The 57671-nt window shown below is 56.6% G+C and carries 47 protein-coding genes (2 of these 47 cut by a window edge); 14 read left to right on the forward strand and 33 right to left on the reverse strand.

Translation table 11 applies throughout. The features are described 5' to 3' along the window. Nucleotides 1–528 carry the 5' portion of a citryl-CoA lyase gene (locus AC2T28_RS12290; protein WP_486749285.1) on the reverse strand. 309 nt of this gene lie to the left of the window's left edge, so 528 of the gene's 837 nt are visible here — the first part of the coding sequence; the start codon lies at nt 526–528; its stop codon lies beyond the left edge, outside the window. Beyond that, nucleotides 525–1715 (reverse strand): CaiB/BaiF CoA transferase family protein, encoded by a 1191-nt coding sequence (locus tag AC2T28_RS12295; RefSeq protein WP_486749286.1) that lies wholly within the window; start codon nt 1713–1715, stop codon nt 525–527. The genes AC2T28_RS12290 and AC2T28_RS12295 overlap by 4 nt, the downstream gene beginning before the upstream one ends. A gap of 83 nt (nt 1716–1798) precedes the next feature. Between AC2T28_RS12295 and AC2T28_RS12300 the strand changes: the two genes are divergently transcribed. After that, nucleotides 1799–2476, forward strand: coding sequence for an IclR family transcriptional regulator (locus tag AC2T28_RS12300; RefSeq protein WP_486749287.1), 678 nt, complete (start codon nt 1799–1801; stop codon nt 2474–2476). 58 nt (nt 2477–2534) lie between these two features. On the opposite strand, the gene AC2T28_RS12305 is transcribed toward AC2T28_RS12300, so the two are convergent. From AC2T28_RS12305 to AC2T28_RS12325, 5 genes are all read right to left on the reverse strand, one after another. After that, nucleotides 2535–3305, reverse strand: a complete 771-nt coding sequence (locus AC2T28_RS12305; protein ID WP_486749288.1) for a DUF1963 domain-containing protein — start codon at nt 3303–3305, stop codon at nt 2535–2537. Nucleotides 3306–3575: 270 nt separating this feature from the next. Then, a complete protein-coding gene (locus AC2T28_RS12310) occupies nt 3576–5714 on the reverse strand; it encodes a DEAD/DEAH box helicase (protein WP_486749289.1) in 2139 nt (712 codons plus the stop codon). 210 nt (nt 5715–5924) lie between these two features. Beyond that, a complete protein-coding gene (locus tag AC2T28_RS12315; RefSeq protein ID WP_486749290.1) occupies nt 5925–6257 on the reverse strand; it encodes a GYD domain-containing protein in 333 nt (110 codons plus the stop codon). 79 nt (nt 6258–6336) lie between these two features. After that, nucleotides 6337–7116, reverse strand: a complete 780-nt coding sequence (locus AC2T28_RS12320; RefSeq protein WP_486749291.1) for a DUF2182 domain-containing protein — start codon at nt 7114–7116, stop codon at nt 6337–6339. A 10-nt stretch (nt 7117–7126) separates the two neighbouring features. Further along, nucleotides 7127–7765, reverse strand: a complete 639-nt coding sequence (locus AC2T28_RS12325; RefSeq protein ID WP_486749292.1) for a DUF1326 domain-containing protein — start codon at nt 7763–7765, stop codon at nt 7127–7129. A 280-nt stretch (nt 7766–8045) separates the two neighbouring features. Here AC2T28_RS12325 and cobS point away from each other — a divergent pair, with 280 nt between their 5' ends. From cobS to AC2T28_RS12355, 6 genes are all read left to right on the forward strand, one after another. After that, nucleotides 8046–9032, forward strand: a complete 987-nt coding sequence (gene cobS, locus AC2T28_RS12330) for a cobaltochelatase subunit CobS (protein WP_486749293.1) — start codon at nt 8046–8048, stop codon at nt 9030–9032. A gap of 26 nt (nt 9033–9058) precedes the next feature. Beyond that, on the forward strand, nt 9059–9406 hold the full coding sequence (locus tag AC2T28_RS12335) for a hypothetical protein (protein ID WP_486749294.1): 348 nt from the start codon (nt 9059–9061) through the stop codon (nt 9404–9406). Between the two features lie 11 nt (nt 9407–9417). After that, nucleotides 9418–11292: a cobaltochelatase subunit CobT gene (gene cobT, locus AC2T28_RS12340; RefSeq protein WP_486749295.1), complete on the forward strand. Its 1875-nt coding sequence runs from the start codon at nt 9418–9420 to the stop codon at nt 11290–11292. 96 nt (nt 11293–11388) lie between these two features. Continuing rightward, nucleotides 11389–13179, forward strand: a complete 1791-nt coding sequence (locus tag AC2T28_RS12345) for an aminopeptidase P family protein (protein WP_486749296.1) — start codon at nt 11389–11391, stop codon at nt 13177–13179. A gap of 57 nt (nt 13180–13236) precedes the next feature. Beyond that, the gene (locus AC2T28_RS12350; RefSeq protein ID WP_486749297.1) at nt 13237–13578 is read left to right on the forward strand and encodes a DUF427 domain-containing protein; all 342 of its coding nucleotides are present in this window, start codon (nt 13237–13239) and stop codon (nt 13576–13578) included. Nucleotides 13579–14038: 460 nt separating this feature from the next. After that, entirely contained in the window at nt 14039–14968 is a 930-nt protein-coding gene (locus AC2T28_RS12355) for a LysR family transcriptional regulator (protein WP_486749298.1), read from the forward strand. A gap of 8 nt (nt 14969–14976) precedes the next feature. Here the strand turns inward: AC2T28_RS12355 and AC2T28_RS12360 are convergent, their stop codons facing one another. The 15 genes from AC2T28_RS12360 to ftsW form a co-directional block, all read right to left on the reverse strand. Beyond that, nucleotides 14977–16659 (reverse strand): chloride channel protein, encoded by a 1683-nt coding sequence (locus AC2T28_RS12360; RefSeq protein ID WP_486749299.1) that lies wholly within the window; start codon nt 16657–16659, stop codon nt 14977–14979. A gap of 149 nt (nt 16660–16808) precedes the next feature. Beyond that, nucleotides 16809–18461 carry a DNA repair protein RecN gene (recN, locus tag AC2T28_RS12365; RefSeq protein ID WP_486749300.1) on the reverse strand — a complete coding sequence of 551 codons (1653 nt, stop codon included), beginning with the start codon at nt 18459–18461 and terminating at the stop codon, nt 16809–16811. Between the two features lie 21 nt (nt 18462–18482). Further along, nucleotides 18483–19331 carry an outer membrane protein assembly factor BamD gene (locus AC2T28_RS12370; protein ID WP_486749301.1) on the reverse strand — a complete coding sequence of 283 codons (849 nt, stop codon included), beginning with the start codon at nt 19329–19331 and terminating at the stop codon, nt 18483–18485. Nucleotides 19332–19570: 239 nt separating this feature from the next. After that, nucleotides 19571–20506 carry a UDP-3-O-acyl-N-acetylglucosamine deacetylase gene (lpxC, locus tag AC2T28_RS12375; RefSeq protein WP_486749302.1) on the reverse strand — a complete coding sequence of 312 codons (936 nt, stop codon included), beginning with the start codon at nt 20504–20506 and terminating at the stop codon, nt 19571–19573. Nucleotides 20507–20716: 210 nt separating this feature from the next. Then, nucleotides 20717–22318 carry a cell division protein FtsZ gene (gene ftsZ / locus AC2T28_RS12380; protein ID WP_486749303.1) on the reverse strand — a complete coding sequence of 534 codons (1602 nt, stop codon included), beginning with the start codon at nt 22316–22318 and terminating at the stop codon, nt 20717–20719. A gap of 379 nt (nt 22319–22697) precedes the next feature. Continuing rightward, complete coding sequence (ftsA, locus tag AC2T28_RS12385) at nt 22698–24032, reverse strand: cell division protein FtsA (protein ID WP_486749304.1); 1335 nt, start codon at nt 24030–24032, stop codon at nt 22698–22700. Between the two features lie 5 nt (nt 24033–24037). Then, nucleotides 24038–24928, reverse strand: coding sequence for a cell division protein FtsQ/DivIB (locus AC2T28_RS12390; RefSeq protein WP_486749305.1), 891 nt, complete (start codon nt 24926–24928; stop codon nt 24038–24040). Further along, nucleotides 24916–25851 carry a D-alanine--D-alanine ligase gene (locus AC2T28_RS12395; protein ID WP_486749521.1) on the reverse strand — a complete coding sequence of 312 codons (936 nt, stop codon included), beginning with the start codon at nt 25849–25851 and terminating at the stop codon, nt 24916–24918. Before AC2T28_RS12395 ends, AC2T28_RS12390 begins: the two co-directional genes overlap by 13 nt. Nucleotides 25852–26138: 287 nt before the next feature. Continuing rightward, a complete protein-coding gene (gene murB / locus AC2T28_RS12400) occupies nt 26139–27062 on the reverse strand; it encodes a UDP-N-acetylmuramate dehydrogenase (protein WP_486749306.1) in 924 nt (307 codons plus the stop codon). A 92-nt stretch (nt 27063–27154) separates the two neighbouring features. Beyond that, nucleotides 27155–27436 (reverse strand): hypothetical protein, encoded by a 282-nt coding sequence (locus AC2T28_RS12405; protein WP_486749307.1) that lies wholly within the window; start codon nt 27434–27436, stop codon nt 27155–27157. Nucleotides 27437–27443: 7 nt separating this feature from the next. Then, nucleotides 27444–27695, reverse strand: a complete 252-nt coding sequence (locus AC2T28_RS12410) for a DUF2484 family protein (protein WP_486749308.1) — start codon at nt 27693–27695, stop codon at nt 27444–27446. Further along, nucleotides 27692–27949 (reverse strand): DUF2484 family protein, encoded by a 258-nt coding sequence (locus tag AC2T28_RS12415; protein ID WP_486749309.1) that lies wholly within the window; start codon nt 27947–27949, stop codon nt 27692–27694. The genes AC2T28_RS12410 and AC2T28_RS12415 overlap by 4 nt, the downstream gene beginning before the upstream one ends. A gap of 3 nt (nt 27950–27952) precedes the next feature. Continuing rightward, nucleotides 27953–29350 (reverse strand): UDP-N-acetylmuramate--L-alanine ligase, encoded by a 1398-nt coding sequence (gene murC, locus AC2T28_RS12420; RefSeq protein ID WP_486749310.1) that lies wholly within the window; start codon nt 29348–29350, stop codon nt 27953–27955. Continuing rightward, nucleotides 29347–30444 (reverse strand): UDP-N-acetylglucosamine--N-acetylmuramyl-(pentapeptide) pyrophosphoryl-undecaprenol N-acetylglucosamine transferase, encoded by a 1098-nt coding sequence (locus tag AC2T28_RS12425; RefSeq protein WP_486749311.1) that lies wholly within the window; start codon nt 30442–30444, stop codon nt 29347–29349. The genes murC and AC2T28_RS12425 overlap by 4 nt, the downstream gene beginning before the upstream one ends. Nucleotides 30445–30465: 21 nt before the next feature. Further along, a complete protein-coding gene (gene ftsW / locus AC2T28_RS12430; RefSeq protein WP_486749522.1) occupies nt 30466–31635 on the reverse strand; it encodes a putative lipid II flippase FtsW in 1170 nt (389 codons plus the stop codon). 131 nt (nt 31636–31766) lie between these two features. On the opposite strand from ftsW, the gene AC2T28_RS12435 reads away from it, so the two are divergent. Continuing rightward, nucleotides 31767–32945 (forward strand): BaiN/RdsA family NAD(P)/FAD-dependent oxidoreductase, encoded by a 1179-nt coding sequence (locus tag AC2T28_RS12435; RefSeq protein WP_486749312.1) that lies wholly within the window; start codon nt 31767–31769, stop codon nt 32943–32945. A gap of 23 nt (nt 32946–32968) precedes the next feature. On the opposite strand, the gene murD is transcribed toward AC2T28_RS12435, so the two are convergent. Beyond that, nucleotides 32969–34366, reverse strand: a complete 1398-nt coding sequence (murD, locus tag AC2T28_RS12440) for a UDP-N-acetylmuramoyl-L-alanine--D-glutamate ligase (protein ID WP_486749313.1) — start codon at nt 34364–34366, stop codon at nt 32969–32971. Between the two features lie 223 nt (nt 34367–34589). On the opposite strand from murD, the gene AC2T28_RS12445 reads away from it, so the two are divergent. Beyond that, entirely contained in the window at nt 34590–35504 is a 915-nt protein-coding gene (locus tag AC2T28_RS12445) for a glutaminase (protein ID WP_486749314.1), read from the forward strand. A 402-nt stretch (nt 35505–35906) separates the two neighbouring features. Here AC2T28_RS12445 and mraY read toward each other — a convergent pair whose 3' ends face one another. From mraY to AC2T28_RS12485, 8 genes are all read right to left on the reverse strand, one after another. Further along, nucleotides 35907–36989, reverse strand: a complete 1083-nt coding sequence (mraY, locus tag AC2T28_RS12450; RefSeq protein WP_486749315.1) for a phospho-N-acetylmuramoyl-pentapeptide-transferase — start codon at nt 36987–36989, stop codon at nt 35907–35909. Nucleotides 36990–37012: 23 nt separating this feature from the next. Continuing rightward, on the reverse strand, nt 37013–38425 hold the full coding sequence (locus AC2T28_RS12455; RefSeq protein ID WP_486749316.1) for a UDP-N-acetylmuramoyl-tripeptide--D-alanyl-D-alanine ligase: 1413 nt from the start codon (nt 38423–38425) through the stop codon (nt 37013–37015). After that, nucleotides 38422–39903 (reverse strand): UDP-N-acetylmuramoyl-L-alanyl-D-glutamate--2,6-diaminopimelate ligase, encoded by a 1482-nt coding sequence (locus AC2T28_RS12460; RefSeq protein ID WP_486749317.1) that lies wholly within the window; start codon nt 39901–39903, stop codon nt 38422–38424. Before AC2T28_RS12460 ends, AC2T28_RS12455 begins: the two co-directional genes overlap by 4 nt. Nucleotides 39904–39917: 14 nt before the next feature. Further along, entirely contained in the window at nt 39918–41699 is a 1782-nt protein-coding gene (locus AC2T28_RS12465) for a peptidoglycan D,D-transpeptidase FtsI family protein (protein ID WP_486749318.1), read from the reverse strand. Then, the gene (gene ftsL / locus AC2T28_RS12470) at nt 41696–42052 is read right to left on the reverse strand and encodes a cell division protein FtsL (protein ID WP_486749319.1); all 357 of its coding nucleotides are present in this window, start codon (nt 42050–42052) and stop codon (nt 41696–41698) included. The genes AC2T28_RS12465 and ftsL overlap by 4 nt, the downstream gene beginning before the upstream one ends. Further along, nucleotides 42049–43041, reverse strand: coding sequence for a 16S rRNA (cytosine(1402)-N(4))-methyltransferase RsmH (gene rsmH / locus AC2T28_RS12475; protein WP_486749320.1), 993 nt, complete (start codon nt 43039–43041; stop codon nt 42049–42051). Before rsmH ends, ftsL begins: the two co-directional genes overlap by 4 nt. Then, a complete protein-coding gene (gene mraZ / locus AC2T28_RS12480) occupies nt 43041–43511 on the reverse strand; it encodes a division/cell wall cluster transcriptional repressor MraZ (RefSeq protein WP_486749321.1) in 471 nt (156 codons plus the stop codon). Before mraZ ends, rsmH begins: the two co-directional genes overlap by 1 nt. A gap of 835 nt (nt 43512–44346) precedes the next feature. Continuing rightward, on the reverse strand, nt 44347–45411 hold the full coding sequence (locus tag AC2T28_RS12485) for an Mrp/NBP35 family ATP-binding protein (RefSeq protein WP_486749322.1): 1065 nt from the start codon (nt 45409–45411) through the stop codon (nt 44347–44349). A 294-nt stretch (nt 45412–45705) separates the two neighbouring features. Here AC2T28_RS12485 and AC2T28_RS12490 point away from each other — a divergent pair, with 294 nt between their 5' ends. Both AC2T28_RS12490 and AC2T28_RS12495 read left to right on the forward strand, forming a co-directional pair. Beyond that, a complete protein-coding gene (locus AC2T28_RS12490; RefSeq protein ID WP_486749323.1) occupies nt 45706–45924 on the forward strand; it encodes a DUF1127 domain-containing protein in 219 nt (72 codons plus the stop codon). Between the two features lie 855 nt (nt 45925–46779). After that, nucleotides 46780–47925, forward strand: coding sequence for a hypothetical protein (locus tag AC2T28_RS12495; RefSeq protein ID WP_486749324.1), 1146 nt, complete (start codon nt 46780–46782; stop codon nt 47923–47925). Nucleotides 47926–47986: 61 nt separating this feature from the next. On the opposite strand, the gene AC2T28_RS12500 is transcribed toward AC2T28_RS12495, so the two are convergent. After that, nucleotides 47987–50413, reverse strand: a complete 2427-nt coding sequence (locus AC2T28_RS12500) for an ATP-dependent helicase (RefSeq protein ID WP_486749325.1) — start codon at nt 50411–50413, stop codon at nt 47987–47989. A gap of 209 nt (nt 50414–50622) precedes the next feature. On the opposite strand from AC2T28_RS12500, the gene AC2T28_RS12505 reads away from it, so the two are divergent. From AC2T28_RS12505 to AC2T28_RS12515, 3 genes are all read left to right on the forward strand, one after another. Continuing rightward, nucleotides 50623–52410: a sensor domain-containing diguanylate cyclase gene (locus AC2T28_RS12505; RefSeq protein ID WP_486749326.1), complete on the forward strand. Its 1788-nt coding sequence runs from the start codon at nt 50623–50625 to the stop codon at nt 52408–52410. Nucleotides 52411–52586: 176 nt separating this feature from the next. Further along, nucleotides 52587–53747, forward strand: a complete 1161-nt coding sequence (locus AC2T28_RS12510) for an alpha-hydroxy acid oxidase (RefSeq protein ID WP_486749327.1) — start codon at nt 52587–52589, stop codon at nt 53745–53747. A gap of 124 nt (nt 53748–53871) precedes the next feature. After that, nucleotides 53872–57312, forward strand: coding sequence for a pyruvate carboxylase (locus AC2T28_RS12515; protein WP_486749328.1), 3441 nt, complete (start codon nt 53872–53874; stop codon nt 57310–57312). Between the two features lie 77 nt (nt 57313–57389). Here the strand turns inward: AC2T28_RS12515 and AC2T28_RS12520 are convergent, their stop codons facing one another. After that, nucleotides 57390–57671, reverse strand: partial view of a YHYH protein gene (locus AC2T28_RS12520; protein WP_486749329.1) — the end only. 618 nt of this gene lie beyond the right edge of the window; only the last 282 of its 900 coding nucleotides appear in the window; its start codon lies beyond the right edge, outside the window; the stop codon is at nt 57390–57392.

Genomic DNA, 57671 nt, shown 5'->3' on the forward strand with positions numbered 1-57671 from the left:
TGTTGCTGAGGCATCGACAAGGGCAAGCAACCGAGGCGCGCGCGGATCTGTGGGCTTGTGAAAGCGGTGGCCAAAGCCCGGAATGAACTTGGAGCGTTGGGCCTGCCACTTGTCGATCATTGCGCCGGTTGCGGTGTCCAGCTCTGCGCCGCCCTCAACAGCATCGTCAATCCAGGTATATAGCTCAACCGCTTGCTCACCGGCCCCACCGTGGACATCATCCAGAAAATTGACCGCCGAGGCCATGGCGCCGTTTAGTCCTAGCCCGCAGGTGACAGCCATGCGCGCTGCCGCAATTGAGGGGGCCTGGGGGCCGTGATCCACCGCAGCCACCAAGGCACATTCCAGCAGTTTGGCCTGTTCCGGTGATGGCAGATCTCCACGGGTCATCATCCAGATCATCTGGGCATAACTCACGTTGCCGATCAGCTCTTCAATCGGGTACCCTCGCAACCGGATCTGACCCGGCGCCATATCGATGATGTCGGTAGACCACCAGTCAGAGACGTCATTGCGCATATCCGTCATATCGCCCCTCCTTCTTTGAGTGTTGCAATATCGCTGTTTGACAGCCCCAATTCTGAAAACACGTCGTGATTGCTTTGGCCAAGCTGCGGCGGCGGGGTTGCAACGGTGAGCGGCGCTCCATCTAATTTGATCCCAGTGGTCACCACTTCGATGTCGCGGCCCACGCCGGGAACATTTTCAAAGGTTGATAAAAACCCACGCTCCGCCACTTGGGGCATTTTTAGCACTTCAGGTACGCTCAACACCGCACCGGCCGGCACGCCAATGATGTTCAGCTCTTTTGCCCAATCCCGCGCGGGACGGGTTCTTAGCACCTCTTCCAGTTCACCCTTCAGCGCCATGCGGTGCAGCTTGCGGCTCTCGCGGGTGGCGTATTCCGGGCGTTCTCGCAGGGCGGCCAGACCAAGGTGATCGGTCAACAGTACCCATTGTTCATCCTTGTTGGCGGCGATGTTGATCAGCCCGCCGCCAGCCGCAAATGCGCCCGACGGGGCCGAGGTTGGGTTTTCATTGCCATTTGACTGTGGGTCAACGCCCGCAATCAGATGGTTCGACACCGCCCAGCCCATTGTGGCCAACACAGATTCCAGCATCGAGACATCAAGAAATGCCCCGCGTGGTCGTGCATTCAGCGCCGCGCAGATCGCAAAGGCCGCCGTGATGCCGCCAACTGTGTCGCCAATAGGGTAGCCCACGCGCAGTGGTGCGGTCTCGGTGTCGCCCGTGACCGACATTACCCCCGAAGTGCCCTGAATAATCTGGTCATAGGCTGGGCGGTGCTTCCATGGGCCATCTTGCCCAAAGCCGGAAATGGCGCAGTAGATCAAATCGGGTTTGACGGCTTTCAGGGTCTCATAGCCAAGGCCCAGACGATCCATCACGCCCGGTCGGAAATTTTCAACCACGACATCGGCGGTTTCGACCAAGCGCAGAAACAGCGCTTTGCCGTCCGGGTGTTTCAAGTTTACCGTCACCGACTGCTTTCCTGCATTCTGGGCCAGAAAAGACACCCCCATGTTCTGTGCGCTCAGGTCCGGATCAGCACCAAGCTGCCGCGCCAGATCCCCGCGCCCCACCGCCTCGACCTTGATGACCTCGGCCCCCATATGCGCTAGTTGATGACAGGCAAAGGGGCCGGCCAGAACATTGGTCAGATCAAGTACGCGGATATCGGCAAGTGGTTGCATGAGGCTCTCCTTTGCCCCTTGCGCTAGACAGAACGGCCAATTGGTGCAATCCGTAGGCAGATCCGTTGCGCAGAGTGGAACACATGACCCAAAATCGCGTTGAATCCGTTGAAAAGGCGCTGTCCATTCTTGAGGCCTTCTCCAATGAGCAGCAGGTGTTGACGCTGACAGAGATTGCTGCCGAAACCGGGCTCTACAAAAGCAATGTCAGCCGACTTGCCGCATCACTCGAGCGTTACGGCTACCTGAAACGAGACGCCAACCGTCGGTTTCGACTGGGGCCTGCCTTGTGGCGGTTGGGTGCGCTGTATCGCCGGAGTTTTGATCTGGGAGAGTTTATCCGCCCCATTTTGCGCCAGCTGGTCACCGACACTGGCGAGACCGCATCGTTTTACGTGTTGGATCAGGACGAGCGCCTGTGCCTGTACCGCGAGAACTCCCCAAACCCCATGCGCCATCATCTAGAAGAAGGCGCGCGCCTGACACTGCGGTCTGGGGCCGCTGGCCATATTCTGGCGGCCTTTAGCCTGGAGGATCAGGCGGCCAAAGCCCGTCTTGAGCCGGATGGCAGCTGCATATCCAAAGGCGAACGTAATCCGCACATCACTTCGGTTGCGGCTGCAGTGATAGATGCTACGGGCCAGTTCCACGGCGCATTGGCCGTTTCAGGCCCGCAACAAAGGCTCTACGGCGAGGCCCTGGTGCAAGCACGCGCGCGTATTGTCATTTCAGCCAAGGCTTTGGGGCGATCCCTGTCCTAAGCGCTTGGCTTTCCTCTGATTGCCGACAGTCCGCACAGTGGACATGCCCTCACTTTACTTAGTCAGTGTCAGCAATAAGCACGGTGTTTTCAAACCGCCCCTGCCGCAAATCGGACTCAGCTATCAGGATTGCAAAATTCATGTCAGGCATATTGAATCCCGGTAGTTCACCGAAATTCATCACACACCTGTCATATCCTTGGTACTCTTCAAAAAACCGCCTATGATCAAGCTGAAGTGGGCAGGCATATCCGCCAAGGTAAAAAGCGGTATACAACTGCTTATCCCAAACTTCTGAGCTAAGCAGTTCGTAGAGATCAACTAGCGAGATTTCTGATTCACGGTTTTCTAACTGCTCATAAATTTCAGAGCCCTTCCAATGCGAAATAGGCGGGTATTGTTCGGCCAGATTACCTGCTGACATCGCATACGCCTGACTGACAATATCTGATGTATGAATTGGATACTCGGCATCGGGGAGCTGATAGGATGTTTCAACCAGCTCATTGGTCTCGGCATGAAAGACCAATCGGAACCCTTCACCGTTTCGTACTGGAAAATCACCGTCTCGACGGTGCTCGCGTGAGAAGGTTATACCGCGTTGATTGATGTCATTTGACAGGAACAGTTGCAAAAGCCCCGACGTCGGGAAACCCGGCAAGTGTTCCAACTCTCCAAAATTCACCTGAGCGACAAACACCATTGGCTGCCCCGATGCGTCATGCGGGATTGGCTCGCCCGCAGGCCACGCAATTGCTCCACCAAATCGCCCAGAGGTCAGGCCGACGGACTGCTCGATCGGATCTAACATAAGCAACGTCCGGCTCATCGCGCTCAGTTGTTTTTTTACGTCCCTAAGTTCTGACGCTTATTTTGCTTTAAAGGCCTCTATTTCCATAAGTAAGTCCACCAGAATACAGTAAATCTATGACATCCAATCTTCGACAAAAGCTCCAAAGGTGACTTGCGGTAACAAATATTACGCCAACTAGTCTCCCCCCGATGGCACTTACCCTCAGTTAGAACTGCTTGTCGCATCTCAACAGAGTACGAGTTGAACAATACAAAAAGGGCGGCCCATTGGACCGCCCTTCTTTAATCAGTTGCCTTTGCGAGGCTTGGATTTGGCATAGCCTCCGCCACCTTTGGCGGCGCCAGCTTTGGCCGCAGCGGCGCGGGCGCGGTTCTTTTTGCTGTCAGGCCGACCCTTTGGCGGTGGTGGACCTTTTTTGCGTTCACCGTCGCTGCGAGTTTTACCGGCATAGGGTTTGCTATCGCCGGACTTGCGCCGCTTTAGGGGCGTGACGTGTTCTTCACCTGGGCGCGCCATGCGCTCAGACGGGTTCCTTGCCGCCTTGCTGGCCGATGGCTTGGGCTTTTTGGCACGTGGTGCAGGCGCATCATTCCAGTCTGTCGGTGGGGTCGAAGGTTTGCCACTATACTTGGCGCCGCCGCCTTTCTTGCCGGTATCCTCGCGGGGTTTGTAGTCTTCGCGCGGTTTACGGTCTTCGCGAGGCTTGCGATCTTCACGCGGGCCACGGGCCTTGTAGTCATCACGTGGACCACGGTCCTGACGTGGGCCGCGTGGTTTGCGGTCTCCACGGTCATCGCGACGCGGGCCTTTGCCGTCAAACTTGGGACGTGGCGAATTGGCAATGTCTGGAGCCTTGTCCAGCTGCGTGACCTTGGAGCCTTCGACTTCGCCGCCACCCAGGGCTTTCAGGAAGCCATCAACACTGCTTTGACGCAGTTCAACAAAGCTTTCTTTGCCTTGAACCCGGATCGCACCGATATCGTCTTTGGACAGGTTACCCGCCTTGCACAGCATCGGCAGCAACCGACGTGGTTCAGCACCGGCATCGCGGCCACCGGCGACGGTGAACCAGACCGACGGGCCAAACGGCTCGCGCTCTCTGCGGTTGCCCTTGTCCTGACCCGGATCACCCAGTTCTTCGGGCGCGGTGTGGCGCGAGTGGAACAGGCGCAGATAGGCTGCGGCCAGTTGCTCCGGCTCGAACTTCTCTAGTAGATTTGCCACTGGTGTGGCCTCTGCCTCGGTCACGGCTTCGTTCCAAGACGCATCACCCAGCATGCGGGCCTCGTCCTGTTCACGAACAGCCTCGGCGCTTGGTGCATTCAGCTCGTCGGCTGTGAGTTTAGCCGAGCGCAGCAGGCGCATCGCTTTGCCGCGCGCCTTGGGTGGCACGATCAGCGCAGACACACCGTGACGCCCTGCCCGGCCAGTCCGGCCCGAGCGGTGCAGCAATGTTTCGTGGCTGTTTGGCAGTTCAGCGTGGATCACCAAATCCAGCTTGGGCAGGTCAATACCACGTGCCGCCACATCGGTGGCTACACAGACGCTGGCACGGCCATCGCGCAAGCTCTGCAAAGCGTTGGAACGCTCGGCCTGTGACAGCTCACCCGACAGCGCCACAACCGAGAACCCCCGGTTCGACAGGCGGGTGGTCAGGCGGTTGACCATGGCACGGGTGTTACAGAACACCAGTGCGTTGGGTGCCTCGTGGAAACGCAAAACGTTGATGATGGCGTTTTCACTATCACGCTGAGAAACGGCCAACAGTTGATAATCAATATCCGCGTGCTGCGATTTCTCGGCAACGGTTGTGATCCGCTGGTGATCTTTCAGATAGGTTTCTGCCAGACGTGCGATACCTTTTGGCACTGTGGCTGAGAACATCAGGGTGCGGCGGGTTTCTGGTGTTTCGCCCAGAATGAATTCCAGATCTTCGCGGAAACCCAGATCAAGCATCTCATCTGCTTCGTCCAGCACCACGGCGCGCACTTCGGACAGGTTAATCGAGCCGCGCATGATGTGGTCGCGCAGACGGCCTGGTGTGGCCACAACGATGTGAGTACCGCGATCCAGCGCCCGACGCTCGTCGCGCATGTCCATGCCACCAACGGTTGACGCCAGATGGGCGCCAGCACCTTGGTACAACCAGCTCAGCTCGCGCTTGACCTGCAGGGCCAATTCACGGGTTGGCGCAATGACCAGCGCCAACGGCGCGGCTGCCTGACCAAAACCTTCGTCGTCGCCCAACAGGGTTGGCGCCATAGCCAGACCAAAGCCAACTGTTTTGCCCGAACCAGTCTGGGCCGAGACCAGCAGGTCGGACTGCTCGAGATCAGGATTGCTGACCTCTTGCTGGACCTGGGTCAATGATTCATAACCGCGCGCCTGAAGCGCCTCTGCGAGTGCTGTTTTCACGATATTCATTTTCGCTTGCTGCGGGGCACGGCAATTGGGACAGCCAGCCCGGAATTTTGACGGCACCACCATCACGGTGGGCGGGGCCCACGTGACCCGATTGGGCGCATGTAATAGGTTTCGGAGCAAAAGTATAGATGTTCTGTCGAGAAGGCAGCTATGCGCTCAGCGATACGCAAAAGGCCGCGCCAATCCAGGCGGCCTTTTGGAAATTGCTAATCAGGATCCCGGTGGCGCATAAGCCCCGGTCAGACCTGCGGCTTTTTTGATAACGGCCTCAAAGTCGTTGCTGGTCCAAGCCCGCACTGTTTCAGCCTTGGAAATCGCACCTGAGGCAGAAACCGCCATCGCCAATGCAACGGCATCCGAACCATCCGGCGCTTCGGACACCAAAACGATATCATTTGCCCCCGTGGTATTATAGATCGCCACCACTTTGCCGCCGACACTGTCGAGAAGTGTCTGAATTGCGCCGGTTCTATCTTCCGGCTTGGCCAGCAATCCCTTGATACCGTTCTGCGAATAGCTCGCGTAGGTGATAAATAGTGCCATTATTTCCTCCTGTAACAGGTTTGAATCGTCAACAAACACCCCTGACAAGGAGTCAGGGCCCAAACTCGGCGATGGAAATTCAGATCACCGCCGAGATCAGCAGATAGGCGCCAAACAACATCAAGGCACCGCCCGTCAAATAGGTCATCCAACGGGCATGAGGCAGGGTTTTCTCGGCCAGCACATAGAGCGCAAGCCCGGCAACCCAATAGAGGTTCATAACGCCGCCCACAAACAGCAGCGCCATCAGGGCCCAACAGCACCCGAGACAATAGCCACCATGCAGAGCGCCAAGGCGCAGCGCGCCGTAAGCTCCGGGCTTGTTGTGGTCAGCCAAAAACTGCCCTGGTGATCGGCAATGTGTCAGGCAGGTCTCTTTGAGGGATGAGAACTGGTAGGCCCCTGCCCCCAACAAAACAGCCCCCGCGATCACATCGGATTTTACCGGCATCATCGCACCCATCGACAGGCCCAGAGATTCGATCTGCCATTGTGCGCCGGTGGCAAGCACACTGAACCCACCCCAAGCCAACAGATAGCCGGTCAGAAAAATCAGGCTCAGGCTGACAACCCGCGCCTTGTCGGGCCCCATCCGTTTGACCGCCGAGTACAGCAGTAGCATCGGCGCGGCGCTGGGGGTCATCATGGCAATCATCATGACCCACCACATCAGAAAATTGAGCACCGCGTATCCGGCTGTCCAAACCGGGTTCATGGTCATCTCGAGCCCAGCCCCGGCAAGGGTATACCAAGCTGCCAAGGCGGTGATCAGCAGCGCAGAGCACAAAACCACCATGCCATCGCGACGCGCCAATGCCTCTGCCAGTCCCGGCGCTGGGGGCTGATTTACTGTTGCCATAGCAAAAGACTCAGCCTTCGATCCGGCCTTCGCCGGTCAGGTGCAGGCTGGCGAAATGGGCATGGGTTCCGTTGTTCTTGAGCAGTTCAATCGCCCCACCCGAGGTCTTGGTTTTACCCTTGGCCATTTCGGCAAAGCCAAATTCGAACCCGTTGGGCAGGCGAATTCCCACCCGATGCGGATCACCTGAAACAATATTGGGGATCGGCTCGGCGTCGATCTCAACCACGCCTTTGGCTTCACCACGGCCGATGCGCTCTCCGGGATTCATCTTAACCGAGATTGGCGCAACGATGGTGTCGTGTTTGGTTGGTGCCATGGCGCTGAAGATGAACCACATGGTTGCCATTTCGTTGGTGTCTTTGCCGGTCATGATTGCCTCAAGCGCGGCGCGCTGTTCCTCCGAGGCTCCCTCGTCGATGATCAGCTGCATCTCGCCGTTGCCTTCGTGAATGGGGCCAGGCCATTTGTAGACACCTGCCGCCTTTAGCCCATCCAGCGAAACATCGCCGTAGTGGCCTTTGTCAAAACGAAAGAATACAGCGGCCTCGCAGGTTCCATCAGTTGGCAGCACCCCAAACTGACAAGGACAACCAAAATTGCAGTTGCAATTGGCCATTTCCTCGCCCTGAACACTCCACTGTTTCATACTAAAACCCTCCAAAAACACGGCACTGATTAAACGAAACGGCCAACAGATGGGCAGTGGCCAAACGCAGTAATACCTATAGGTAGGGCGGCTGCTGAAATTGCGACAATCAATTCCCCAAAGTGGTATCTGCGCAGGTCGCAGTAGGACCAGTTTGTAAGTAAACACACAGCCAAGTCGTGAACCTGTGCAGTTCCCCTTGCCCTTGCCCCAAAGATGTTGCACCAATCCGGCAAACGGGGCCCCTCCGATGGGGGTATGAGAACAAGGATCGCGCGTCATGAGCAACGGCTTGCTGGATATCACTGCTAAACCCACCGAGAGCATCTCGGTCCGCGATGTGTTTGGCATCGACACCGACATGACCATCAAAGGCTTTGCCGAAGGGTCAAACCGGGTGCCGGACATCGACAGCACCTATAAATTCGACCCGGACACCACCATGGCCATTCTGGCGGGCTTTTCGCACAACCGTCGGGTCATGGTGCAGGGCTACCACGGCACAGGTAAATCCACCCACATCGAACAGGTTGCCGCCCGTCTGAACTGGCCTGCGGTGCGTGTAAACCTGGACAGCCACATCAGCCGGATCGACCTAATTGGTAAGGACGCGATCAAGCTGAAAGACGGCATGCAGGTCACCGAATTCCACGAAGGCATCCTGCCGTGGGCGCTGCGCAACCCGGTTGCGATTGTGTTTGATGAATATGACGCCGGCCGCGCCGACGTGATGTTTGTGATCCAGCGTGTTCTCGAACACGACGGAAAGCTGACCCTGATGGATCAGAACGAGATCATCACTCCGAACCCACATTTCCGTCTGTTCGCCACCGCCAACACTGTGGGTCTGGGTGACACCACTGGCTTGTACCACGGTACCCAGCAGATCAACCAAGCCCAGATGGACCGCTGGTCGCTGGTTGCCACATTGAACTATCTGAGCCACGACGCCGAAACCATGATCGTGCTGTCCAAGGCGCCCCATTACAACACCGAGGCCGGTCGCAAGACTGTCAGCCAGATGGTGACCGTGGCCGACCTAACCCGGACTGCATTCATGAACGGCGATCTGTCGACCGTGATGTCGCCACGTACCGTGATCAACTGGGCGCAAAACGCCGAGATTTTCCGTGATGTGGGCTATGCCTTCCGCCTGTCGTTCCTGAACAAATGTGACGAGCTGGAGCGCCAGACTGTGGCTGAATTCTATCAGCGTTGTTTTGACGAGGAACTGCCCGAGAGCGCTGCGAATGTGAGCTTGGGATGAGATCCTTTGCCATTTTGTGCGGAGCGATGACTGTTGCCTCATTCCTGAGCAACGGCAAAGCGGCAGCACAAAATGGCAATCTGACATATGAAGAGCAGATCATTCTGTGCTCTGCTTTTCATATCGTTGATCAATACGCAGACTACCCGGTAACATTATCCAACATTCACGCTCTGGATTTTGCCCAGGAATTTGATCGCCTCCTTCCTAGTGACCAAAAGGGGGAAAACATGATGCGTCAGGAACAAGAACAAGTTGTTCGGAGCCTTATGCGCATATTCCTGCATAGCAACGCGTCGGAAGGCCGAAAACGAGAGGTTGCCGTGAATGTATATACAGAGTGCCAGTCTGCTCATTTGGCGTTATCGTCATAACGGGGCCTAACATGAAAAAACCAATCGACAACCCAGCTGACCCGTTCAAAAAGGCCCTCGCCGAGGCCACCAAAGTCATGGCCAATGACTCGGATCTGAGTGTCAACTACACGGTTGATCCCTCGGGCCTGTCTGGCGATGCCATGCGCCTGCCGCAGGTATCGCGCCGGATGACTCGCCAAGAGGTGCTGCTGGCCCGTGGCACCGCCGATGCGCTGGCGCTGCGGCACCGGTTCCACGATGATGGCGTGCATGCCAAATACGTCCCGCCCGGTGACATGGCCCGCGATCTTTATGAGGCGATGGAAACCGCCCGTTGCGAGGCCATGGGTGCGCGGCATATGCCAGGCACCGCGTCTAACATCGATGTCAAAATCCAGAACGAGGCCCTGCGCAAGGGCTATGACCAGTGCAAAACCGCATCTGAGGCACCGCTTGCGGCCTCGGCTGGCTATCTGATCCGCCATCTGGCTACAGGTCGTCCCCTACCCGAGGGTGCTGCCAACGTAATGGAGCTGTGGCGCGGGTTTATTGAAAGCCAGGCCGGTGAGACGCTGGAGAACCTGGACGAGACCATCTCGGATCAGGCTGAATTTGCCAAGTTTGCGCGCAAGGTCATCAACGATCTGGGCTATGGCGATCAGCTGGGCGATGACCCGGATGATCTTGATGATCAGGACGATCGGGCCGAGGACGACGCAGAGGAACAGCAGGATCCCGATAGCACCGGTCAGGACGACTCTGAAGACGAAGACGCCGACGCCGATGCTGAACAGAGCCAGGAACAGCAGCAGGACGAGCAGCAGGCTCAGGTTTCTGCCGATGATATGGCGGACGAGGAAACCGGCGAAGAGACCGAGATGCCCGATGGTGAGGCACCGCTGGAACCACCTTCGCCGCCACCAGCGTCGGATGCTGACCCGGACTACAAGGTATTTCTGGGTGATCACGACGAGGAAATCCGCGCCGAGGATTTGGCTGAACCGGCCGAGCTGGAACGGCTGCGCGCCTATTTGGATCAACAGCTGGAGCCATTGAAGGGTGCCGTAAACCGTCTGGCCAACAAGCTGCAGCGCCGCCTGCAGGCGCAGCAGAACCGGTCGTGGGAGTTTGATCTGGAAGAAGGCATTCTGGATGCCGGTCGTCTGGCCCGTGTGGTGGTTAGCCCCACCACGCCCCTGTCGTTCAAGATGGAGAAAGATACCGAATTTCAGGACACTGTGGTGACGCTGCTGATCGACAACTCGGGATCCATGCGCGGTCGTCCGATTTCCATCGCCGCCATCTGTGCCGATGTTCTGGCCCGGACGCTAGAGCGTTGCGGTGTTAAGGTCGAAATTCTTGGCTTTACCACCCGTGCCTGGAAAGGCGGACAGGCACGTGAGGTTTGGCTAAACGATGGCCGCCCGCAAATGCCAGGCCGTCTGAACGACTTGCGTCACATCATCTACAAAAGTGCCGATGCACCCATGCGCCGCACCCGGCCCAATCTAGGTCTTATGATGAAGGAAGGCCTGCTGAAGGAAAACATCGACGGCGAGGCGCTGGAATGGGCGCACCGTCGGATGGCTGCGCGGCAAGAAGCGCGTAAGATCCTGATGGTGATTTCCGATGGCGCACCAGTGGATGACAGCACCCTGTCGGTGAACCCGGCCAACTATCTTGAAAAACACCTGCGCGATGTGATTGCCATGGTCGAGAAAAAGAAGATTGTTGAGCTGCTGGCGATTGGCATCGGCCACGATGTGACCCGCTATTATAATCGCGCGGTCACCATCACTGATGTGGAACAGCTGGCTGGTGCGATGACCGAACAGCTGGCGGCACTATTTGATCAGGACCCACGTGCACGTGCGCGGTTTATGGGGATTAAACGAGCCAGCTAACGCTGCCTCTTGCCTCTGACAGAGGTATTTGGAACAAGATAGATAACAGGCGCGTCACAACGATGACGCGCCTTTGGCACTTTTGGAGGACCCTACATGTACCAGACATTTGATGTGACCGCGCGCCCGGATCAGGGTCCTCCTCGGCTTGCAGCTTTGCGTTCGGAAATCGCCGGTGAAGGGCTGGATGGCTTTCTGGTGCCGCGCGCCGATGCGCATCAGGGCGAATATGTCGCCCCCAGTGATGAACGTTTGAGCTGGTTGACCGGGTTCACAGGATCCGCCGGGTTCTGTGCCGTGCTGACTGACATTGCCGGAGTTTTTATCGACGGGCGCTATCGCACCCAGGTCAAGCGGCAGGTGGCGGCAGAGTTTACGCCGGTGCCCTGGCCCGAGGTCAAACTGGCGGGCTGGTTGAAAGAGAAATTGCCCAATGGCGGCAAGGTGGGGTTTGACCCTTGGCTGCATGCAGCGGGCGAGATCAAAAGCCTGATCAAAGGCTTGCAGGGCAGCGGCATTGAAATGGTGCAGGTAAGCAACCTGGTAGATCGGGTCTGGGACAACCGCCCTGCCGCGCCGATGGAGCCAGTCAGCGCCCACCCGATGCAATATGCCGGTGAAAGCGCCGCAGACAAATGTGCACAGCTGGCGAAGAATCTGAAAGAGGCCGGGCAATCGGCAGCGCTGATCACTCTGCCGGATTCGATCATGTGGCTGTTGAACATTCGTGGTGCTGATATTGCCCGCAATCCGGTTGCACATAGCTTTGCCATCTTGCATGACGACGCACGGGTTGATCTGTTTATGGCTGCCGAAAAACTGGCGGATCTTGGCGATCATTTTGGAGCGAGCGTCACAGTAATGGCCCCAACCGAGCTGGAACCTGCCGTGGCCGCGTTGAATGGATCGGTGGCAGTGGACGGTTCAACCGTTCCACAAGCGCTGGCAGATCTGCTGGGTGACCGCCTGGTCAACACAATCGATCCCTGTACCCTGCCCAAGGCACGCAAGAACGCGGCCGAGATTGAAGGCAGTGCGGCCGCCCACCTGCGCGATGGTGCCGCCATTGTCGAGATTTTGGCATGGCTCGATGATCAGGCCCCCGGCAGTGTGAGTGAAATTCAGGTTGTGACCAAACTGGAAGAGCTGCGCCGCCGCGATCCGGCCCTGCGTGACATCAGCTTTGAAACCATCGCTGGCACTGGCGAAAATGGCGCTGTGATGCATTATCGCGTGACCGAGGAAACCGATACCGTGCTGAAAGACGGCGACCTGCTGGTACTGGACAGTGGCGGTCAGTATCTGGACGGCACCACCGACATCACCCGCACTATTCCTATTGGTTCCGTTGGAGATGAAGAGAAAGCCGCCTTTACTCGTGTATTGCAGGGGATGATCGCCATGTCGCGCCTGCGCTGGCCCAAAGGACTGGCCGGGCGCGATATCGAGGCTGTAGGGCGCATGCCACTGTGGTTGGCCGGACAGGACTTTAACCACGGGTTGGGCCACGGCGTTGGGGCCTATCTGAGCGTTCACGAGGGCCCACAACGGCTGAGCCGCGTCAGCCACGTGCCGTTTGAAAGTGGTATGATCCTGTCGAATGAGCCGGGATATTACCGCGAGGGGGCCTTTGGCATTCGTATTGAAAACCTGTTGGTAGTAGAGCCCGCGGCTGAACTGACCAGTGCTGACGCTGAACGCGAGATGCTGGCCTGGCGCAACCTGACCTTTGCGCCGATTGATAGCCGACTGATTGTCAAAGAGATGATGAGCCAAGATGAGATCAATTGGCTAAATGACTATCATGCCGAGGTCGCCGCGAAAGTCGGACCCAACGTCAGTGCGTCTGCACAGGCCTGGTTGGAAAAAGCAACAGCGACAATCTGAGATCCAGCTGATACAAAGGCGAACACAAAAAAGAACGACAACAACAGGGAAGTAATAATGACGGACATTCGTATTCGCAAAACTGGTGGGACTTGGGTTGTACGCTCGGGCGGCGCGGTGCTTGGTGAGAGCAATAGCGCGTTGGAACTGAGCGAGGGGGATCTGGACCCAGTGATCTATTTTCCGCGAAACGATATCGCCATGGCCATGCTTGAACCAAGCGACAAAACCACGCATTGCCCGCACAAGGGTGATGCCAACTATTTTTCGATCGTCAACAAATCCACGACAACCAAAGATGCTGTCTGGAGCTATGAAAACCCGATCGACGCCGTTGCAGAGATCAAAGACCACCTGGCGTTCGTTCTCAGTGACTCGGTCAAAATTGAGCATTTCTAAAATACTGCTCTGATGCATCAGCAAGGTAAGGCTTTTGTTGGCATGTCCAACAGGGCCTACCCTATGACTGATGTCATAATCGTACCGTTGTCTGACACGCGACCAAGGCCGCATGGGACGATCATCTAGCTACATCTTCAGAACGACGACCTGTCGCACCGGGAAAACGCGCTAATGGAGCAGGGAATTACTTAACTGGCGTCTTGCAGCTTCCATCGCATCACCCGATCCGACAAAGTGCGTTTCGTTCGCACATCGTATCGCGTAATCGATTAGGGCCTCCAATGACACTCGTTCTTTTTCTTGCTCGCTCATTTTCTTTTTCGCTTCAGCCTCTTGTGGGCCGAATTTCGAGAAGAACATAGCATTCCTTCCGTCTGCCTGTGAGTAAGTACTTCTGTACCTATACTATCTTGTGCCAAAACTGTGGATAAGAGCAATCGAAAGAAAAAATTAACCTATGTTAAAAATCGATACTTCCCAGATCAATGGTCGATTGTTGCGCATGTTTCTGACTGTGTATGATCAGAAGTCTGTCAGCAAGGCGGCGCATCAGCTAGACATCAGCCAGTCAACTGTGAGCCACAATATCGAAAAACTGCGGAGTATTTTGGGCGACAGCCTATTCATTCAGGCCGGCCGTGGCATCATTCCTAGCGCACATGCTGAGCTTATGGCCCCCAAGGTTCGACGCTTGCTGGCCGAAATGGAAGCGCTTGTTGACGCAAGTCACTATGACCCCGAAACGGACGATGAGCCTTTTGTTATTGCAGCAAACGGCAGCACCCTCGCCCACGAGGTTAGCCAGATTCGCGACGAAATATGGTCACAACATGCTGATAAAAAAGTAATTTTTCGAGAACTCGGGCCGCGCGGAAATATGGAACACATGCTGGACAGCGCCAGAGCGAATATTGCTGTTGTGGTACGTCCGCCCAACTATCCGCAAACTTTGCAGTACCAGAATCTGTCGTCAGATCAGATGGTCGTGTTTCATGACGCCACTTCGACGAAGCCGATTGAGACGGTCGAGGAGTATTGCCAAGCGCGTCATGCCGCACTGGACTTCGGAGGGGGTGCCAAAAGTGAGCTGGCTTTGGCACTGGAGGAAAAAGGCCTGACGCGCGAGATTTCTTGCTTGGTTCCCAATATTTGGTTGCTGGCAGAAATGGTCCGCGGTTCAGATTTGATTGCGACATTTCCGTCACAACTGGGTAAATCTGCATTTGCAGGCTTACAAAGCTGTCCCGTTCCCCTGCCCCAGCCTGAAATTCACTTTGATCTAGTTTGGCATCGTCGCAATGACAATTCAGCCCGATTAAAATGGTTGAAGGAAACCATTTTCAACGCCCTATCCCGCCAGATCAGCACCGAGGCCACAGCGCCTTAGATCAGGCCTTAGCTGTGTTCTTCGGCGGCTGCAGCCGCCAGGGCACGGTTATAGGCCTTGAGCACATCAATATGGTACAGAGCGCCCAAGATCTCAGTCTCGTCGTCGTTTTGCGTAACCACCGGAACGTAGTCGATATCAGCATGATCAAAGATCGGCATCGCTGCCTCGAGACTGGCCGAGGCAGCGATGCTTAGCCCCTGAGCGATCAGTGCTTCGCAGTCATGCGTATTTGCACAGCGAGGGCCCCCAATCGGGCGCATCACTGCTCCGGCCTGAATGAGCGTCAACAGGTAGGCCTGAGGCCCCGCCGCACAGTGAATATTACGTTTTTTGAGCTGCGTCAGAAAGAAGCTCCGATCAACCAGGCGCGACGCGAGCGCCGTGGACATGGAAACAGCAACCATCACCGCCAGACCAATTTGCCAGTCGCCTGTCAGCTCGAACACAATCAGCGTTGTCGAAATTGGCGCCCCTAGGACCGCGGCAGCAACTGCACCCATTCCGGCAAAGGCATAAAGTGTGTGGGTTCCGGAAACGTCAGGCAGAATCGCGGTTGCAACCAGCCCAAAGGCCAATCCTGTCAAGGCTCCGACCATCAGAGACGGAGAAAACACGCCTCCGCCCATGCGCCCACCCATGGTGATGGCGACCGCAGCGGTTTTTACGATGGCAAACAAGATCACCTGACTTAGAACCAGCCCCCCCGTCAATGCGAGCACTGTTGTTTCGTAACCAACGCCAATGATGTGGGGGAACCAGATGGCAATAACGCCAAGCAGTGTACCAGCCACAGCCGGACGTAGCCAACGTGGCAACTTCAGAAAGTCCTGCACGTAGGTGCCAATTGTATCGGCCCAGAATATCGAGCGCATCAGAATCACCGCAACCAGACCGCAGACAATCCCAAGCATCAGAAATGCGGGCAGCTCGACGTAGAATTGAAGCGCGCCAGGCGTGGCAAGGTTAAACTCGGTCACGTCGCCATAGGCCAACCGGTTGATGACTGTTCCAGCGACGGATGCAATTACGATCGGTGCGAAGGCGTGCACGGCAAAGTGCCGTAAGACAACTTCGAGTGCGAACAAAGCCCCCGCTATCGGCGCATTAAAACTGGCGGAAACAGCCGCTGCAACAGCGCAGCCCAACAGATCCCGCCCGGTCAAGCCATCGGCCTGGATGCGGTTACTGACCCATGTTGAAATCACCGCCGCCAAATGCACAACCGGCCCTTCACGCCCCGAGGAACCGCCTGTGCTAAGCGTCAGGAACGAGGCAAGCGCCGAGGCAAGCCCTTCGCGGGTTTCAACCCGGCCTTCGCCCATGGCAGATCCTTCGATCACGTCCGCAACCGAGCGCACGCGCCCATCCGAGGTGAAATTGTGCAGGATCAAGCCCACAATAAGACCACCAGCTGAGGGAATGATCAGCAACCAGTACCAGGGCAAAGACAGGGCAAAGGTATGCAGGAAATGGATATCATCTGCGCCATAGACCCAGGCCTGTAGTGCAGCAATCCCCATCCGAAAGAACAGCGCGGCAAAGCCTGCCGCGATACCAATTGCCAGGGCAATGAACCAGAACTGTATCTGACTTGGTCCCCGGTGGCGCAACACACGCCAAACGTCGCGCAACGCAGCTATCGCCTGCGCGCGCTGCGCCGAGAAAGTCTGGGCGATAGTTTTGGTCATGCTGTGCCTCTTGTCTGCTCTTATCCTATATGCAGCGCCGCCAACTTACGAGAAAGACAGTTAATTTTGTCCGGCAGTGGCACCAATATCCAGTTTCTTCAAAGAAACTGCCCCGGAAAATTCGAATTTTCCGGCCAGTACAGCCAATGTCAGCCCGCCAGAAGCGACCGCGCGGCGGCTCGGGCTTCCTGGGTGATGGTGTCGCCGGACACCATGCGGGCCAACTCATCAATCCGGGCGTCACTATCCAAGGGCACCACTGTCGACAGAGTGGTGTTATCCACCACCTGTTTTTGCACGCGCCAATGATACGCCCCTTGGGCCGCAACCTGAGGCGAATGGGTGACCACGAGAACCTGCCCACCATCAGCCAGTGCAGATAGGCGACGGCCAACAGCATCGGCGGTAGCCCCACCCACACCACGATCGATCTCATCAAAAATCAGGGTCTGGCCGCTGTCATCACCATGCAAACAAACCTTGAGCGCCAACAAGAAGCGGCTCAACTCGCCCCCCGAGGCAATTTTGTTCAGCGGGCCAGCGGGGGCGCCTGGATTGGTGGCAACGGCAAAGGCCACCGCGTCCTGCCCCTCGGGACCCGCTTCGGCCACAGCAAAGGTTGTCTGGAACACCGCGCGTTCCATTTTCAGCGGCGCCAATTCGGCCATGACGGCTGCATCCAGCGCGGAAGCGTTATTCTTGCGCGCTGCACTCAGGGTCTCTGCTGCCACTGTATATGCGGCCTGTGCTGTAGCCAAAACTGCCTCTTGATCAGCCAGATCCTGATCACCAGCTTCTAGGGCCGACAGCTTGCTACGAAGCGTTTCCGCATAGGTGCCAAGCTCATCGGCCAGCACATCGTGTTTGCGCGCCAAGGCACGAATTGCAAACAAGCGCTCTTCGCACTGTTCTAGCTCTGACGGATTGAACTCTAGCCCATTCAGCACCCGCCCTACGCCATCCTGGGCTTCACCCAATTCGACCATGGCACGGCTAAGCGCCGCAAGCGGGGCGTCCAGATCTGCCGCGTCACTGCTGCTGACGGATTCGAGCCATCGCTGGGCTTCGCTCATTGCGCCTTCGGCACCTTGGGACAACATCTCATGGGCGCGGGCGACATCGCCGCGAATTCGTTCGGCGCCCTGCATCTGGCGACGGCGTGCATCCAGTTCGGCATCTTCGCCGGGCTGTGGATCAAGCTGATCAAGCTCAGCGACTGCATGGCGCAAAAACTCTTCTTCTGCGCGCACCGCGTCCAAGGCAGACCGGGTTGCCTCTACCGTTTTTTGCGCCCGCGCCTTCTCAGTCCAGGCGGAACGCACCGACGACAACAAATCCTCTAGCTGCGCGTATTCATCCAGCATGGCCCGGTGACCACGGGGGTTAAGCAAGCCTCGATCGTCGTGTTGACCGTGCAGTTCTACCAAAGTTTCCGACAGGGCCCGCAGCACTTCACCAGAGCAACGCCGATCATTGACCCAAGCCGTCTTGCGCCCTTCGGCGGTATTGACCCGGCGAAAAATCAATGCGCCATCTTCACAAGGCGGCAAGCCTGCTTCGTCCAGAACCAAATGGGCAGGATGACTTTTGTGCAGATCAAATTCGGCGATAACTTCGCCTTGTTTGGCTCCCTGACGAACCAATTCTGCGCGGCCTCGCCACCCGAGAACAAATCCCAGCGAATCCAGAAGGATCGATTTGCCCGCACCAGTTTCACCGGTCAGCACATTCAGCCCGGCCTGAAAGTTCAATTCCAGGTGGTCAATGATCAAGAGATCGCGGATTTCAAGCGTGCGCAGCATCGCCCAGCCCCATATCAGGCCTTACAGCCATTGCCCTCGAACCGACTGACGATAGATCTGGCTCAACCAGTTGTTGCCCCGGTCTTTCATCTTCAATCCGTTTGCAGTCAGCAGCTTATAGCTATCCTCGTACCATTCAGACGACCGATAGTTATGGCCCAAGATTGCTCCAGCGGTTTGCGCTTCGTTGGTCAGACCCAGTGAAAGATAGGCCTCGACCAAACGATGTAGGGCTTCGGGTGAATGGCTGGTGGTCTGGAAATCCTCGACAACGACGCGGAAACGGTTGATCGCAGAGGAAAAATGCCCTTTTCGCAGATAATAGCGGCCGATTTCCATCTCTTTGCCGGCCAAGTGATCAAACGCCAGATCAAACTTCAGAATGGCCGAATTGGCGTACTCACTGTCCGGGTACACCTCGATCACAGTTCGCAAGGCCTGCAGAGCCTGAAAGGTCAGCCCCTGATCGCGGCCAACTTCGTCAATTTGGTCGTAATAGCTCAGCGCCAGCAAGTACTGCGCATAAGCTGCGTCTTCTTCTGTTGGATAGAAATCGATAAAGCGTTGAGCAGCAGCGCGACTATTCTCATAGTCTTTGTCCTGATGATGAGCAAAGGCCTGCATGATCAATGCACGTTGCGCCCAAGACGAGTACGGATAGAGGCGTTCGATTTCAGAGAAATAGTAGGCAGAATCTACGTTGCGATTACGTGCCAGCTCAAACTCACCGCGTTCAAAAATCTGTTCCGGCGTGAAAGCTTCGAGATTTATTGAACGGTTGCCTTCACGGCCACCGCCGCTGCAACCAACAACTGCAGCGAGCAGAAGAACTGCGCCAATGCTTCTGGCCCCTGCCCTAATGCCGATCATAATAGCCTAACCTCACCGTCTTATCTTGCGGGTGTTCACCCCGGTTCCGTTTGGTCTAGCACATTCATTTGATGTGCAAAACGTCTTTAAACCAATTTCGTGTTCACTTGGCAGAGAAAGCCGGGCGCGGTCAAGGGCAGCGAGCCAACAAGACGGAAACAACCACAGTTACCATGGAAAAACAGCCCCAACCAGGAGCGTTGGGAAACCACGTCTTGGTGAAGACCCAAAGGGATCGATTAGGCGACTCGGGCTACTTCTGTTGGGATCTCAGACCAAACCAGGCCTTGACCCGGCAAACGAGACGCCATCACAGCATCACAGGTAACGGTCCGAACCGCATCAGGTGTGGAGAAAAGTTCACGCAGCAAGGTATTGGTCAATGAGTGCCCTGCCCGTTGGCCAACATACAGCCCAATCAACGGCCCACCAATCAGTGCAAGGTCTCCCAGCGCATCCAGCATCTTATGGCGCACAGGTTCATCATCATGACGCAGCCCTGCACCGCTCTCGACTGAATTGCCATCAAAAACCACGGCATTTTCGCCCGGGACACCACCAAGAGCCAAGCCATTGGCCTGCATGGTTTCAACATCCGAACGGCTACAGAATGTGCGGCTGTCACAAAGCTCACGTGCAAAGGTACCATTGCGCATGTCCAACGACTTGCTTTGCTGGCCAATCGCCTCGTCGTTAAAGTCGATATGAAACTCGATCCGAGTACGATCAGAGGGCATCAATGTTGCCTTGGCACCATTTTGCTCGACAGTGACTGGCTTGAGAATTTCGTAAGCAACAACCGGCGCAGACAACCGGCGCAGGCCTTGCTTCATGATACCGCGCACAAACGGAGCAGACGAGCCATCAACGATTGGAACTTCAGGGCTATCGATCTCGACCAGTGTATTGTGCACACCGCACCCAGCCAGGGCTGCCATAATGTGCTCGACGGTGGAGACAGAAACGCCAGCTTCGTTGACCAGCCGGGTACACAGAGCGGTGCGCTCAACCATATCCCAGCGAGCGGGAATGGTAGCATTGCCCAAGGCGATATCTGTGCGTTTGAATATGATACCGTGGCCCGCAGGTGCCGGACGCAGACTCATTTTAACAGCATGCCCTGAATGCAGGCCTACTCCTTCAAATGTCACCGATGTCTTGAGCGTATTTTGCACTCTGTGCCTCGTCGCGTCGTGTCCAGCTTCATGAGCTGTGTTGCGGTAGAACTAAGATGTTACGAAAAATGTAACAACTCAATCTTTGTAACGGTTTGAAACATGGCTGTAACAAATCGGCAAAACACCGCTTAACTGCAACCAACCTCCTGAAATCAAACAAAAAGGGGCCATCCGCAGATGACCCCCTTTTCGAGATATGTGACTGTCTTAGTTCGCCTGACGACGCAAGAAGGCAGGAATTTCGATCCGCTCTTGCTCAGGATTGATCTCTTGAACCGGAGCTGGAGCCTGCTGATGCAGAGTCGGTTGCTGGCGCTGAGGCTGCTGAGGAGCGGCAGGTGTATCACCGGCCTGACCCGTCATACGGTGGATCAGAGAGTTCAGGCCAAACCCGCCACGCTGCCGGGTTTCATCCTGTGAAGTGTTATTTGCAGCAGCTGGCTGCGCTTGCTGAGCTGCGGCTTGTAAACGCACAATCGCCTCGGGCGAAGGTGTGCCAGGCGCTGGAGCCTTGGGCGCAACAAATGTCTCAGCTGGAGCCTCGGCAACATCGGCCTGTGGCTGGAACGCTGCGACCTGAGGCTGATAAGCTGGCGCCGGAAGGCCATCTTCAGCAATCTGCTCTGGCTCTTCGAAAATGTCTTCGGCTTGCTCTTGCGCTGCGGCTTGCTCGACATCCATTCCCTCAAACAGCGAAGGCTCTTGTGCAGCCACTTCCGCTGCAACAGGAACTTCAACAGGGGCTTCCAGTTCAAGCGGCGCAGGGCGCTGCTCGGCTGTGACTGTTTTTGTCAAAGGAGCCGACATCGGGCGACGTGGTACCGGAAGATCGGTCTGAACGTCGACAGCATCGATGCCAGTTGCAACAACCGAAACGCGCATCTTGCCTTCCATGGCGGTATCCAATGTGGAACCAACGATGATATTGGCCTCTGGGTCCACCTCTTCGCGAATGCGGTTGGCGGCTTCGTCCAGCTCAAACAGTGTCAGGTCATGCGCACCGGTGATGTTGATCAGAACGCCTTTGGCACCGCGCAGGCTAATTTCGTCCAGCAGCGGGTTGGCGATGGCTTTCTCAGCGGCCTCAACAGCACGGGTTTCACCGTCTGCCTCGCCTGTGCCCATCATCGCTTTGCCCATTTCGTCCATTACGGCGCGAACATCAGCAAAGTCCAGGTTAATAAGACCAGGGCGAACCATCAGGTCAGTCACACCCTTAACACCTTGATACAGAACATCATCTGCCATCGAGAAGGCTTCGGTGAATGTGGTCTTTTCATTAGCCAGCCGGAACAGGTTCTGGTTGGGAATGATGATCAGAGTATCGACCACCTTTTGCAGGGCTTCGACGCCGTCTTCTGCCTGGCGCATCCGCTTGGCACCTTCGAATTGGAACGGCTTGGTGACAACACCAACGGTCAGAACACCCAGTTCACGGGCGGCCTGTGCGATGATCGGGGCTGCACCTGTACCGGTACCGCCACCCATACCTGCGGTGATAAAGCACATGTGTGCGCCCGCCAGGTGATCAACGATTTGTTCGATGCTTTCTTCAGCAGCGGCGGAACCAACCGAGGGGCGCGCACCAGCACCCAGACCTTCGGTTACCTTAACGCCCAGCTGCACACGGCTTTTGGAGGCACTTTGCTGCAACGCCTGTGCGTCTGTATTGGCAACGACGAAATCAACGCCATCCAGCTCTTTCTCGATCATATTGTTGACAGCGTTACCACCTGCACCACCAACACCAAACACGGTGATACGTGGTTTCAACTCTTCTTGCCCGGGCATCGAAAGGTTCAATGTCATCTCATTCCGCCTTTTATTATGCGCCCCTGTCCGAGGCATTTTTATTTCCTGTCAACCTTGACACTACCTCGTGAGGGCGAATTCGTCATCAAAAAAAGCGCGTTTCCCCACAAAATATGGCAAAAATGCGTCAACTGTCCGCGACATTTCGCCTACGAGTCTATATCAAGGGTATTTCAGTCAGAAACACACAAACACGCCAAACAACTCTGCAAAACAGAAGCAATCGCACGTTTCGTCCATTTCGGTGCAAACCACTGCTCGGCCTGCGTGTTCCGCCACTTAAATGGCTGGTTGACGACACTTTAACGCGTCTTCAGATCCCTGTCATCAGGCATTCAGTTGCAGGACGCATTTTTCAGTCGCCCTCCAACAATTCTTACCAATTATCCCTGAACCAGCGGACAGCGCGGCGCAGCGACCCGCCGGACTGTCGGTCAGTTGGAACTTCAAAGTCCCACCACTCATCCTGCGGGTTCGCTGCAAACAAACTTAACCCTACGGCACTGGCAAAACTGGATCCTGTGGCGGATTGTGGCAGTCCATGCACCCGCAAAGGTCGCCCAAGACGAACCTGATGCCCCAAGATACGACTAGCCAGGCCGTCCAGACCCATAATTTGGCTCGAGCCGCCAGTGAGAACGATCTGCTGGCTTGGAAGTTGGTCGAATCCGGCGGCATCCAACCGAGCGCGCACCTCTTCAAAGATTTCCTCAACACGGGGACGCATAATGCCAATGAGCTCGGCCCGCGACACCGTGCGCCGGTCATGTTCCCAATCGCCAGTGTCACCACCAATATCAATCATATCACGATCATCGGCACCGGTGGCATGTACGCCACCGCAAAAGGTCTTGATCCGTTCAGCCGCCGCAGTTGGAACACCCAACCCCATCGAAATATCGCTGGTCACGTGATCTCCGCCCATACGAACCGCATCGGTATAGATCATGTGCTTTTTCATAAAGATCGACACCGAGGTCGATCCGCCGCCCATATCGATGCAGGCCGCGCCAAGTTCCTGCTCGTCCTCGACCAAGGCAGATATCCCAGCGGCATAGGCTGAGCTGGCAATACCGGCAAGTTCAAGATCACAGCGTTTGATGCAGCGCACCAGGTTCTGAACCGCTGCGGCATCAACAGTGACCATATGCATGTCTACGGCCAGAGACTGCCCCAACTGCCCACGCGGATCATTTAGACCCGACCGGTTGTCGAGCGCAAAATTGACAGGCTGGGCATGCAAAACTTCGCGACCCACGCCGTATTCAGGCACTTCGCAGGCACCCAGCACACAGGCCACTTCATGCTCGGTAACCACCTGCCCCTGCAGGTCAACTTGAGCATCCAGCCCGTAAGAGCGCGGGTTGGCCCCTGAAAAACATGCGATCACATGATCGACCCGAACTTCGGCCATTTTCTGCGCCGCCTGAACCGCCGTGCGTATCGCGCGCTCGGTTTCCTGCATCGCAGTAATTTCGCCAAATTGCACACCGCGTGACCGCGTCGTCGCGGCGCCAATGACCCGAAAACCGGACTGACCAGCCAGCGACCCGATAGAGCTGTCTTCGCTCAGTCGGCTGCTGCCGTCAAATCGCAGCACCAGGCAAGCTATTTTGGAACTGCCGACATCCAGTACGGCAATCACGCCGCGTTGCATGGACTGACGGCGCATTTGCCGCATGGCTCGCTGGGATTGATAGAGATCTGTCATGCCTTCTATCCGCCTCCGTTAATCTGTCTAATCCGCCACCACTCCTGGACGGCGGTTTCGCTCATCCGTACCGTGGCACGGGCTGACAATCTCATATCCACCACAGCGACATCACGCTCCAGCAGGTCTCGCACCTCGCTCACCGCGATCACCCGCTCCAGAGCCGAAACCGCGTCCTCGGCAGGCAACATAACGCTTTGCCCGCGATCCAGAATCACATCCCAACGACGCTCGCCCACACGGACCAAGCCGCGCAGTCTTTGCCCCAATGGACTGGCGACCGCGTACAGTCTCATGGCCTCGTCGACATGTGCGTCCGCGCCCTTACCTGCGATCAGAGGCAAGTCAGCATGCATCGAACGGTGCCCCAGTTCAGCGACATGCGCACCAGTTTCGTCCAACAAAGCCAGCCCCTGACGACTGCGCCATACCAACACCGGCTGTCGCTCGACCACGTCAACCTGCAGCACACCGCCCGAACGGACCCGCACCGCGGCGGTTTTCACGGAGTCCAGCGAAACAATCACTTTACGGATTTGATCGACATCAAGATCGAAAGAGCTCATCGGAAAGTTCAGCGAGACAACTTCGCGGATATCATCCGAGACATCGCCGCTGGCCCCATCAATAGCCAGCATCTTGACCTGGAACTCAGGGCGATCGTGGATCGCCTGGCGAATGTCAGAAATGAAAATGTTGAGCGCATCGCGGCGCTCTTCGCTGGCCATATAGGCAGAACCCAAAACAAAAACCAGGCAGAACGGAACGCCAATGCGCAAGCCGAGGCGAATGCCGGGCGTCAGCATCCATCGCTGCATGCGGTATTTCAGCCGCGACGGCGCAGGGTCTTGCTTTTGCGAAGCCTTGTTACGACGCCATGGGATCAACGATTGCATGATGCGTCCTCTACCAACCAGGCGCAGAGTTGACCAAAGGTCATACCCATATGTGCGGCTTGTTCAGGGGTGAGTGATGTTGGTGTCATACCCGGCTGCGTATTGGTTTCCAGCAAGATCAATCCATCAACACCGCGGCTTTCGTCCCAGCGAAAATCGGTGCGGCTAACACCACGACATCCCAGCGCACGATGCGCCCGCAGGGCATACTCCATGCACAGATCAAAGATCTCGGCTGGCAGGTCCGCCGGAACCACATGGCGCGAGCCACCGGGCTGATACTTGGCATCGTAGTCATACCAACCATCTGTCAAAATATCAGTGACGGTCAGAGCCCCTGGATCGTTTTCTCTATCGCCAACAACTGTGGTCGTCAGCTCACGACCTGGCGCATAGGTTTCGACCATGACCTGATTTGGCATATCGTCGGAAAGCTGCGGCGGTGTGTTTGCATCTTCGTGCACCAGATAAATGCCAACGCTGGAGCCTTCGTTGTTGGGCTTAACCACATAGGGCGGTGCCATCACATGTGATGCCATCACAACATCTTTATCAAACAGACCACTTTCAACAACCGGCAATCCGGCGCTACGGTAGACGTCTTTGCTGCGTTGTTTATCCAAGGCCAAAGCCGAGGCAAATACGCCTGAATGTGTATAGGGAACACCCATCCACTCTAGCAATCCCTGAACACAGCCATCTTCACCCCAGCGTCCATGCAAAGCATTAAAGGCCACATCCGGTTTAATTTCTTGCAACCGCGCGCAGAGGTCTGGACTGGCGTCCACCTCTACCACTTCAAACCCTTCACCCCGCAATGCGGCGGCGCATTCGCGCCCGCTGGACAAGGAAACCTCGCGTTCAGCCGAGGGCCCACCCATCAATACCGCTACTTTCGGGGGAGTCCCGCTCGACTTACCCACTTCAGATGCCTCAATATACACAGGGCTTTGCGCCCCTTTGGTTATTAGAGCCGTTGTCGGCCCGTTTTTATGTTCGGACGATTTTCGCCCTTTTATTTGTTTGGCGTCACCGCCGCCGGATCAAAGGGAACACCCAGTCCCTGCGCCATCCTACCAACCCAAGTCTTACCGACTTATTAACAGCTGGTTTACCAAGTTTACCTTTTCCCTAATAATTCTGCTCAATCCAGAAAAGCACTCGCACGTTCTATTGCTAGGAAGTGTTTGGGCGCATTAGGAATTTCAGGTTAGTCTGACAGCGGTTCACCGATCCGCATAATTTCCCACTCTAGCGTTATCCCGCTTGAGGCGTAAACCTTTTTTCGGACCTCTTCGCCCAAACCCTCAAGATCTGCGGCAGTTGCGCCACCCCTGTTGATCAGAAAGTTGGAATGTTTCTCACTCATTTGCGCACCGCCAACCATCGCACCACGCATTCCAGCGTCGTCAATCACTTTCCAAGCTTTCAAGTCATGAACATCATCCGCTTTGCCTGTGGATGAAAATCCGGCTGGATTACGAAAAGTCGACCCTGCGCTGCGATCCTTGGTTGGTTGCGTTTTATCACGGGTTTCCAGCTGTGCTTGCATACGGGCGTGGAGCTCGTCTGGCTCCCCTGCCCCGGCTCGCAACTTGGCAGAGACCAGAACCGCGCCTTTGGGCAGGTTCGTCTGGCGGTACTGGAAGGCCAGATCTTCACCCGTGATCTCACGAATTTCACCTTGGCGCGTGACGATGGTGGCCGAGACAAAAACATCCGCGACATAGCTACCGTAGCAACCGGCGTTCATACGGACAGCCCCGCCAATGGAGCCCGGAATCGTGCGCAGGAATGTCAGGTCCAGTCCGGCGTCAGCCGCCTTGCGCGCCACATGCGCATCCAGCGCAGCCGCGCCTGCAATGACAATATCGCCTTTGGTCTCAATAGAATTGAAGCCACGGCCAAGGCGGATCACCACAGCCCGCATGCCGCCATCGCGCACGATTAGGTTCGAGCCAACGCCCATCGGGAAAACCGCAACATCCGCATCAAGTAGAGACAGAAAGAGTGCCAGATCTTCAACGTCAGCAGGCTGAAACAGATAATCGGCGGCACCGCCGACACGCAGCCAGGTCAGATCCGCCAGAACACGATTTGAGGTCAGTCGCCCCCGGATATTGTCCATGTTCATGTTGCAGGTCCCTTGCTACGCCGTTTTGCGCATCTAGCCCAAGTCGCAGTGGCAAAACAACGCCCAGATTTCCATACTAGGGGGAATTTAGCCTAGCCTGCGGCGCGCGACCTTCTCAGGAGGGAATAAACCCAACCAGTTATGGTGCCGAGCACCAACCCGATCCCAAAAGGCATCACTGCAATCAGCGCGTATATGGCCAGAGCCACCTCCTCCCAACCTTCAAGCGTGCCGACATACCAATGAATCGCCGCGTATAGCACTCCCGTCAAAGCCAACAACACCAGGATCAACATATAGCGACCGCGCAGTGCCATCAGATGCGCAAATACAATTGCGCTAATGCCAACCGCAAAAAGAATAAGAGATTCCAATGTCCCACTAACCCCTGTTCAACTGCCGCCGCACCCAACGGCTTAGGTAGATTACAGGCCAGCGCAGCACTGACATACCCGCCAGAAGCACCGCCAAGCCCCACCAGGGGCCATTTTCATAAGTCACGTAGCCCAACAGTGGAATGCCCAATGCAATCAACACATAGGCCCGACGCCAGTGGTTGTCGTGACTGGGTATCATCGCCAGTACATTGGCGGCCAAGGCCCAGATCGCGGCCAGGATTAGGGATGTCGTCATTGCGGCGTTCCTCTCAACTTGCGCCAATAGTAGCGCAAAGGTTTGCGAAACATCGAGAAAAAAGCAGCCAAGCCGCCCAAGGCAGGCAACCAACCGTGCTGGACGCCCAAGAAAGCGATGATAACAGGAGCCGCAAGCAGGAGGACGATACCCGGCGGGAACTGCCATCGCATTGGAAGAAATGCCACAGAAGTGGCCATCAACGCCCAGATCACCGCATAGGTGACAGAGGTGCTGAGCCCCGCCAGCGCCATGTTTTAGCCTTGCAACCGAGTTGGCAGCCCGTTCGCCCAGGCACTAATGGTACCGGCCCCCAGGCAGACAACCATGTCACCGGGCTGCGCCTGTTCACGTACCAAGCGTTCCAGATCATCCTCGTCGATCAAAACCCGCGCGTGGCGGTGGCCGTGACGGATCAGGCCCGCAACCAGATCTTCGTGAGAGGCGCCTTCGATTGGATCTTCGCCAGCCGCAAAAACTTCGGAGATCGCCACCACGTCTGCCTCGTTAAAGCAGCCGCAGAAATCATCAAACAGGCTGGACAGGCGCGAGAAGCGGTGTGGCTGGTGCACCGCGATTACCCTGCCCTCGCTGGCCTGGCGCGCTGCCTTGAGAACGGCGGCAATCTCAACCGGGTGGTGGCCGTAGTCATCAATGATCGTGACGCCATCGACCTCACCCACTTTGGTAAAGCGGCGATTGACGCCACCAAAATTAGCCAGTGCCTCGCGAATTTCGTCAGGCTCCATACCCAGATGGCGCGACACTGCCACGGCGGACAGCGCGTTGGAAACGTTATGGTCACCCGGCATCGGCAGGCTACACCCTTCGATTACTAGATCCTCGGTCTGCAAGTGGATGTCAAAATGGGCCACACCGGCCTTGTAAGTCAGGTTGCTAGCACGCACATCAGCCTGAGCGTTAAAGCCATAGGTAACAACCCGGCGATCGGTGATCCGGCCCACCAGTGCCTGCACCTCGGCATGATCCGTATTGCAAACGGCGACGCCGTAGAACGGAATGTTCGACACAAAGTCATAGAACCCGTCGCGCAGAGCATCAAAGTTACCCCAGTGCTCCATGTGCTCGGGATCAATATTGGTTATAACAGCGATGGTTGCAGGCAGTCGGTTGAAAGTACCGTCGCTCTCGTCCGCCTCAACCACCATCCATTCACCAGCTCCAACACGGGCATTGCTACCATAGGCGTGAATGATGCCACCGTTGACCACGGTGGGGTCGAATTTCCCGGCCACCATTAGTTCAGCCATCATGGTGGTGGTGGTGGTTTTGCCGTGAGTACCGGCAATTGCGATGTTGGATTTCAACCGCATCAGTTCGGCCAGCATTTCAGCGCGGCGCACCACAGGCAAGCCACGGCGGCGGGCCTCGTCCAGTTCCGGGTTGCCCGGTTTGATCGCGGATGAGATCACCACAACCGAGGCCTCTTCCAGATTTTCGGCTTTCTGACCCACAAACACATGCGCGCCGAGTTCAGCCAGACGATCCGTAATTTTTGAGGATTTCAGATCAGATCCCTGGACAACGTACCCCTGGTTCAACAGAACCTCGGCGATGCCCGACATACCAATGCCACCAATACCAACAAAGTGGATTGGGCCAACGTCACCGGGGAGCTTGGTTGTAGGGGTCATGTCTTATCCTTTTTCGCCAATTGCTCGACCAAAGCCACCAAACGGTCAGTGGCATCGGGAACTCCGGCGCTTAATGCTGCTGCGGCCATTTGGCTTGCCGCGGAAGGGTTGCTTAGAATGGTGCTGATTTGCTCGGATAACGAGCCAGCGTCAAGTGCGCTTTCTGGGATCAAAATGGCACCACCAGCTTCGACCAAGCCACGCGCATTGGCGCTCTGATGATCGCCTGCCGCTGCTGCAAAGGGGATCAGAATTGAAGGGCGACCAATTACCGAAATGTCAGCGACGGAAGACGCCCCAGAGCGCGAGATAACCAACTGGGCCTCGCTCATCAGGGTTGGCACATCATGAAAGAATGGCTGCACATCGGCGTTGATACCATGTTCGGCATAAAACGCTGCAACTCGCTCGCCGTCCTCATCACGCGCCTGGTGCGACACACGCAAGTATTGGCGCACCCCGTCGGGCAAAGTAGCAATGGCTTCAGGCACAACATCACTCAGGATCCGAGCACCCTGACTACCGCCCATGACCAGAACCGACATTGGGTAATCACCCGGCGCAATGTAACCTGCCCCTGCTCGCTCTAGCACAGCACCGCGCACGGGATTTCCAACATGTTCAGCCAATACACCGTCGGGAAGATCCGTTGGCCAGACACCACAGGCGACGCCTGCAACGCGTTTGGCAAACAGCTGGTTTACGCGTCCAAGTACACCATTTTGTTCATGAATCAATCGCGGCAGTTTCAACAGCCTTGCCGCTCCCAGTGCCGGAATGGACGGGTAGCCTCCAAAGCCAATCACCGCATCGGGCCGGTCACGGCGCATTTGCAGTGCCATGCTCAGCACACCACCTGCTATTTTGGGCCCAACCATGGCCTTGGCCAATAGCCCCCCACGGGCAAAAGTCGCCGAAGAGACCTGGGTTATTTCTACGCCGTCGGGAAAGCCCCCGGTGTAGCGCGCACCGCGTGCGTCGGTGGACAGTTTCACCCGCCAGCCGCGCTCCAACATGGCCTCGGCCAGTGCTTGCGCCGGGAACATATGCCCACCGGTGCCGCCTGCCGCCATCAAAAGCAGTTTTTGTGCCATCCGCCCCTGTATTCCTTAATCTTAGCCGCGCGTGTGTCCGCGCAGCAAATCTGCAATGCCACCTTGTGGGCGTGAACGGGTAAAGGCCAAAAGCATCCCAACTGCAATGCCTGTGGCAATCAGCGACGATCCGCCATAACTGACAAACGGCAGCGTCATGCCCTTGGCCGGCAACAGACGTACTGCAACGCCCATATTGATCATCGCCTGTACACCCAACATGCACACCAGACCCGTGCCCGCCAGGCGAATAAACGTGTCACGCTCTCGCATCAACCGGAACAAAGACCGCACAACGATGATTGCGTAAAGAGCGATCAAGATCAGCACCAGCACCAGCCCGTACTCTTCGGCTGCTACGGCCACGATGAAATCAGTGTGCGCATCTGGCAGGGACCATTTCACCTGCCCCTCGCCCACACCAACACCAAACAGTCCGCCTTCGCGGATTGCATCAGCGGCATAGCCAAGCTGGGTTCTGGGATCGACTTCAGGGTTCAGAAAGCCATCAATACGGCGGGCAAAGTGCTCGGAATTGGCATAGGCAAACATGCCGCCCATCACCACAACACCTGCCATACCCACAAGTAACAGCATCGGCGCGCCAGCCACAAAATACATCACGCCCCAGCCAAACAGCACCAGACAGGCCTGGCCAAAGTCAGGTTGCATCGCCAGCATCAGAACCACGGTGACGCACAGGCCAAAAGACCACAGCTTTCCTGGAGGGCCATTGATGTGCTGGCTAGCCGCAATCATCCAGGCTGCCGCAACAACAAATCCTGGTTTTAAAAATTCCGAGGGTTGCACCGAGGCAAAACCAAGGCTGTACCAACGCACAGCACCCTTACCAAAGTCGGTGCCAAAAATCGGCAGAAACGCCAGCGCAACAAAGGCACAGGCAAATCCTAGCACCGCCAACCGCCGCACCAAGGTCGGCGACATCATCGAGGTCACGACCATCGCGATCAAAGCCGCTGAGCCAAATACCACCTGGCGTTCAACATAGTGAAAATTGCTAAGCCCATTACGCGAGGCCAATGGCACCGAGGCCGCTAGCCCCAGCAACAAGCCAACGATGAACAGGCCCAGGATGCAGGACAGAGTCCATTTATCAACTGTGCGCCACCATTTCGGAAGAATCGGTTCACCAACCTGCGTGGGAACCGCGCCATAGACCATTTCAGTCATGGGAATACCGCCAATCTGTGCCTCAATTTCGCCCCGTTTTCGGGGTCTCTGCCACATTGCTACCCCAAACTGATACTTCAGGCCAGCCTCTTCCTCTTGCCTTTGGCGGTAATCCGCGCCATGGGCTGACAATGTTGTATCAAACCCTCATTCTTGGTGCTGGCGCGGCTGGCATGATGTGCGCCCGGTTCGCCGGGGCAGGCACGCTTGTGATCGACCACGCCCGCAATCCGGGCGAGAAAATTCGCATCTCGGGCGGTGGCCGCTGCAACTTCACCAATATGTATGCCGAGGCGAAAAATTTCCTCTCGTCCAATCCGCATTTCTGTAAGTCCGCACTGGCGCGCTATGCTCAATGGGATTTCATTGAGTTGATGGGCAAACACAACATCGCCTGGCACGAGAAAACCCTGGGGCAGTTGTTCTGCGATGGGTCCGCCAAGCAAGTGGTCGCGATGCTGGTGGATGAGCTGAAACAGGCTGGTGCCGATCTGTGGCTGCAGACCTCAGTCCAGTCAGTGAGCCGCACGGATCAGGGGTTTTTGGTTACGATTGAGCGTGAGGGAAAGGTACAAATCCTAACCTGCAGTAATCTGGTGCTGGCCACCGGCGGCAAGTCTATCCCCAAGATGGGTTCAACCGGGCTCGCTTATGACATCGCCCGCCAGTTTGACCTGGCTGTGACCGAAACCCGCCCCGCGCTGGTCCCCTTCACCTTCTCCGACGACCAGTTCAAGCCACTCGCTGGCGTCGCTCTGCCCGCGCGCCTGTCCAACGCCCGCACCTCGTTTGACGAAGCACTGCTGTTCACCCACCGTGGCCTGTCTGGCCCTTCAGTGCTGCAACTGTCGTCTTACTGGCGAGAGGGTGAGGAGATCACAGTCAACCTGATCCCTGAACTCCCGCTATACGACCTGTTGCGCGAGCAACGTCAGACCGAAGGCCGCCGCGACCTGACCACCGAGATGTCGCGTCTGCTGCCCGGCCGGCTGGTCGATTATCTGGCGAAAGAGTTCGGCCTCAAAGGCCGTTTGGCCGACCAATCCGACGCCGCGCTGCAGGATCTGTGCCACAAAATGTCCAATTGGCAGCTCAGCCCATCGGGCACCGAGGGCTACCGCACCGCCGAAGTCACGCTGGGCGGCATCGACACGGATGCGCTGTCGTCGAAAACCATGGAGGCTAAATCTGTTCCCGGCCTCTATGCCATTGGCGAAGCGGTAGATGTGACAGGCTGGCTGGGCGGCTTCAATTTCCAATGGGCTTGGTCCTCGGGCCACGCGGCCGGAACCGCCATTGCCAACCGCTGATCTGCTTTGGTGAGCCCGAGCCCCTATTTCAACCGCTTGTCTACTTCAGCGACAAAATCATCTCCGCGTTTTTCAAAGCTGTCGTATTGATCAAAGCTGGCCGCTGCCGGGGCCAGCAATACAGTCTCGCCTTCCTGTGCATCCGCCATTGCTTGCGCAACCGCCTCGGCCATTGTGGTGCAAACCTCGGCCTCAACATCCAGCTGCATTGCAAAATTCGCGGCCTCGCGCCCAATCACATAGGCTTTTTGCACCGAGCCAGTGGCCCCTTTCAGCGCATCAAGCCCGCCATCTTTTTCCAACCCACCACAGATCCAACGGATCTTTTTGAATGCGCTTAGTGCTTTCGCCGCACTGTCGACATTGGTGGCCTTGCTGTCATTGACATATCGCACGCCATCCTGATCTGCGATGATTTGACTGCGGTGCGGCAAGCCGGGATAGGTCTCCAGCGCGCCTTCGATCATGCGCGGAGCCAGCCCCAAGGTGCGCGCAGCAGCATAGGCGGCACAGGCGTTCTGGTGATTGTGGGCGCCGGGCAGCCCGGTCATCTGGCGCAGGTCAATCGATCCTGCCTGACGCCCTTTGCGGTATTCCGACAAGAAGCCCTTGCGCGCAAAAACATTCCAACCCGCGCCAGCCAACTTACGCCCCGAGGACACCCGGATCACCCGGTCATCCGCCACGCCCATCGACAACTGCCCGGCTAGAAACACGCCTTCGTCCTCGTCCACACCAATCACCGCACGGTCTGGGCCGCCCTCGGCAAAGAGGCGACGTTTGGCGGCGAAATAACCGCCCAAGCCCGCATGACGGTCCAGGTGATCGGGTGACAGATTGGTAAACACCGCCACATCCGGCGTCATGGCGCGGGCGAGTTCGGTCTGATAGCTCGACAGCTCCAACACCACGATGCCGCCGTCACCGGGCGGATCGATGTCCAGCACGCCGCGGCCGATATTGCCGGCCATCTGCACCTCTTTGCCTGCGCTTTCCAAGATGTGATGCAACAGCGCAACCGTGGTGGATTTACCATTCGATCCCGTCACCGCCACGATCTGCGGGATGCGTTCAAAGTTGTCCCACTCGGAAGTCGAGACCGAGCGGAAGAACAGCCCAATGTCATTGTCCACCGGCACGCCTGCATCGAGCGCGGCTTTGACCACCGGGTTAGGGGTTGGATAGAGATGCGGAATACCGGGTGAGACGATCAGCGAGGTCACATCGTCAAACGCCCCCTGCTTGTGTAAATCGCTGCAGGTAAAGCCCTCGCCTTCGGCCATCTCGCGCGCGGCTGGGTTGTCGTCCCAACAGATCGGCGTGGCATCGCCAGCCCGCAGCGCCCGCGCCGTGGCCAGGCCGGATCGCCCTAAGCCCAGAACCGCCACATTGGCCCCTGAAAATCCATAAACCGGGATCATCCGCGCGCCCTTTCATTAACCTCGTGAATTCGGCGGCACAGTGCACCGGAGGGATGTCGGATTGCAAGGTGGTGTGCAGATAGCCCGTGCTCACGATTGGCGCTATCGAATTGATTGGCAGGAGATCAGCCCTCACAAGCGCAGCGTCTGTTCACCAGCAAAACCGCGTTGACAGACAGCCGCGAATCCCGATGTTCTGCGCCAAGTGACACAGGAGAATACCGTGACGTCCAAGTTGCAGGATACGCTGGATCAAATAGCGCGCGATATGGCGGAACGCGATGATCGAGGCAAGGTGGCCGACTATATCCCCGAGTTGGGTCAGGTGGATCCCGCTCTTTTTGCCATTGCTGTTGCCACTGCTGATGGCGGGCTGGTCAGTGCGGGTGATGCAAAAAACCGGTTTTCCCTGCAAAGCATCACCAAGCTGTTCACCTTGGCCATTGCACTGGGGCGGTCCGGCGACCAATTGTGGGCCCGTGTGGGGCGAGAGCCTTCGGGCAATGCCTTTAATTCGATTGTGCAACTGGAACATGAAAACGGCCGCCCGCGCAATCCGTTTGTCAATGCAGGCGCCATTGTTACAACAGATGAAATTCTGGCTGGGCGGGCGCCCAAAGAGGCGCTGTCAGAAATCCTGACCTTTGTGCGGGCTGCCTCGGAAGATGAGGATATTCATATCAACAGGGCGGTGGCGGCGTCAGAACAGGCGCATGGACACCGCAATTTCTCGCTGGCGCATTTTCTGGCCTCTTGCGGCAACCTGAAGAACCCGGCGGAGCTGACGCTAGGCACTTATTTCCATCAATGCGCCATTGAAATGACAGCACAGCAACTGGCACAGGCCGGGCGTTTCCTGATTGGAACCAGCACTGGTCCGCGACTGGTGGCCAAGACCCGGGTGCGCCGTCTGAACGCTTTGATGCTGACCTGCGGTCATTACGACGGGTCAGGCGATTTTGCTTTTCGTGTCGGGCTGCCTGCCAAAAGCGGTGTGGGTGGCGGCATTCTGGCCATTGTACCAGGCGTTGCCAGTATCGCGGTCTGGTCACCGGGACTGGATCACAATGGAAATTCCAAACTGGGTACGCAGGCGCTGGAACAGCTGGCAAGGACCGTGGATTGGTCAGTGTTTTAAGCCCACCGCCGCTACGTCCGACTGGGTGTTGTTGTCTTTGGCGATGATGGTGTTGGTGGTTTTTGGTTAGCCGTTCCTGAACTGTCGACATGCGGTCCATATCCCGATCACGGAAATCGGCCCAGCCAAAGCGCCCCAATACTCTAAAACCATTTGCTGCATGAAACCCTCCAACACTGATTCACGCCGCTGTACCAGATCGCGGGGAAGTTGAAAGGTTTGGGGTACTACTTAGGTCAGCGCCCGGCCGAGATGTGGGCGAATGCCCCTGCCTGATATTGGGGAGGTGCCTGACCTTGGGGAGGTGCAAAGCGCCTTCTCCGTTTTGCCAGAGGCAAACCATAGGTTTGACGGGAAGTTCTGGCGTGGCCCGGCCTGTCGGCCGGACCAGAGGCTAGTGTTTCACCTCACCTTCAGCGTCGCCAGACCAATCATCGCCAGGATCAGCGAGATGATCCAGAAACGGATCACGATGGTCGGCTCGGCCCAACCCTTTTTCTCATAGTGGTGATGGATCGGGGCCATCAGGAAGACCCGCTTGCCGGTGCGCTTATAGTAGAGCACCTGAATGATCACGCTGAGTGCTTCGACCACAAACAGGCCTCCGACGATGACCAGCACCAGCTCGTGCTTGGTGACCAGCGCGATGGCACCCAGGGCGCCGCCCAGGGCCAAGGATCCGGTGTCGCCCATGAACACCGCTGCCGGTGGGGCGTTGTACCACAGGAAGCCAAGACCTCCGCCAAACAGCGCTGAGGTGAAAATCAGGATCTCCCCGGTGCCGGGCACATAGTGGACGTCCAGATACTCGGTGAAGTCGACCCGGCCCACGGCATAGGCAATGATGCCCAGCGTGGTGGCGGCGATCATCACTGGCATGATGGCGAGACCGTCCAGACCATCAGTCAGGTTGACCGCATTGGCGGTGCCCACCACCACGCAGATGGAAAACGGTACATAGAAATAGCCCAGATTGACCAGCGTATCCTTGAACACCGGCAGCGCCAGTTGGTTCTGCAGCGCCTCGGGATGATGCGCCGAAGCCCAGAGGGCGGCGACAATAGCGATCAAAATACCCAATAGTAATCGCACCTTACCGGGAACGCCGGCTGTGTTCTGCTTGGAAACCTTGGCATAGTCATCGGCAAACCCAATCAGAGCAAAGGACAGGGTGACAAAGAGCACCAGCCAGATAAAGGGGTTGTCCCAGCGGCCCCAGACCAGTGTCGAGAACACCAGCGCGCCGACGATCAGCAGCCCGCCCATGGTTGGCGTGCCCGCCTTGACAAAATGACCCTCGGGGCCGTCATCACGGATGGGCTGGCCCTTGCCCTGCTTTTTGCGCAGCACGTTGATCAGAGGTTTGCCAAAGACAAAGCCAAAAATCAGTGCCGTCAGGAATGCCCCGCCCGCGCGAAAGGTGATATAGCGAAACAGGTTAAAGAAATCGCCGCCGTCAGATAGCTCGGTAAGCCAAAAGAGCATGTAAAGAGGTCCTGTTCGCTAGTTCATTTTGATTGGGTGGCGCCGCCATGGCCTAATTTACGGATGCCGTCAACGATCTTGGAGACTTTGATGCCCTTGGAGCCCTTGATCAGCACAACATCGCCAGCATCAACAAGCCGGTCCAGATCGTCCAGCAGCTCATCGGCGCTTTTAACCCATCGGCCACGTTGATCCGATGGTAGGCGCTGCCACAGGCTCTGCATGCGCGGGCCGACGCAGTGGATTACATCGATTTCGGACAGAAATGGCAGATCACCCAAACCGGCATGCATGGTGGCTTCAGCCGCACCCAGCTCCAGCATATCGCCCAGAACCGCAACCCGTCGGCCCTTGGGTTTGGCGGCGGCCAAAACCTCAAGCGAGGCCTTCATCGAGGTGGGGCTGGCATTGAAGGCATCATCGATCAGCTCAAGCTTCTGCGCCTCGTTGTTGGGGTCTAGCTGGATGATCTCACGCATGCCGCGCCCGGCAGGTGGCGTCCAGAGCGATAGGTCAGCCGCTGCTTTGTCCAGATCTAACCCCAGTGCCGCAACCACGGCCAAGACAGCCACAGCGTTCTGAGCAAAATGTCGGCCCGGCGCATTGACGGTAAAGGACAGAGGATGGTCATGGATGCGCGCCTGACCGATCGTTTGCGTGTCTTGCAAAGTGACATTCAAGAGTTGGCAGGCATTGCCTGCGCCCTCGCCGAAGCAATGCAGTTTGGCAGCCTGTGCATCAGCGGCGATTGCCATGATCGGGGCGGTTTCCAAATCGCCGTTACTGATGGCAATGCCCAGCGGCTCTAGCCCGTTGAAAATGGCGGCTTTCTCGTGAGCGATACCTTCAATCGTCTCAAAGGCTTCGATATGCACGGCGGCAACATTGGTGATCAGCGCCACATGCGGTCGTGCCATTGCAGCCAAAGGGGCAATCTCACCCGGATGGTTCATGCCAATCTCGATCACAGCAAATTCCGTGTGCCGAGGCATCCGTGCCAAAGTCAGCGGCACGCCCCAGTGGTTGTTGTAGCTGGCAACTGCAGCATGGGTGCGCCCCTGGGCTGACAGCACCGTGCGCAGCATCTCTTTGGTCGAGGTTTTGCCAACTGAGCCGGTTACGGCCACAACCTGTGCATCACAGCGCCCGCGCGCTGCTTTGCCCAGGGCTTCGAGCCCGGCCAGCACATCATCAACAATCAGCAAAGGTGCATCAGCATCGACGCCATCGGGTATGTGCGAGACCAGAGCTGCCCCTGCCCCCTTGGCCAGAGCCTGTGCGACAAAGTCGTGCCCGTCGCGCGCTGCTTTTAGAGCAACAAACAAATCACCGGATTGCAGGGTGCGGGTATCGATTGAGACACCGTTGACGCTCCAATCACCCTGAGCGCGCCCACCAGTTGCCGCAACCGCCTCGTCCCGTGTCCAAAGGCTCATACCAATCCACCGTCCAAAGCGGCAACGGCAATGCTGGCCTGCTCTACGTCATCAAATGGTAAAATGTCATCGCCGACAATCTGCCCGCTTTCATGACCCTTGCCACAAATCAACAAAGCATCGCCGGGGCTAAGCGCATCGACACCACGTAAAATCGCTTCGGCACGATCGCCGACTTCCATCGCCTCGGGTGCGCCGGCTTTGACACCTGCTCGGATCAACGCAGGATCCTCGCTTCGCGGGTTGTCGTCGGTAACAATCACTACATCCGCATTTTCCGTCGCGGCTTGCCCCATCAGTGGGCGCTTGGCGACATCCCGATCACCACCAGCACCAACAACCGCAACCAACCGCCCCAACACATGTGGTCGCAGCGCCTTGATCGCGGTGGCCACGGCATCCGGAGTATGGGCGTAATCGACAAACACAGTGGACCCATTTTCACGGGTTGCCGCCAACTCCATGCGACCCCGCACAGTTGTAAGGTGCTCAAGCGTTTCAAAGACCCGTTCTGGCTTTTCACCCGAGGCAATCACCAAACCACAGGCAAGCAGAATATTCTCAGCCTGGAACCCACCGATCAGGCCCAACCGTGCCAAGTATGGCCGATCATGCCAAGTAAAGCGCATATCTTGGCCCGCAGCATCAAACCGCTGGCTCAGCAGGGAGAGATCCCCCATGCCGCGACCAACTGTAATCACCTCTTGTCCACGCGCGCCTGCGATGGCACGCATCTCGGCCCCGCGATCATCGTCGATATTGATCACCGCGACGCCTTCGTCCGGCAGCACCCGGCGAAACAGCCCAGCCTTGGCGGCAAAATAGGCTTCAAACGTATGGTGATAATCCAGATGATCCTGAGTGAAATTGGTAAACCCAGCCGCTGCCAACCGCACGCCATCTAGTCGGCGCTGATCCAACCCGTGGCTCGAAGCCTCCATCGCGACATGGGTCACACCATTTTCTGCGGCTTTGGCCAAGGCTTTATGCAGGGTGATCGGGTCTGGCGTGGTGTGGGCCAACGGATAGGTCCAAGCCCCTTCCACTCCGGTGGTGCCAAGATTCACGGCCGAGTGACCCAGTTCTTCCCAAATCTGACGCACAAAGGTTGCTACCGATGTTTTGCCATTGGTGCCTGTGATTGCGACCGAGGTCTGCGGCTGGGCGCCAAACCAAAGCGCCGCAGCATAGGCAAGCGCCTGCCGTGGGTCTTCGACCACCACCAATGCAGCTTGTCCATTTTCAAGCTCTTTGGTAGCTATCTTGGCGCCTTCAGCATCCGTTAGAATGGCTGCTGCGCCTTGGTCCAGAGCTGTTGCGATAAACTTGGCCCCATGAACCACGCTGCCAGGAAGTGCGGCGAACAAAAAGCCGTCGCGCACCATACGGCTGTCTAGCGTGACACCTTTGATCATTGGATCTGCGCCACCACGGGCAGTCAGGCCCAACCGGCCAAGGGCTTTTTCGGGAGTGTTCATGGTGACCTCACCTGTCAGTTAGAGGTGAGGGTTATACCAGTCAGCGGCGCAGGTTCAACTTGCGGCCGCAATCCCAGTAACGGTGCAATTCGGCCAATCATTTCAGCCGCCACAGGAACCGCCGTCCAGCCAGCCGTTCTACGTTCTTCACCATAGGCGATGATTGATGGTTCATCGAGTGTCACAACCAGCACATACTTTGGATCATGCGCAGGGAACATCGACGCAAAAGTCGCAATCACCTTGTTGTCGTAATAACCTCCATTGGGCTTGGGCTTGTCGGCTGTCCCGGTTTTACCGCCCACCTGATACCCCGGAACCTCACCAAAGCTAGCAGTGCCTTCGGTCACAACCTGACGCAACATCCTACGTGACGCGGCTGCTGCCTCTTCGGACATCACCCGTGGCCCCAGTTGTGGTCCGTTTTGTTTTAGAATGGTCGGGCTGACATAGTTGCCACCGTTTGCAATGGTGGCATAGCCCGCCGCCAAATGCATGGGGCTGGTCGATATACCGTGACCATAAGAAATTGTCATCGCCGACAGTTCCGACCAGTTTGGCGGCAACAAAGGTCGGCCACCACTGGCCTCGGAGATCTCAAACGGGGTTGGCTCCAGCATACCGAGACGAGACAAGAAATCCCTCTGGCGCTCGGCTCCGATTTGCTGAGCAAGCCGCGCGGTACCGATATTGGAAGATTTGATGATGATCCGCTCAACCGACAAGGTGTTGCCGTAGTTATGAAAATCACGGATCGAAAAGCGTCCCCACCGCAAAGGCCCGCGGATGTCCACAATCGTACCAGCGTTCACCAGCCCAAGATCCATCGCCTGTGCAGCGGCAAAAATCTTGAAGGTCGAACCCAGTTCGTACACGCCCTGAACCGAGCGGTTGAACAGCGGGCTGTCGGATGGATCACCCGAAACTGGCGGGCGCGGACGTTCGTTTGGATCAAAATCTGGCAGTGAAACAACCGAGATGACTTCGCCCGTGTTTACATCCATCAGGATCGAGGTTGCCCCCTTGGCGTTCATCAACCGCATACCACCGTACAGCACACGCTCGGCGGCGGCCTGAATGGTCAGGTCCAGCGACAGTTGCAGAGGTTCGGCACCATTGGCCGGGTCGCGCAGGTAGCTGTCATACTGACGCTCGACGCCAGCAACACCAATCACTTCGGCAGCATCCACGTCTTCTTCGCCGAAACTGGCCCCACCCAACACATGAGCAGCCAGGCTGCCATTGGGGTACAGCCGCATTTCTCGCGGACCAAACAACAGGCCGGGATCTCCGATGTCATGCACCGCTTGCTTCTGCTCGGCGCTGATTTTCTTCTTGATCCAGACAAACTTACGCTTGCCAGTAAAATCCTTGAGCAGGCGTGCGTGGTCCAGATTAGGGAAAACTTTGACCAAGGCAGCCGCAGCCGCAACAGGGTCTATCAATTGATGCGGATGCGCATAGAGCGAATGGGTTTCAAAGTTGGTCGCCAGAATGCGACCTTGGCGGTCGACGATATCCGCACGTTGGGCCGCAATGGCACTGCCTGATGCAACGGCCACCGGTTCAGTAGGTTCAGATGTTGCCATCATCCCCATACGAACTCCGATCAATGCATAGGCACAAAGAAAGAACACCCCCAACACCAGCAAGCGCCCTTCGGAGCGCTGTCGCGAACGGCCCTGAATTTCAGAATGGCGATGGGCCAGGTTTTCCTTTTCAATGACGTCGGGATTTTCCCCTTTGTCACGCGCAGCAAGGATACGAGCCAATGGCCGAAGTGGTGTGCGGATCATGGTTTGGCCCTCTGGGTGGCCGCCATTGTCGACACATCAACGCCGTTGGTGATCGGCAACAATGGCTCCTGCGGATACGAGACTTCATCAACCCGGCCAAACTGGTCGGGGCGCAAAGGCAAAAGGCCGAGGCCGTCAAAATTCAGCTCGGCCAATTCACGCAGACGGTCAGGACGGTTCAAATAGGCCCACTCGGCGCGCAGAACCCCCAGGCGAACCTGGGCGGTCCCGATCTGCTGCTGGAGGCTGCGGGTCTCTTTCAACACCTGCTGCGTGGTGTAGTTTTCGCGGTAGGCCCAAAAGGCCAGACCAAACACCGCCAGCGCGGACAAGACATAAGCCAGAGTTTTCATCGACGTGCCTCTTTCAGTTGCGGCATACCAACATCGCGGGCTTCAATCGGCGTGGCTGGTGCCTCGCTACGCCGCCCAACCCGCAACCGCGCTGACCGCGACCGTGGGTTTTCCGCCAGTTCCTGATCATCCGGCCCTTCAGCCTTGCGGGTGACCAGCGTGAACTGCGATGGAATTTCCTCAATCTCTGGAGCAAATCGATTGGCGCGCCCGGTTTTACCCGCACGGTGCTGAAAGAAACGTTTGACCATACGGTCTTCGATGGAATGAAAAGTGACAACAGCCAGCAGCCCACCGGGCTTTAGCGCCCGTTCAGCGGCCAGCAAACCCTGAAACAACTCTTCGTATTCGGCATTTACCGCAATGCGCAGCCCCTGGAAGCTGCGGGTGGCAGGATGTGATTTACCCGGCTTGGGCCGCGGCAAGCATCCCTCAACGATCTTGGTCAACTGCAGGGTGGTGGTGATCGGTTCCAGCGCACGTGCCTTGACGATTGCCTTGGCAATGCGACGGCTGGCGCGTTCTTCGCCAAAATGAAACAGAATATCCGCCAATTGAACCTCGGATAACTCAGCCACAAGATCGGCCGCCGAGGGCCCATCCTGAGACATCCGCATGTCCAGCGGGCCATCCTTCATGAACGAGAACCCACGCTCGGCCAAATCCAACTGCATCGACGACACACCTAGGTCCAGAACAACACCATCCAGATCGTTGGCATATTCATCCATGCGCGAAAACACGCCCTGCTGCATCACCAGCCGGTCACCATACTCGCCCGCCCAGCTTTCAGCCATTTCAAACGCCAATGGGTCACGATCAACGCCAATGACCTGCGAGGCTCCGGCCTCAAGCAAGCCGCGGGTATAGCCCCCTGCACCAAAGGTGCCATCCAGCCAACGGCCAGAAACCGGCGCAACCGTCTTTAGCAGTGGTCGCAACAATACAGGAATATGGGGAGCGGAGCCGGTATTTTGGTCCGTGGTCATCAGTCTGTTCCTCCAGCTCCATCAAGGAACTGCATTATATCATATCCAGCGGGCAACTCTTCCAACCATTCGGCTGTTTCCGCTTCTTCTTCTTCCTCATAGGTTTCAGGGTTCCAGATCTGGAACGTGTCACCGGCAGCAATAAAGAAGGCCTCAGCCGACAGACCAATCTTTTTGCGCAGTTTCGCAGGCAGCACCAAACGGCCCGTTTCATCTACGGTGGTTGGAAAGGACTGCCCGTGGAACAATTTTTGCAGCGCCTTGCGCGGCATAGACCCACGCGGCAAAGCGTCAATCTTGGCATCGACCTCGTCGATGGCTTCCATGGTGTAACATTCTAGAAATTTACGCGTGTCATCGCCATATACGATGACCAGCTCAGGGTTGCTGCCGGACTGCCAATTGTCGTCACCAGATTCAAGCACACGGCGAAACGAGGCCGGGATAGACACCCTGCCTTTCGTATCCACCTTGTGGTGGCTTTCGCCTCTGAACCTGCGGCCCAAACTAACGCCCTTTCTGCCTCATCCCTCATTCTCTTATTCGCACCCCAAAAAAGAAAAACAGCGAGTTGATCTGCTGCCACTGATCAACTCGCCGCCCTCGTCCCGCCTTGCGGGAGTGTCCGACTGCGCGCGCCACCTGGGGGGATGTCTGCTCGCTCGCGCGCCGGATCTCTGTAGTCGATGAAAGCGAAGGCCTGTATGAACCTGCATCTATATTTTTGCTTATGGTGGGGTCGTTTTGCGCCCCGTGCTCTTCGTCTCATTCGATGTAATAGGGATACTATGGGAGATCATGGTCTTGCAACGTTTTTTTAGTCAACAATGCCAGTCATCAAGGTGAAACGTCAAATTCAGCCCGCTCCAAACACAAATTTTCACCCTAATATTCGCATAATTGGTAAAACGAACCTCAAAAAATACTATATATAGGGAATCGCCGAATTTTTCAAAAAATCCCATAATTTCCCAGAAATACTACACCTATAACTTTTGTTCGCTTAATGTTCCGGCGCAACGCGTTGCAACATCACGCAAAAAGCCACCACATGGCTCCGAATCAAGTGTGTTTCGCAAGACTTTCACAGGCCCCACTTCGAAACACCCCGACCGGCCCATAAATTCCCGCACTTCCCACAAAGTCCCCAATCGCCTTCACAGAGCCGCCCCACGTATTCCCAACCCACTCCCGAACTAAAGCCCGCCGCACATCCCTCACATCAACACCCAAAGAGAAAGGCCCTCCCCGCAACAGGGAGGGCCTCACCCACGCATATCAATTTCGGCATACTCTGATCTCAGCTCACGCCATGCCGCCTTTGACCAAGCCCTCAGCAATCCGAGCATATGCTTGCGCCATCTGCCCCTCGCCAATCGCCACTGGTTCTCCGCCATCTCCAGCCAAGCGCGTCTCTAGATCAATCGGCAGCGCCGCCAACAGTGGGACGCCGAGCTTCTCAGCCTCGGCCTTAACCCCACCGTGACCAAAAATGTGGTGTTCACCGCCACAATCGGGACAGGTAAAGAATGACATATTCTCGATCAGCCCCAACACAGGTGTTTTAAGTGTTTTGAACATGTCAATTGCCTTGCGCGCATCCAACAAAGCAACATCCTGAGGTGTCGACACTACAATAGCGCCTGACAACTCAGCTTTGGTACATAAGGTCAGCTGCACATCCCCGGTGCCCGGCGGCAAATCGACAATCAGCACGTCCAGCTCGCCCCAGTTCACTTGCCCCAGCATCTGCTGCAATGCGCCCATCAGCATCGGGCCACGCCAGATCACCGCCTTGTCCTCTTCAAGCATGAAGCCGATCGACATCAGCGTGACACCATGGGCATGCAAGGGTTCGATTAACTTTCCATCGGGGCTGGCCGGTCGGCCAGAAGCCCCCATCATACGCGGCTGACTTGGCCCATAGATATCCGCATCAAGTACCCCTACCTTGCGGCCTTGCTTGGCCAGTGCAACAGCCAGGTTGGACGACACAGTCGATTTACCCACGCCGCCCTTACCGGAAGCCACCGCAAGTATCCGTTGAACCCCCGAAGGCTTCATGGGCCCGGCCTGTGGCTTGGGATGACCACCCACCTTAAGGCTTGGCGCCGGAGCCGCAGGCCCATGCGCTGTCAAAGCAGCAGAAACAGTCTCAACGCCCTGCACCCCACTCACAGCTGCTTCTGCCGCGCGACGCAGGGGTTCCATCAACTTGGCAACTTCGGGGCTAGGCGCCTCAATAACAAAGCTCACCCGCGACCCTTCGATGCGCAACGCCCGTATCATGTCGCGTGAAATCAGGGTGCCACCATCAGGTAATGCCAACCGCTCAAGCGCCGCGTGGATATCTGCCTGCTTCACTGCCATTTCGGCCTCCTATCGTTTCTTCAACTCATATAGAGAGTGCACCCGCTCTCCAAAACCCCGAAGCCAAACTTCCGGATTTACCCGCAAGTTCACAGACGGCTCAAAAAAGCGGCATACAAGCTGCACCTTTCCAATAATACAGCAAGTTTCGCCACATAGGCGGCGACCCATGCATTTGCTGCATAGCAGAAATGACAAAGTCGGGGATTGTGCGAGCGCAGCAAATTCCTATTTTGCACTCAAGCGACGCCACACTGGCTCAGCAACGAAATACACACCAAGGACCACCAGACTATGGCCGCAGTAGACCACATCAGCACACAGAAACCTTCGCTGTTCTGCGCCCCTGTTACCTTGATCGAAGCAGGCTGGGCGCGCTTTACTCGCTACCGCCTGTACCGCAAAACACTGATCGAGCTTTCCGAGCTGACAGCACGTGAGCTGGCCGATCTGGGCCTGCACCGCTCGACGCTAAAAAGCGTAGCCTACGAGGCCGCATACAAGAACACATAAAAGAGATCAGGCCTTTTCTCCTCCCTTAAAGGCCTGTCCTAAGCGGCAGCATACTCCTCCTCCCTGATGCTGCCGCACCCTATACCGGTTTAAAACCGGGTCAGAATACACCGGGACTTCCTCCTCCCTGAAACCCCGGTGTTGCAAAGAACGGCGGTGCCCCTCCTCCTCCCTGGCACCGCCGTTTTTCTTTGCCGATCCCCCTCATCGCAAACTGGCGAAACCTTCTCGCATCGCAGTCAATGCAATGCGGACACCCCTCAAGCTTATCAAAACTACGGCAGCGCAACCTCCGTTAGGAATTGGTTAAGTAATCACCGATAATTTGATGCAAACTTGATTTATCGTCTTGGGAGGCGTCCATGGCAGCCGGGAATTTGTCCAACCAGCACCACTACAGCTCTGGGCGTCATTATCACCAACGTCCAATATCTCGCCCTATTGGGGAAAACATCCAAAAGCACAGTCTCAAAGTTCTGACTTGGACTGTAGGGGCACTTGTTTTCCACATCATTCTTAGCGCCGCAGGTCTGTAACCCCAGACGATCAGATACGCCCCGTCCGATCAGAACTTACTTTTCCGGTTGTAGCATTCCCCACAATGGGCGCGAACTAACGATCCAAGGCAACGAAGTCCTGATCAACTAGCAATTCAAACAAGCTAAGGGTGCCGAAGAAATCGGTACCCGCGCATCCCCGAAAATGGCAGCGTTACGGCCGCAAGCTAGCATCACGGACTTTGAGCAAATCATCCTATACTTGCACAATGGCATTTGCGACCACAAAACTAGTCGCCCGTGAGTTGTTTGGTGCTAACATCGCTGCATTTCACCAATCCGATTGCAGGAGATGAGCATGGCCAATCTGACTCCGCCCCGTATTTGGACCTATATGACCACCACCGAACTGCTGATTTTTCTGGCGGGTTGTGCTTATTACGTCGCCTTTCTGATCAATCCTGAACTCTTTATGGGCATGCCTCTGAACCAAGATCCAATGGCCTGGACCGGCTTTGGATTGTTACTGATTGCAGTCGCCCTTGCCCGATGGGTTCAGTCAGGCTTTGATCTGCGGGTGCTTAGCGTTTTACGCAGCGGTGCTGTTGAAATTACCCTGGCTGAAGAACGTGTCCGCGCCTGGACCCGTAGCGCTTCAGCTATCAGCTTTCTTTTTGTTTTTCCAGTTTTGCTGGCAATCACCTTTTATGGAATCAGCCAGGTTGATTCCAACCCAACCGGAAAACCCCATCTCTACATGGGCGGAGCCATGGGCATCTTTATGGTTTCCACTCGGTTTGCACGGGGCATAGCCTCTGGGTTAGCCGCGCAGAAACTCTCAAAAGAAGCCAGCCAATTTGTTTTAAACCCAGCCCACCCCGACCGCTCATCCGGTTTTGGCAACCTGGGTTTCTTCTATTTCGAGCAAGCGCTTGTTCTACTGCTGCCAACGGTTTTCATGCTGGTGTGGCTCGTTATCGTTCAAAGCAATGTTAACGAAGCCCAACGATCCGATTTCGCCAACGAGATTCTGGCGCAGGTTGATGAGCACAAGCGAAGCCTGATTGAGGTCCCCAAATTTGTAGATGAATATATCGAATGCAAAACCAAAGACACGGAACTTGAGAACTGCCAGCGCGATAAGATTCACTTCATCTGGCTAAACCAGTTTGTGGCCTTGATCCTTTTCAACCTGGCCATTTTCTTTGCCAGCTGGCTCTGGCCAATGTTCATTCTGGCCAAGCAGATGCGCGCCTATCGGAGACGCATCATAGCGCCGGAAATCAAGCGCCTGGAAAAAGCCCTGCGTGTTGGCCGGGCACAGTTTTTCAATTCCGGAGGGTCGTGCCCGTCGGCCCTGCATGAAAGGACCGGTTCAGATGCCGAGCTACTGGCGACCTATAGGTCTTGCCCGGTATTCCCAATCCCATTCTGGACTGCGATAACCGCAACGGTATCCAACCTATCGGCGGTCTTGGGCGTCATGGGGGCGTCAATCTTCTGATCCGTGAGGGAACCCACCTACTATGATCGCCCCGTTTTCAAAGGGGCAATCATAGTAGCAATTAAAACGGAATGTCGTCCTTGGCCGAAATAAAGGCGGCGACCACTTTCTTCAGGCCCGCCTTGTCAAAATCAACTTCCAGCTTATCGCCATCAATCCCAGCAACCATGCCATATCCGAATTTTTGGTGGAACACCCGGTCGCCCAGCGTGAAACTCGACACCACAGTAGAATCAATAATCTGATTCCTGGCCGGTTTGGGCTGCGCCATACCGCGCTGCCCTGCCCGCGCCTGCATCCGCTTCCATCCGGGTGAATTATAGCCATCAGCCTGCCGCATCTTTTGCTCGATGGTTGATCGCACCGGCGCCTCAGCCGGGGCCGCAGCACCATAACTGCCACCATATAAGCCCGGAGGTGTCAGCACTTCGACATGTTGTTCGGGCAGCTCATCAATGAAGCGCGACGGCAGTTGCGATTGCCACTGGCCAAAAATTCGCCGATTGCCAACAAAGGAAATCGTGCAGATCTCTTCGGCCCGCGTAATGCCCACATAGGCAAGGCGGCGCTCTTCTTCCAAGCCTTTCAGGCCGCTTTCATCCATACTGCGCTGCGACGGGAACAGACCGTCCTCCCAGCCAGGCAGGAACACAGCCGGGAACTCAAGCCCCTTGGCCCCGTGCAGGGTCATGATCGATACCTTCTGGCCGTTATCATCGGATGCGTTGTCCATGATCAGGCTGACATGCTCTAGAAACCCTTGCAGGTTTTCAAAGTTCTCCAGCTGGCTGACCAGCTCCTTGAGGTTTTCCAACCGCCCCGGCGCATCTGGTGTTTTGTCGTTCTGCCACATGGTGGTGTAGCCCGACTCGTCCAGAATGATCTGCGCCAATTCATGGTGCGGCACGTCGGGTTCACCAAACCGCATCTTTGGAGCGCCACCTTCGTCGATCACGGAATTATCGTCGACCTCAAGGACCGGACCAACGGTCATCGCGCTCCAGCGGGCCAGGTTATCCAGCAATTGCCGCAGCTGCCCAGCGCCCTTACCCTTGATCAAACCGTTTTCCACCGCCAGCCGCGCCCCCTCGACCAGCGAGACACCGTTTTGCCTTGCTGTCATCTGAATGGTCTGCTGCGCCTTGTCGCCAAGCCCCCGCTTGGGCGTATTCACTATTCTCTCAAACGCCAGCGCATCATCCGGGCTGGTCACAACCCGGAAATAGGCCATGGCATCGCGAATCTCGAGCCGTTCATAGAATCGCGGCCCGCCAATCACCCGGTACGGCAGGCCTATGGTCAGGAACCGATCCTCGAACGCGCGCATCTGATGCGAAGCACGGACCAAGATAGCCATCTGATCAAGATCCCGAGGCCCCTGCCCATGGGTACCGCGCTGCATGGCTTCGATCTCTTCGCCAATCCAACGCGCTTCTTCTTCGCCGTCCCAATGGCCAATCAAGCGGACCTTTTCGCCGCCCTGCGCCTCAGTCCACAGCTCTTTGCCCAAACGGCCCTCGTTGCCAGCAATCACACCGGACGCAGCCGCAAGGATATGTTCGGTTGAGCGATAGTTCTGTTCCAGCCGCACCACCTTGGCACCGGGAAAATCCTTGTCAAAGCGCAGAATGTTACCCACCTCGGCCCCGCGCCAACCATAGATCGACTGGTCATCATCGCCCACACAGCAGATATTTTTGTGCCCACCGGCCAGCAGCCGCAGCCACATGTACTGGGCAACGTTGGTATCTTGGTATTCGTCCACCATGATGAAGCGGAACCAGCGCTGATATTGCTCCAGAATGTCAGGGTGGTTCTGGAAGATCGTCACCATGTGCAACAGCAGATCGCCAAAATCCACCGCGTTCAGCTCGCGCAGGCGGGTTTGGTATTGGGCGTACAGGTCAACACCCTTGCCATTATAGGCCGAGGCATCGGACACCGGCACCTTGGTCGGAACCAGCGCGCGGTTCTTCCAGTCATCAATGACATTGGCCAGTGTTCGCGCAGGCCAACGCTTGTCATCAATGCCTTCGGCACGGATCAGCTGCTTCAACAGCCGGATCACATCATCCGTATCCAGAATGGTAAAATTGCTTTTCAGCCCCACCAGCTCGCAATGGCGGCGCAGCAGTTTGACACAGATCGCGTGAAACGTCCCCAGCCAGGGCATACCCTCGGCCGGTTGGCCCAGCATTCCGCCAACCCGTTGCTTCATCTCGCGTGCGGCCTTGTTGGTAAATGTCACCGCCAAAATCTCGTTTGTGCGGGCTGTCCCGGTGGTCAGCAAATGCACGATGCGCGCCGTCAGCGCCTTGGTCTTGCCAGTACCAGCCCCCGCGAGCATCAACACCGGCCCATGCAGGCATTCCACTGCCTCTCGCTGCGCCGGGTTCAGCGCATCAAGATAGGGCTGGGGCCGCGCCGCCATGGCACGAGAGGATAGCGAGGCGCCCTCAAAGGCGTCCATTTCATCAAAACTGCTCATGGCCGTGATCCTAGCGCAATAGTTGACCGCAGGAAAGAGGACGTTCCCACTATGTTCCCACACTTTTAAGGTGTATCTAAAGCTCACATATCTCCAATTGGAACCAAATATCCGTACACCAACACCACTTTTTAACGATATGCAAACCTTGGAATGCAACTTCTAGCTTACTGTTTTGTTTAGTTTAGTCTCATGTTGAGAGTGTGAATATGCGTAACGAGCTTCGTCTCAATTTTAAGAACCGGCTCAGAAACCTGGCCATTATCTTTGTTCTTCTCGGTACTGTTGCTGGATCTGTCTGGGCTGTCTTGTCCATCCCTGCGCCGCTGGTTGACAAAATGCTAGAAACAGACACCCGTCTTCAATCGGAATTGTGGAAACGTCGTGTCGTTCTACATATGGAAGACGCCAAAGAATCTTTTGAAAACGGGGCTGTCACTCCTGCAGATGCCAGGTTGCTAAGCCTAATCCCTGAAACCTCAGAAATCTATCGCCTGCGTCTCCTGACAGAAAGTGGTGAGATTTATTGGTCAACCCAACCTGATGACATCGGCGAGTATGTCACCCGGGATTATTTTGACAACATTGTCGCCAAGGGCCAGGTCCATTACAAACATGAATCACTTAGTATCAACCAAATTGACGGCCTAGCGATACACACCGAGGGCCACTCGGCAGAAACCACACGCGAAGTTGCCGAGGTCTTTACACCCTTTATGCATAATGGGCACTTTGACGGCGCCCTAGAATTCTTCACTGACTTCACCGCTCTAAGAACCACATTTATTAACCGGGTGCGGTATTCGCTCATCATACTGACCGCAATCGCGGTCCTCGCCATGTCGATCGCAATGTATGTCACATTCAAGGCCAACCGGTTTCGGATAAAAGAAATGCGCGAGCGTAACGAAAACGAGCGCGACATTCTGGATGAACAACTGCGCCTAGCGCGCGAGGTGCGCCTGCTGGGAGAACTCAACGAATGGCTTCAATCCAGTCGTTCTTTGGACGAATTGTTCGATATGGTCTCACGTTTCATGACCCATATTCTGCCCTGCGCAGAAGGCAGTGTATATGTCTACTCCAACTCTCGTGACGTCCTGGATGGCTGTGCCAGTTGGAATGGTGGCACTCATAAGGATCACATTCACCCCGAGGAATGCTGGGGGCTGAGACGCGGCCGTGCGTATCAATTTGGAGCCTCGGAAATTGACTTTGTCTGTGAGCACTCCGAACCACATGATGGTCGCGATTACTATTGCTTTCCCATTCTGGCGCATGGCGAAACCGTTGGCCTAATGCACTTGCGCGCTGTTGAAAATGACAACAATGCCTTCACTCAAAGCAAGAAAATGGCACAGATGTGCGCCGAGCAGATTAGCATGGCGATTGCAAATGTTAGGATGCGCGATCAGTTGCACGACCAATCTGTGCGCGACCCGCTTACCGGGCTGTTCAATCGTCGTCACATGACGGAAAGTCTGCGCAAGCTCATTGGCACCAGCCAAGACAATGGTAAGCCACTCAGTCTGATTGCCGTGGATGTCGACCATTTCAAGAAATTCAATGACAACCACGGGCATGATGCGGGGGATATGGTCCTTCGTGCGGTCGGGGCCGTTCTGGAGCAGGCCTGTGATGGAGACGAAGTTGCTTGCCGTCCTGGAGGTGAGGAATTTACACTGATCTTACCGGGCCGTTCACAAGAAGATATCATGACCAAGGCCGAGATGGTGCGCCAGGCGGTCGAAGCCATAACAGTGCGCTACGGTGAAAAGGCATTGCCTCGCATCACCATCTCGCTGGGTGTGGCACATTATCCTATGCACGGAACTATGCCGCAAGATCTGCTGCGGGCCTCAGACGACGCCCTGTATGACGCCAAGGCCAAGGGTCGCAACCAAGTGCGCCTGGCGACAAGCTCAGAGCCCGAACCGCGGTATCAACCTGAACATTTGGGCCCAAAAACAACTGATGCACATATCGCGGCTGAGTGACCGGGCGCGAAGAATAGCACCCACAGATCAGCCTGCAACGCAACTTTTGACCAACCACACCCTCCAAAACGGAACAGACCGGTCAAAACCACCCCCTTTCCTTGCTAATTGTTTCGATTTGAAATTTGCTGCACCGCAGCACTTGCAATTTCCTACAAGCCTTCCCACAAATCCGCATGGAATTAGATAGTCGTTACCCCGCTGTATCCGATTTAGCCCGCCGCGCCCGCCAGCGGTTGCCCAAGTTCGTTTGGGAGTATCTCGACAGTGGCACCGGCACCGAAGCCACCAAAGCGCGCAATCGCGCCGCACTGGATCAGGTCGGGTTCATGCCTTCGGTTCTGCATGGCCCGATTGATATAGATCTCAGCACCTCATTGTTTGGCGAAACGCTGCCTCTGCCCTTTGGCATGGCTCCGCTGGGGATGTCTGGCCTGATCTGGCCTGACGCCGAAGGTCATCTGGCGCGCACCGCAGCTACCGCAGGTATTCCTTATTCTTTGTCCACTGTGGCAACCCAGTCGCCCGAAGATCTGGCCCCACATCTAGGCAAACAAGGTTGGTTCCAGCTCTACCCGCCCAAAGACCCCGACATCCGCAAGGATATGCTCGCCCGTGCAAAATCGGCCGGGTTCAAGGTGCTTGTACTAACAGTAGATGTTCCCGTTGCTTCTCGCAGGGAACGGCAGGTACGTTCTGGCTTAACGCAGCCTCCGAAATTAACACCGCGCCTATTGGCCCAAGTGATGATGCGCCCAGCATGGGCCTTGGGCATGGCCCAGCGCGGCATGCCGCATATGCGGACATTGGATAAATACATCAACGGCGACATGGGCAGCCTGTCTTCCACCGCGCATATTGGCTATTTGTTACGTACCTCGCCCGATTGGGACTACGTGCAATGGCTGCGCGATCACTGGCACGGCCCGCTGGTAATTAAGGGCGTACTGCGCCCCGAAAATGCCCAGCGCCTGCAAGATATCGGAGCCGATGCGCTGTGGGTGTCAAATCACGCCGGCCGCCAGTTTGACGCCTGCCCCGCTAGCATCGAAATGCTACCCCAGATCCGTCAGGCCACCGACCTGCCCTTGATCTTTGACAGCGGCGTTGAAAGCGGGTTGGACATCCTGCGCGCGCTGGCATTGGGCGCGAACTACATCATGCTGGGCAGGGCCTTTCACTTTGCTCTGGCGGCGCTTGGGCCCAAGGGCCCGGCACATCTGATCGACCTCCTATCCAAGGACCTCCAGGCCAATATGGGACAAATGGGCTGTCAAAATCTGCAACAGCTGCCCACCCCGGTGACACTGTCACCACTTCTGCAGCCGACAAAATAAGGAAAACTCCACACCAGAAGCCGCAGAAACGCACAATCCTGCCGGTTATACCCAGTACTACGCGTATACCTGTCTCTAAGATGTGCCTAACACTTCCTCCAAACTGCACGACCCCGAGGGTGACATGACTGACTTCAAGAAAATCCTGATTGCCAACCGTGGCGAAATCGCCATCCGCGTAATGCGCGCTGCCAACGAGATGGGCAAAGCCACCGTTGCCGTCTATGCCGAAGAAGACAAACTCGGCCTGCACCGGTTCAAAGCCGACGAGGCCTATCGCATTGGCGAAGGCATGGGACCGGTTGCCGCCTACCTGAGCATCGATGAGATGATCCGCGTCGCCAAGGAATGCGGCGCAGATGCGATCCACCCCGGCTATGGTCTGCTGTCTGAAAACCCCGACTTTGTGGATGCCTGTTCGCGTAATGGCATCACCTTCATCGGCCCTAAGGCTGAAACCATGCGCGCCCTTGGGGACAAGGCCAGCGCCCGCCGGGTTGCGGTTAAGGCAGGCGTTCCGGTTATCCCCGCCACCGAGGTTCTGGGCGACGACATGGATGCCATCCGCAAAGAAGCAGCCGAAGTTGGCTATCCCTTCATGCTCAAAGCCTCTTGGGGTGGCGGCGGTCGCGGCATGCGCCCGATCTACGGCGAAGATGAGCTGGAAGAGAAAATCCTGGAAGGTCGCCGCGAGGCCGAAGCCGCCTTTGGTAATGGCGAAGGCTATCTGGAAAAGATGATCCAGCGCGCCCGCCACGTCGAGGTGCAGATCCTGGGCGACAAACAAGGTGGCATTTATCACCTGTTCGAGCGCGACTGCTCGGTGCAGCGCCGTAACCAGAAAGTGGTTGAACGCGCGCCTGCACCCTATCTCAGCAAAGAGCAACGCACCGAGATCTGCGAGTTGGGTCGCAAGATTTGCGATTTTGTTGGCTATGAATGCGCCGGTACTGTCGAATTCCTGATGGATATGGACGACGGCAAGTTCTACTTCATCGAAGTGAACCCCCGCGTGCAGGTGGAACACACTGTCACCGAAGAAGTCACTGGCATCGACATCGTCCGCGCCCAGATCCTGATCGCCGAAGGCAAATCAATCGCCGAGGCCACCGGTAAGGCCAGCCAAGATGATATCGCTCTGACCGGCCACGCGCTGCAGACCCGTGTCACCACCGAAGATCCACAGAACAACTTCATCCCCGACTATGGCCGCATCACCGCCTATCGTTCGGCCACTGGCATGGGCATCCGACTGGATGGCGGCACCGCCTATGCAGGCGGCGTGATCACTCGGTATTACGACAGCCTGCTGACCAAAATCACCGCCAAGGCCCCGACTCCGGAAATGGCCATCGCCCGCATGGACCGCGCATTGCGCGAATTCCGGGTCCGTGGTGTATCGACCAACATCGCCTTTGTCGAAAACCTGCTGAAACATCCAACCTTTCTGGACAACAGCTACACCACCAAATTCATCGACGAGACGCCCGAACTGTTCCGGTTCACCAAGCGTCGTGATCGTGGCACCAAGGTGTTGACCTATATCGCTGATATCTCGGTCAACGGGCACCCAGAAACCGAAGGCCGTGCCGCCCCTGCCGCCGACCTCAAGGCCCCGCGCCCACCCAAGGTCGCGCCCGGCAACCTGCCCTATGGCACCCGTAACCTGCTGGAACAAAAAGGCGCCCAGGCGGTGGCCGACTGGATGAAAGCTCAGCGCCAGTTGCTGCTGACCGACACCACTATGCGCGATGGCCACCAGTCGCTGCTGGCCACCCGGATGCGATCGATCGACATGATCAAAGTGGCCCCGGCTTATGCTAATAACCTTAGCCAGCTGTTCTCGGTCGAATGCTGGGGCGGCGCAACGTTCGATGTCGCCTATCGCTTCTTGCAAGAATGCCCATGGCAGCGCCTGCGTGACCTGCGCGAGGCGATGCCAAACGTGATGACCCAGATGTTGCTGCGCGCCTCTAACGGCGTGGGCTACACCAACTACCCCGACAACGTGGTGCAAAGCTTTGTGGCTGAAGCCGCCAAGGGCATTGATGTGTTCCGCGTGTTCGACAGCCTCAACTGGGTCGAAAACATGCGCGTCGCCATGGATGCCGTGGTTGAGAGTGGCAAGATCTGCGAAGGCACAATCTGCTACACCGGTGACATCCTTGACCCCAACCGCGCCAAGTATGACCTGAAATACTACATCGGCATGGCTAAAGAACTCGAGGCCGCTGGCGCCCATGTTCTGGGCCTGAAAGACATGGCCGGCCTGCTGAAACCTGCCGCCGCCCGCGTGCTGATCAAAGCCCTGAAGGAAGAGGTCGGCCTGCCGATCCACTTCCACACCCATGACACTTCGGGCATTGCCGGCGCCACCATTCTGGCCGCTGCTGATGCAGGCGTGGATGCAGTGGACGCTGCCATGGACGCCTTCTCGGGCGGCACCTCGCAGCCTTGCTTGGGTTCCATTGTCGAAGGTCTGCGGAATACCGACCGCGACACCGGCATTGATATCGGCACCGTGCGTGAGATCTCAGACTACTGGGAACAGGTCCGCGCTCAATATGCAGCCTTCGAAAGCGGCATTCAGGCCCCAGCCTCCGAGGTTTACCTGCATGAAATGCCCGGCGGTCAGTTCACCAACCTCAAGGCACAGGCGCGCAGCCTCGGCCTTGAAGAGCGCTGGCACGAGGTGGCACAAACCTATGCCGACGTGAACCAAATGTTCGGCGATATCGTCAAGGTAACGCCTTCGTCCAAAGTGGTCGGCGACATGGCTTTGATGATGGTTTCACAAGGCCTGACACGCGCCGAGGTCGAAGACCCCAAAACCGACGTCGCCTTCCCAGACTCGGTTGTGGACATGATGCGCGGCAATCTGGGCCAACCGCCCAAAGGCTTCCCAGGTGGTATCGTCAGCAAGGTGCTGAAAGGTGATGCGCCAAATCTGGAACGCCCGGGCAAGCATCTGGAATCAGTTGATATCGAGGCCACACGTGCCGAGTTGAGCGCTGAGCTGAACGGCAAGGCCATCGATGACGAAGATCTGAACGGCTACCTGATGTACCCCAAGGTTTTCCTGGATTACATGGGCCGTCACCGCAGCTATGGCCCTGTGCGCACCCTGCCGACCAAGACCTTCTTCTATGGTATGGAGCCGGGCGAGGAAATCGAGGCTGAGATCGATCCTGGCAAAACCCTCGAAATTCGTCTGCAAACCATTGGTGAAACCGATGAAAAAGGTGAGGTCCGGGTATTTTTCGAACTCAATGGCCAGCCCCGCGTCATCCGAGTACCAAACCGTCTGGTCAAGGCCACGACCGAGAGCCGCCCCAAGGCCGACCCTGCCAACGGCAACCACTTTGGCGCGCCGATGCCCGGAGTGGTGGCCACCGTTGCGGTGCAGCCCGGCCAACAAGTGCACGAAGGCGATCTACTGCTGACCATCGAAGCGATGAAGATGGAAACCGGCATTCACGCCGAACAGGATGGTGTGGTCAAAGCCGTGCATGTCCAGCCCGGCACTCAGATCGATGCCAAGGATCTGCTGATCGAGCTGGAATAAACACACAAAAAATGCGCGGGAGCTAATCTTCTCCCGCGCATTTCTTTACCCTAAAACTCCCGCCAATGTCAGGGCACTTACCCCCTACGCTTGGCAAAGCTGCGATCCGCCTGCCCTTTCAGACATCTTGGCACCACTGGGAACTCTTGGCTTAGAAAATAGGCATAGGTGCCGCCAGGGAATTCCGCAGTTGTGACCTGCGCGCCGTTACATTCGTCCAGCGTCCCCGATCCGGCACGATACTGATAATCCTGCACAAAAGCTCCATCATGACGTCCACCGGGTGCCGACCCACCGGGCCGGTTGCCAGATTTCAGACTGTAAGAACTGGTCATTTCTTGCACGCGGCCATTCACCTT

The sequence above is a fragment of the Parasedimentitalea nitratireducens genome (assembly GCF_057444295.1).

Excerpts from the sequence above, each read along its gene's own strand:
- AC2T28_RS12295 (WP_486749286.1), bottom strand. The coding sequence starts at position 1,715 with ATGCAACCACTTGCCGATATCCGCGTACTTGATCTGACCAATGTTCTG.
- AC2T28_RS12300 (WP_486749287.1), top strand. The coding sequence starts at position 1,799 with ATGACCCAAAATCGCGTTGAATCCGTTGAAAAGGCGCTGTCCATTCTT.
- AC2T28_RS12305 (WP_486749288.1), bottom strand. The coding sequence starts at position 3,305 with ATGAGCCGGACGTTGCTTATGTTAGATCCGATCGAGCAGTCCGTCGGC.
- AC2T28_RS12310 (WP_486749289.1), bottom strand. The coding sequence starts at position 5,714 with ATGAATATCGTGAAAACAGCACTCGCAGAGGCGCTTCAGGCGCGCGGT.
- AC2T28_RS12315 (WP_486749290.1), bottom strand. The coding sequence starts at position 6,257 with ATGGCACTATTTATCACCTACGCGAGCTATTCGCAGAACGGTATCAAG.
- AC2T28_RS12320 (WP_486749291.1), bottom strand. The coding sequence starts at position 7,116 with ATGGCAACAGTAAATCAGCCCCCAGCGCCGGGACTGGCAGAGGCATTG.
- AC2T28_RS12325 (WP_486749292.1), bottom strand. The coding sequence starts at position 7,765 with ATGAAACAGTGGAGTGTTCAGGGCGAGGAAATGGCCAATTGCAACTGC.
- cobS (WP_486749293.1), top strand. The coding sequence starts at position 8,046 with ATGAGCAACGGCTTGCTGGATATCACTGCTAAACCCACCGAGAGCATC.
- AC2T28_RS12335 (WP_486749294.1), top strand. The coding sequence starts at position 9,059 with ATGACTGTTGCCTCATTCCTGAGCAACGGCAAAGCGGCAGCACAAAAT.
- cobT (WP_486749295.1), top strand. The coding sequence starts at position 9,418 with ATGAAAAAACCAATCGACAACCCAGCTGACCCGTTCAAAAAGGCCCTC.
- AC2T28_RS12345 (WP_486749296.1), top strand. The coding sequence starts at position 11,389 with ATGTACCAGACATTTGATGTGACCGCGCGCCCGGATCAGGGTCCTCCT.
- AC2T28_RS12350 (WP_486749297.1), top strand. The coding sequence starts at position 13,237 with ATGACGGACATTCGTATTCGCAAAACTGGTGGGACTTGGGTTGTACGC.
- AC2T28_RS12355 (WP_486749298.1), top strand. The coding sequence starts at position 14,039 with ATGTTAAAAATCGATACTTCCCAGATCAATGGTCGATTGTTGCGCATG.
- AC2T28_RS12360 (WP_486749299.1), bottom strand. The coding sequence starts at position 16,659 with ATGACCAAAACTATCGCCCAGACTTTCTCGGCGCAGCGCGCGCAGGCG.
- recN (WP_486749300.1), bottom strand. The coding sequence starts at position 18,461 with ATGCTGCGCACGCTTGAAATCCGCGATCTCTTGATCATTGACCACCTG.
- AC2T28_RS12370 (WP_486749301.1), bottom strand. The coding sequence starts at position 19,331 with ATGATCGGCATTAGGGCAGGGGCCAGAAGCATTGGCGCAGTTCTTCTG.
- ftsZ (WP_486749303.1), bottom strand. The coding sequence starts at position 22,318 with ATGACATTGAACCTTTCGATGCCCGGGCAAGAAGAGTTGAAACCACGT.
- ftsA (WP_486749304.1), bottom strand. The coding sequence starts at position 24,032 with ATGACAGATCTCTATCAATCCCAGCGAGCCATGCGGCAAATGCGCCGT.
- AC2T28_RS12390 (WP_486749305.1), bottom strand. The coding sequence starts at position 24,928 with ATGCAATCGTTGATCCCATGGCGTCGTAACAAGGCTTCGCAAAAGCAA.
- murB (WP_486749306.1), bottom strand. The coding sequence starts at position 27,062 with ATGAACATGGACAATATCCGGGGGCGACTGACCTCAAATCGTGTTCTG.
- AC2T28_RS12410 (WP_486749308.1), bottom strand. The coding sequence starts at position 27,695 with ATGACGACATCCCTAATCCTGGCCGCGATCTGGGCCTTGGCCGCCAAT.
- AC2T28_RS12415 (WP_486749309.1), bottom strand. The coding sequence starts at position 27,949 with ATGGCGCTGGCGGGGCTCAGCACCTCTGTCACCTATGCGGTGATCTGG.
- murC (WP_486749310.1), bottom strand. The coding sequence starts at position 29,350 with ATGACCCCTACAACCAAGCTCCCCGGTGACGTTGGCCCAATCCACTTT.
- AC2T28_RS12425 (WP_486749311.1), bottom strand. The coding sequence starts at position 30,444 with ATGGCACAAAAACTGCTTTTGATGGCGGCAGGCGGCACCGGTGGGCAT.
- ftsW (WP_486749522.1), bottom strand. The coding sequence starts at position 31,635 with ATGACTGAAATGGTCTATGGCGCGGTTCCCACGCAGGTTGGTGAACCG.
- AC2T28_RS12435 (WP_486749312.1), top strand. The coding sequence starts at position 31,767 with ATGTTGTATCAAACCCTCATTCTTGGTGCTGGCGCGGCTGGCATGATG.
- murD (WP_486749313.1), bottom strand. The coding sequence starts at position 34,366 with ATGATCCCGGTTTATGGATTTTCAGGGGCCAATGTGGCGGTTCTGGGC.
- mraY (WP_486749315.1), bottom strand. The coding sequence starts at position 36,989 with ATGCTCTTTTGGCTTACCGAGCTATCTGACGGCGGCGATTTCTTTAAC.
- AC2T28_RS12455 (WP_486749316.1), bottom strand. The coding sequence starts at position 38,425 with ATGAGCCTTTGGACACGGGACGAGGCGGTTGCGGCAACTGGTGGGCGC.
- AC2T28_RS12460 (WP_486749317.1), bottom strand. The coding sequence starts at position 39,903 with ATGAACACTCCCGAAAAAGCCCTTGGCCGGTTGGGCCTGACTGCCCGT.
- AC2T28_RS12465 (WP_486749318.1), bottom strand. The coding sequence starts at position 41,699 with ATGATCCGCACACCACTTCGGCCATTGGCTCGTATCCTTGCTGCGCGT.
- ftsL (WP_486749319.1), bottom strand. The coding sequence starts at position 42,052 with ATGAAAACTCTGGCTTATGTCTTGTCCGCGCTGGCGGTGTTTGGTCTG.
- rsmH (WP_486749320.1), bottom strand. The coding sequence starts at position 43,041 with ATGACCACGGACCAAAATACCGGCTCCGCTCCCCATATTCCTGTATTG.
- AC2T28_RS12485 (WP_486749322.1), bottom strand. The coding sequence starts at position 45,411 with ATGGCAGTGAAGCAGGCAGATATCCACGCGGCGCTTGAGCGGTTGGCA.
- AC2T28_RS12490 (WP_486749323.1), top strand. The coding sequence starts at position 45,706 with ATGGCCGCAGTAGACCACATCAGCACACAGAAACCTTCGCTGTTCTGC.
- AC2T28_RS12495 (WP_486749324.1), top strand. The coding sequence starts at position 46,780 with ATGGCCAATCTGACTCCGCCCCGTATTTGGACCTATATGACCACCACC.
- AC2T28_RS12500 (WP_486749325.1), bottom strand. The coding sequence starts at position 50,413 with ATGAGCAGTTTTGATGAAATGGACGCCTTTGAGGGCGCCTCGCTATCC.
- AC2T28_RS12505 (WP_486749326.1), top strand. The coding sequence starts at position 50,623 with ATGCGTAACGAGCTTCGTCTCAATTTTAAGAACCGGCTCAGAAACCTG.
- AC2T28_RS12510 (WP_486749327.1), top strand. The coding sequence starts at position 52,587 with ATGGAATTAGATAGTCGTTACCCCGCTGTATCCGATTTAGCCCGCCGC.
- AC2T28_RS12515 (WP_486749328.1), top strand. The coding sequence starts at position 53,872 with ATGACTGACTTCAAGAAAATCCTGATTGCCAACCGTGGCGAAATCGCC.